This window comes from Amycolatopsis azurea DSM 43854 (genome assembly GCF_001995215.1).
In the GTDB taxonomy this organism is placed as follows: Bacteria; Actinomycetota; Actinomycetes; order Mycobacteriales; family Pseudonocardiaceae; genus Amycolatopsis; species Amycolatopsis azurea.
Map to the genome: position 1 here is coordinate 316 of NZ_MUXN01000023.1, position 57,671 is coordinate 57,986.

The window sequence follows — 57,671 nt, forward strand, 5'->3', positions numbered from 1 at the left end:
GATGGCGATCCCCGCGGTCAGGTCCCACCGCGGCCCGCGACGCCGCAAGCCCGCCAAGCTACACGCAGACAAGGCCTACGACCAGCCCGCGCTCCGACGATGGGTCCACGACCGCGGCATCACAGTCCGCATCGCCCGCAAAGGCATCGAAGCAGGCGACAAACTCGGCAAGCACCGCTGGGTGATCGAGCGAACCATGGCCTGGCTCACCGGATACCGCCGCCTCACCCTCCGCTACGAACGCAAAGCCGAACACCTCCTCGCATTCCTCACCCTCGGAGCCGCCCTCAGCTGCCACAAGAAACTCCGAAAACTCACCACGTAAGACACGCTCTAAGTCCGCGACAAACAATCCAGCTTTGGAAGAGGTTCGTCAGCATGATCGAGTTCTCTACGTGGCTCAACCTGGGACTGCTGGCGCCTGCCGTCGCAGTAGTGATCATGCGACGCCGAGCATCGGCCATCAGCGAAGCTGAGCTCGACCTCCTCGGTGAACCCAACCGAGCTGACGCAACGGATCCTGCTGTGGCACGCGCCGCTCAGCAAGCGAGCCTTGTCAGGATCCTCGCTGAGAGTTCAGTCTCCGATTTCAAGGAGTCCGTCCCGCCGACATCGCGTCCTTCGCCCGCCCGACTACCGAGTCGAACGCAACGCACAGACAGAATCCGCTCAAACTGGGGGAGCAGCTGCCCGCACCCTTGCTGCTGTGTCAGCCGTCGCAGCGATCATATACGGCATCGTCCACCTCGATGCACCCGTAGGAGCTCATGGGCGCAATTTGACCGGGCACATGTTGATGCACGACGAGCCGTATCGATTCATCGGCGAGCACCTGTCCCATCCCTGGCTGGCTAAAGGAGTCGTGTCGGAGCTATTCGGGGCTCTCCCCCACCGCTGTGAGGCATTCCCGCACCACGGCGACCACGGCTCCCTTCGGATCCGCCACTTGCTGCAGCCCGTACCGGTCCAGCAGCAGGCCACCGAGGAAGACGTCGACCATCGACGCCCCTACCTCTTCGGGGGTCTGGGGCCCCTTGGGATCGAACCAGACCCACATCCATTGCACAGAGCCGAAAAGCTGCAAGGTGGCGACCCGGGCGTCGACTTTCCGGAAGAGGCCTGCGTCGACGCCGTGCTGTAGTTCGGTTTCGGTCAGGCGCTGCATCTCACCGCGTAGTTTGCGGACTTCCCGCATCGCCGGGTCATCCGACAGCTGCACGACCTCGCGCTGGGTCGCAACGGTGGCGTGGCGGTCGACGACGTGCAGGAGAACCGAAGCGTAGATGATCGCGGCCACGCGCTCTTGCGGTTTCTCCAGGCGTTCCCACATTCCCTGGACCGCGTGGAGCTGGCGGCGCATGTAGTTCTCTTCCACTTCGCGCAGCATCTGGGCCTTGGTGCCGAAGTGGTGGACGATGGTCCCTTTGGACATGCCGAGCTCTTCGGCGATGTCGCCCAGGTTGGTCTGATCGTACCCGCGCTCGGCGACGTGCCGAGCGAACGTCTCCAGGATCTCTGCTCGCCTGCCGACTGGTCGGGGCACCGCGTTCTCCCTGTGTCTCGTTTGGTAACCGTACGGACGGTCGATCCTGGCCAGTCTAGAAGACCGGCCAGGATTCAGGGCAGGTAGATGGATTTGTATCGCTGGTACGCGGTCAGGCCTTCCGGGCCGAGTTCGCGGCCGAGGCCGCTGGCTTTGACGCCGCCGAACGGCGCACCGGGGTCCATGGTGAAGCCGTTGACGCCGATGGTGCCGGTGGCGACCTTGCGGGCGAGGGCGTGTCCGCGGTCGGTGTCGGCCGTCCAGACGGTGCCGCCGAGGCCGTAGTCGGAGTCGTTGGCGATGCGGATGGCGTCGTCGTCATCGGTGAAGGGGATGATCGCCAGCACCGGGCCGAAGATCTCTTCCCTGGCGATGGTGTGGTCGTTGGCGACGTCGGCGAAGATCGTCGGCTCGAGGTACCAGCCGCGGTCGAAGCCCGTGGGACGGCGGCCTCCGGTGGTGATCCGGCCGCCTTCGGCCGTGCCTGTGGCGATGTAGGCCTCGACGCTGTCGCGTTGCTTTCGACTGGCCAGCGGGCCGATCACGGTGGCCTTGTCCAGCGGATCGCCGATGGGCAGGGACGAGGCCAGCGCGGTGAAGGCGTCGACTACTTCGTCGTAGCGGCTTCGCGGGGCGAGGATGCGGGTGCTGATGAAGCAGCTCTGTCCCTGGTTGAGCAGACAGGAACTGAACATCCCCTTCATGCTCACCGTGAGGTCGGCGTCGTCGAGGATGATCCCGGCGGACTTGCCTCCCAGCTCGAGGGTCACCGGACGCAGCAGCCGTCCACACGTTTCCGCGATCGACCTGCCTGCTTCGGTGGAGCCGGTGAAGGCGATCTTGTCCACGCCGGGGTGGCGTACCAGGTGTGCTCCCGCTCCGCGGCCTGAGCCGGGCACGATGTTGAGTACGCCGGGCGGGAGGCCGGCGGCGATCGCGGCGTCGGCGATCAAGAGGGCGTCGAGCACCGTCTCCGAGGAGGGCTTGAGCACCACGGTGCATCCCGCGGCGAGGGCGGGGGCGAGTTTGAAGAAAGTCAGGGACTGAGGGAAGTTCCAGGGCACGATCGCCCCGACCACCCCGATCGGTTCCTTGCGGACGGCGGTGGTGCCGCTGACCAGGGATGTCCGGAGCTCTTCGGGTGGCTGCTCGCGGATCAGGCCCGCGTAGTACCGCAGGAGGTTGGCCGGGACGAGCCCCTCGGTCTGCCGTGCGATGCGAATGGGCATGCCATTCTGGCTGCTCACGTGCCGCGCGATCTCGCCACTGCGGGCCGACAGTTCGGCGGCGAACCGTTCCAGGACTTCGGCCCGTGCCGCTGCTTCCCAGGATGACCAGCCGCGAGGATCGTCGAAGGCGCGTCGGGCCGCGGCGACAGCGGCGTCGATGTCGGCTTCCACTCCGGCGGCGACGTGACCGAGCAGTTCCTCGGTGCTCGCGGAATGGACCGCGATCCGTTGGGAGGTCGACGGCCGTGTCCAGCCGCCGTCGATGAACAGGGCCTCGGCTTGAACTGTCATCACAGCTCCTTGGTCGGGGTGGGCAACAGGACGGGTTTCACGACGGAACCGGCGTGCATCGCGGCCTCCGCGTCGTTGATCTCGTCCAGGGGGAAGGTGGTGATGAGCTTGTCGAACGGAAACCGGCCCTGCCGCCACAGCGCGATGAGCCGCGGAATCAGCAGCTTGGGCACGGCGTCGCCTTCGAGGATTCCCTTGACGGTGCGGCCGAGCGCGAACTGATCGGGCCTGATCGCGAGTGCCCCGCGCTGCACTCCGAGCAGTCCGCACACTCCGCGCAGGCGGAGCACGTCGATCGCGGTGGTGATCACCGCGGGGACACCGGTGGTGTCCAAGGTGTACTCGAGACCGCCGCCCGTGAGTTTCTTCAGGTGCTGGGTCAGGTCCGGGGTCGTGGCGTCGACGACGTGGGTGGCGCCCAGTTCTTCGGCGAGCCGCAACCGTTCCGGGTTGAGATCGACCGCGACGATGGTCGTCGCGCCGGCGACGCGGGCGGCCATGATCGCGGAGAGCCCGACGGTTCCGGCGCCGAACACGGCCAGGCCGGTTCCGGGTACGAGATCGAGGGAGTTGAAGACCGACCCGGCGCCGGTCAGGACACCGCAGGCCAGCGGTCCGAGCAGTTCCAGCGGCAGCGCCGGGTCGACCTTGATGGTGTTGCGCGCCGCGACGACGGCGTGTGTGGCGAAGGAGGACTGGCCGAACCACCGGCCTTTGACGGCGTTGCCCTCGGCGTCGCGGGCCCCCGTCGAGCGGTCGGCACGCTTGCCCGACATGTTGCGGGGCCAGAACGACTCGCAGTACGCAGGCTGGGCGGCCAGGCAGTTCGCGCAGTCGCCGCAGGAGTCGAAGGAGAGCACGACGTGGTCGCCGACCAGCGGGTCGGCGACGCCGTCACCGACGGCCTCCACCACTCCGGCGGCCTCGTGGCCGGCGATCACCGGTGGCTTCACGACCGGCGTGCGAGGCAGCAGGTCGGTGTGGCAGAGCCCGACACCGGCGATCCGCACGACGACCTCGCCGCGGCCGGGGGCGTCCAGGACGACGTTTTCGAGCCGGAACGGCCCGTCCGGTGTGCGGAGCACGGCGGCGGTCGCTCGCACGGTGCCGGTCGTGATGGTCATGGATACCCGTCTTCCTCGGTGAACGGCGGAGGTGTTCCCTCTCACTGTCTACAGACCGTACGTGCGGTCAGTCAAGTTCTCCGCTACGGTCGGGTGTAGTCGGGCAGCTCGGGTTCGGCGGGCAGCTTCGGCTGGGTCAGGCCCAGGATGCCGCCGAGAGCGCTGCCGACCGTGGGAATGGCATCGGCGAGACCGAGCAGGTTCACGTTGGGCAGGAAGGGTTTCCAGCATCGGGCCTTGATGCGGCTCGCGACAGCGGGGCCGTCGTGGGTGAGGGCGTCGGCGGCGATCTGCCAGGCGACGTCGTCGGCGAGCATCGTGACGTGGTCGGCGAGGCGGCCGGGGCAGAAGTCCTGGACGGTGAAGTTCGCCGCGCCGTCGAGCCGTCCCGCTTGCGGCGCCGGGGTGACGACCTCGTCGAACACGGTCTGGACGGTGGTGTACGACGGCCCTGAAGGGAGGGGGTCACGGGTCATCCTGGTCAGCAGGTTCGAACCGATCCGGGCCTGCCAGGAGATCGCCGTGCAGGGGCCTGCGCAGACGAGGTTGCCGATCACGGTGCCGTGGAAGTCACCGGACAATGCGACCACGTCGTCGACCTTGCCCGGCAGGTCGGGCCAGAACCGCAGGGACCACAGGATGTGCGTGCCGCCCTGACTGTGGCCCAGGAGGGAAACCTTGCGGCCGCTCAGGTCGTGGACGTGGCGGATGGCGTGGACGAGGTACTCGTTGGCGACGGGAACGCTGATCAGCGCCCGTTCCGGCAGCGCCACCGAGCACACCGGGACCCCCAGCGCGGGCAGTGCGCGTTCGTAGTTCCAGCTCCAGGACTCCCTCGGCGTCGAGCCGGTGCCGTGCACCAGCAGCACCGGGTTGGCCTTGGCGTCCTCGATGTCAGGGGTGCACGTGACGGCCGCGTCCATCGCGGCCTCCGGCGCCGCCAGCGGCGGGCCAAGGTCTTCGGCCGCCGCCGCGGGCACCCCGAAAAGGGTCATGGCCAGGACGGCGAACAACGCCGGGATCATGCGAGCAACCATGGTGTCTCACCCATCTCGCGCTTCGTTGCGCGGTGAGGTCGGAGCACGTCGCAGCCTTCTGAACACCTCGGACGATGTATTGACTGTACGTGCGGTCGGGCTCATAGTTGCTCAAAGTCAACGTCGACACAAGGCGGCCGTCGCGCCGATTTAGGAGAGCCATGACCGAGCCCCTGACCTTTCCCGAGGCGTTCCAGCACACCGTCTCGGTCAAGCCGGACGCCGTCTCGCTGCGCACTTTGGACGACAGCCCGGACCTCACCTGGCGCGCCTACGGCGATGCGGTACGCCGCATCGCGGGCGGGCTCGCCGCGTTGGGTGTCCACCGTGGACAGACCGTCGCGACGATGTTGACCAACCGCACCGAGTTCCATTTGAGCGAGACCGCCGCCTCTCATCTCGGAGCGACGACGTTCTCGATCTACAACACCAGCTCCCCGGAGCAGATCGGTTACCTGCTCGGCCACGCCGGCACGAGGGTGGTGATCTGTGAACGGCAGTTCGCCAGCCGGATCAGCGCGGCGGGCGGCCCGGTCGAGCATCTCCTGGTCGTCGACGACGGCGACCTCGACCGGCTGACACCCTCCCCTGGCTTCGACTTCGAGGCTTCCTGGCGTTCGGTGCGGCCGGATGACGTGCTCTGCCTGCTCTACACGTCGGGGACGACCGGGCCCCCGAAAGGCGTCGAGCACACCCACCGCGGCGCGCTCGCGCTGGCGAAGAGCTTCAGCTCGTCTTTTCCGATGGGCGACGACGACACGGAGATCTCGTATCTGCCCGCAGCCCACGCCGCGGACCGGTTCCTCAGCCATTACTTCGCCATGCGCCACGGCGTCGAAGTCACTCCGGTCGCCGATCTGCGGCAACTACCCGCCGCGTTGGCCGCCGTGCACCCGACGACGTTCGCGGCGGTACCGCGGGTCTGGGAGAAGATCAAGCTGGGACTGGAGATGCGGCTGCAAGCCGATCCCGGACTCGCCGCGGGCTTCCGGGCCGGTGAACCACGGGTACTGGCCGCCGTACGCGCCCAGTCCGGCTTGGACAAGCTTCGCTGGGCCCTGTCCGGCGCCGCCGCGATCCCGCCCGACGTCTACGCCTTCCTCGAACTTCTCGGAATTCCCGTCAGCGAGGCATGGGGCATGTCGGAGTGCGGCCTCGGCATCGGCTCGCCGCCCGCACAGGCTCGAGCGGGAACGATCGGTGCACCCCTGCCCGGACTCGAAACCCGCCTGACCGAGGACGGCGAACTCCTGGTACGTGGCCCCTTCCTGATGAAGGGATACCGCAACGACCCGGCCAAGACCGCCGAGACGATCGACCCGGAAGGCTGGTTGCACACCGGCGACATCGTGACCGTCGCCGACGACGGTCACATCACGATCGTCGACCGCAAGAAGGAGCTGATCATCAACGCGAGCGGCAAGAACATGTCCCCCACCAACATCGAGAACGCCATCAGCTCAGGCTCCCCGCTCATCGGCCCGATGATGGTGGTCGGTGACAACAAGCCCTACAACGTCGCACTGATCACCCTGGACCCCGACGTCGCCGCGGCCTTCGGCGAGAAACTCGGCCTCGAACCCGACCCCGCCGTCCTGGTCAAGGACGAGCGCATCCGGCACGCCGTCCAGGACGCGGTCGACACCGGGAACGCGAAGCTCTCGCGAGTGGAGCAGGTCAAGCAGTTCACCCTGGTCCCGGCGTTCTGGGAACCCGGCGGCGACGAGATCACCCCGACGATGAAGGTCCGGCGCAAACCCATCGCCCAGAAGTACGCGACCGAGATCACCGAGCTGTACGCCCAGCGCGCGGACGGCTGACCCACCCCGAAACGATCGGGGCACACTCTTGCCTTTTTGATTGACCGTCCGTACGGTCATTCTAGAATCGAGGCTGCGGAGGAGACATGCCAGACACCTTGCCCACCGACGAACCCCCGGCGACCTTGCGCCGGATCGGGCACATCGCGCTCATCACCTTGAACCGGCCCCAGGTGATGAACGCCGTCAACGCCGCGATGTCGGTGGCGGTGGAGGCCGCGGTCGACGAGTTCGCCGCCGACCCCGAGCTGCGTGTCGGTGTGCTGACCGGCGCGGGCCGCGCCTTCAGCGCCGGAGCGGACCTCAAGGAGGTCGCGGCCGGCCGTCCGCTCATCGCCCGGGAGCAGCGCGAACGCGGCTTCGGCGGGTTCCTCAAGCGCCGGCTGGACAAACCGGTGATCGCCGCGGTCAACGGCTACGCGTTCGGCGGTGGCACGGAGCTCATGCTCGCCTGCGACCTGGCGGTGATGAGCGACAGCGCCGAGCTCGGGCTGCCCGAGGTCACCCGCGGCATCATCGCCGCGGGTGGGGGCCTGTTGCGGCTGGCCCGGCGCGTCCCGCTGGCGATCGCCCTGGAGGCCACCCTCACCGGCGCGCCGATCACGGCCGAGTCCGCGTTGCACTGGGGTCTGGTCAACCGGGTCGTTCCTCAGGAGAAGGTGCTCGACGAGGCTCTGGCGCTGGCGAACGTGATCGCGGCGAACGCGCCATTGGCGGTGCAGGCCAGCAAACGTGTCATTCACCAGATGCTCGCGCTCGGTTCGGACTGGGAGCCTGCCGCTTGGGAGCTGTCCGACGCCGAGGCGGTCACGGTCATGAAGACCGCCGACGCCAAGGAGGGCCCCCGCGCGTTCGCAGAGAAACGCAAGCCCAGCTGGGAAGGCCGGTGACGCGCATGGGCGGGGCGGCGATCGCCGGACTCGGTCTCACCGACGTCGGCAAGATCTATGACCGCAGCGCGACCGACCTGGCCGCCGAGGCCGTACGTCTCGCCGCCGCCGACGCCGGACTGGCGATGTCCGAAGTGGACGGGCTGCTCGTCACCCCCGGTGTGCGAGGAGCGCCGCGGTTGTCGCTGCAGAAAGTCCTCGGGTTGACCGACCTGCGTCTGCTCGCCGAGATCAGCGCACTGGGCGCCGGTCCGGCGGTGATGATCGCCCACGCCGCGGCGGCGATCGAGCGTGGCGAGGCGACCGCGGTCGCCTGCGTGTTCGCCGACACGCCGCTCAAGCCGCAGGGTTCCGGTCGGGACGCGTTCGGCGGGTCCGGCCGTTCACTGCCGAAGGGTTTCGCCGGGTATCACGCGGGGATCGGGGCGGTGACCCCCAACCTGTTCTACGCCTTGGCCGCGCGCCGGCACTTCGAGACCTACGGCACGACCAGCGAACAGCTCGGCGCGATCGCCGTGGCCCAGCGCGCGTGGGCGGCGTACAACCCCGACGCTCAGCACCGCGCACCGCTGACACTGGCCGAACACCAGAACTCGCCGCTCATCGCCGATCCGCTGCGTCTGCTGGACTGCTGCCTGGTGTCCAACGGTGCCGCCGCGGTCATCGTCACCAGCGCCGAACGCGCCCGCGACCTCGCCCAGCCCCCGGTCGGCGTCCTCGGCTGGGGGCAGGCACATCCGGGGCGGGTGATGCACCACGACTCGCGATTCGGCCTGCGCACGGGCGCCGCCGAGGCCGGGCCGCGAGCCCTGCGCATGGCCGGGGTCACCGTCGACGACATCGACCTCCTGCAGCTGTACGACTGCTACACCTACACCGTCCTGGTCACGCTCGAGGACTACGGCTTCTGCCCGAAAGGCGAGGGCGGGACGTTCGTCGTCGACGGACGGCTCGCCCCCGGCGGTTCCCTGCCGTGCAACACCGGCGGCGGCCAGCTGTCGGCCTACTACCTGACCGGGTTCACCCCCATCGTCGAAGCCGTGATCCAGGGGCGCGGACAGGCCGCAGCACGCCAGGTGGCCCGGCGGGACGTGATCATGGTCAGCGGCAACGGCGGCATCCTCGAACACCACGCGACCCTGATCCTGAACGGAGCGGGCCGATGACCGAGCACGCCTGGCCTCCCATCACCCGTGACGCGAAGAGCGGCCCGTTCTTCGACGCCGCGGCACGGGACGAACTGCTGATCAAACACTGCGACCGTTGCGCGCGGGCGGCGGCACCGGATGCCGCCGTGTGCCCGGCCTGTGGCGGGACCGAACTGAGCTGGGTTCGCGCGGCGGGAACGGCGACGTTGGTGTCCTGGACCGTCGTGCACCGCGCACCCAACCGGGCCTACACCGACCTCGTGCCTTACACCGTCGGGATCGTTGAACTCGCCGAGGGACCCTGGCTCCACGCACGGGTGGACACCGCCACGCCGTCGGCAGGGATGCCCCTGCGCGCCGAGTTCGTGCACGCCGACGGCAGCGAAAGCCATCCGATCTTCACCGCGGGAGCGTGATTCCGATGCCCGAACTGGACTTGGCGTCCCTGCACGAAGCCATCGCCGCCGAACTCGGCGACGAACCCTGTGTGATCGCCCGCCGCGTGGTGTCCTGGCGCGAGATGACCGACCGCACCCGCAGGCTCGCCGCGGTCCTGCGGGAGCACGGTCTCGGCCGCCGCGCCGAGCACGTCGAAGCATGGGAGACCGGGCAGGACCACCTCGGGGTGTTGCTGCACAACGGATCCGAGTACCTCGAAGGGGTGCTCGGCGCGCACAAGGCGTCCGTGGCGCCCTTCAACATCAACTACCGGTACACCCAGGAGGAACTCGCGTATCTGCTGCGCGACGCACACCCGAGCGTGCTGCTGTACGCGGCCCGCTTCGCCCCCTCGCTCGCGGAGGTACTTCCCCAGCTCGACCACTCGCCGCTCCTGCTGCAAGTCGACGATGGAACACCCGGACCGCTGCTGCCGGGCGCGCTCGACTACGAGACCGCGCTCGCCGGGGCCGACCCGGCCGACGGTGCGCCGAAAACGAGCCCGGCCGACGCTCACCTGCTCTACACCGGCGGCACCACCGGAATGCCCAAGGGCGTCATCTGGCGGGTCGGTGACCTGGTCGCCGGGCCGATGGGTGTGCGCGACCGCGACGGCTCCGCCCTCACCGACGTCGAGCAGGCCGTCCGCCGCGCCCTGGCGATCCGCGGCCGCGTCCTGCCCGCTCCCCCGCTGATGCACGGCGCCGGCACCGGTATCGCACTCGGCGGATGGCTCAGCGGCGCCACCGTGGTGATCCAGCCCCGTCCCGAACACTTCGACGCGGCCACGCTGCTCAAGACCTGCGAGCGCCGGCACGTCACGTCGATGGCCATCGTCGGCGACGCGTTCGGCGCTCCCCTGGTGGCCGAGCTCGAACTGCGGCCGCGGCCGTTGCCGGACCTGCGGCTGATCGTCAACAGCGGAGCGGCCCTGCGCGAGGAAATCAAGACCCGCCTGAAGGAACTGCTGCCACAGCTGCGGATCACTGACATGCTCGGCTCCTCCGAAACGGGGCTGCACGCCAAACGGGGCTCCGGCAACCGGTTCGCGGGCAAGGGCAACGCCGTGGTGCTCGCCGACGACCGCGCCCGCCTCCTCGCCCCCGGCGATGACGAGATCGGCTGGCTGGCCCAGGGCGGCCACATCCCTCGCGGCTACCTCGGCGACCGGGACAAGACCGCCGCCACCTTCGTCACCGTGGACGAGACGCGGTACTCGGTGCCGGGTGACCGGGCGCGACTGCTCGCCGACGGCGGCATCGAGTTCTTCGGCCGTGAGGCCACCACCATCAACACCGGGGGCGAGAAGGTCTTCGCCGAGGAAGTCGAACAGGTCCTCCGGGCCTTGCCGGGCGTCGCGGACGCCCTGGTCGTGGGACGCGCCAGCGAACGCTGGGGCCAGGAAGTCGTCGCGCTCTACCAATCCGCCACCGAGGTCCCCCCGACCGCGGACGAGCTCGCCGCGGGCTGCCGAGAACGGCTCGCGGGCTACAAGGTCCCGAAGGAATTCATCCGGACCGACAAAGTCCACCGGCACGACAACGGCAAGGCCGACTACACGTGGGCCCGCGACGCCGCGGAGACGAGGAAGGGCGGGACGCCCGCCTGCTCGGCATCGGCGGCGGCGCGAACGAAGTCATGAACGAGACCATCGCCAAGAACCTGAACCTCGACACCATAGGGAGCGCGCGATGAAGATCGTGCTGGACAGGGGCCGCTGCACCGGCCTGGGAATCTGCGAATCGCTGGCGCCGGACCATTTCGAGATCGACGACAACGGCGATCTCGTCCTGCTCGACGAGGTCGCCGAGGGGGACGCGCTCGCGGAGGTCGAAGCGGCCGTGGCGGGTTGTCCCACCGAGGCGTTGCGGCTGGAGAACTGAGGTGGGCGGCCTTGTCGTGGTCGGCGCGTCACTGGCCGGGCTGCGCGCGGTCGAGGCCGCCCGCAAGACCGGCTTCGACGGGCCGATCACCCTCATCGGCGCCGAAGAACACCTGCCCTACGACCGGCCCCCGCTGTCGAAAGCCTTTCTGGCAAAGGAAGACACCGCGCCGCCGATGTTCCGCGACGAGCAGGTACTGCGCGACGAACTCGGCGTGCACCTGGCCCTCGGCCGGCCGGCGTCCGGTGTGGACACCCGTCGCAGGACGGTCCGCGTCGGCGACGAGGACTACGGGTACGACACGCTGGTGATCGCGACCGGTGCCCGCGCCCGCACCGTCCCCGGCTGGGACACGCTGCGCGGCGTGTACACCCTGCGCACCCTCGACGACGCGATCGCCGTGCGCACGGCCCTCACCCCCGGCACGAACCTGGTCGTGGTCGGGGCCGGCTTCATCGGCTCCGAGGTCGCCTCCAGCGCACGGGACCGCGGGCTCACGGTGACCATCGTGGAAGCCCAGCCCACTCCCCTGGTCCGGGCCGTCGGCGCGCACATGGGCGCGGCGTGCTCGTCGCTGCACGCACGCAACGGCACCACGTTGCGCTGTGGCGTCGGTGTGGCCGCGATCGAAGGCGACGGCGCGGTGGAACGGGTCCGGCTTTCCGACGGCACAGTGCTCAAGGCGGACATGGTCGTCGTGGGAGTGGGCGCGTCCCCGGCCACCCAGTGGCTGGCCGGTTCCGGCCTGACACTGGAGGACGGCGTGGTCTGCGACGAGACGCTCCACACCGGAGCTCCCGGCGTCTACGCCGCGGGCGACGTCGCCCGCTGGCACAACCCGGTGTTCTCCCGGCACATGCGGCTGGAGCATTGGACCAGTGCGGCCGAACAGGGTGCGCTGGCGGCGCGCAACGCACTGGATCCCGCCAACGCCCGGCCGTACGCGACCGTGCCGTACTTCTGGTCGGACTGGTACGGCAGCCGCTTCCAGTTCGTCGGCATCCCGGCGACCGACGAAGTACGCGTCGTCGACGGCGACACCGACGGTGCCGGCTTCACCGCGCTCTACCGCGAAGGCGACCGGCTCGCCGGGGCACTCACCCTGAACCGGCCGCGGGACATCATGAAGTACCGCCGGCTCATCGCCGGAGAATCCTCCTGGGACGACGGCCTCGCCTTCGCGAAGACTCGCACCACTTGACTGACCGTCCGTACGGTCATAACCTCATCCCTGCACGTCCACACGACTTGAGGAGGCGGCGTGACACTTCCCGACCTGGGCGATCCCGACACGTATCAGGACGGCTTCCCGCACGCCTTGTTCGCCCGCTTGCGCCGCGAGAGCCCGGTCGTGTGGTGCCCTGAACCGGCCACCGACGGCTTCGACGGCGGCCCCGGCCTCTGGGCCGTCACCCGTCACGCCGACGTCGTGGCGGCAGGCAAACGCACCGAGGTGTTCAGCTCCCACGAGGGCGGCACGTTCATCCGCGACAGCAGCCCCCGGGAGCTGCGCGACATGCGCCGCGCGATGCTCAACACCGACCCACCGGAGCATTCGAAACTGCGCCGGATCGTCAGCAAGGCGTTCACCCCGCGCGTCGTGGCGGGTATGAGCGAATCGATCACCCGCCATGCCCGCGATGTGGTGGACAAGCTCGGCGACGGCGGCGATCTGGACTTCGTCGAGCACGTTTCGGCCGAGATGCCACTGCTCGTGCTCGCGGACATCCTCGGTGTCCCACCCGGCGACCGCCATCTGCTCTACGACTGGACCAACCGCATGGTCGGCTTCGGTGACCCGCAGATCGGCGATCCCAAGTCGTATGTCTCGGCGTTCATCGAGTTGTTCGCCTACGCCGCGGAGCTGACCAAGCGGAAGCGGGCGCATCCGACCGACGATGTCTGGAGCCTGGCGGTCAACGCCGAGGTCGACGGCGAACGGCTGTCCGACGACGACCTCGACCGGTTCTTCCAGCTGCTGGTCATCGCCGGCAACGAGACCACGCGGAACCTGTTCAACGGCACCATCCTGACGCTGTCACAGCACCCGGACCAATGGCGGCGGCTGCGGGCCGACCCCGGACTGCTGCCGACCGCGATCGAAGAGATCCTGCGCTACTTCCCGCCGGTCACCCAGTTCCGGCGGACCGCGGTGCAGGACATCGAACTGGGTGGGCAGCGGATCCGGGCGGGCGACAAGGTGGTGCTCTGCTACGCCTCGGCGAACCGGGACGAGGACGTCTTCACCGAGCCCGACCGGTTCGACATCACCCGTACCGAGAACCCGCACGTGTCCTTCGGCGCCGGCCCGCACTTCTGCCTCGGCAACGCCGTGGCACGCCTCGAAGCACGGGCGCTGCTCCCGATCCTGTTCGACCGGTTCCCCACCATCGAGGTGATCGGCGAACCGGTGCGCGCGCGATCCAACTTCATCAACGGGATCAGCGAGCTTCCCGTCCGCTTGTCCACCGCAGTCGGCGCTCTCGCCTGAAGACCTAAAAGGACATCCACTATGGACATCACAGGAACCGTCGCGGTCGTCACCGGCGGCGCCTCCGGGCTGGGCCTGGCCACCGCACGCCGCATCGTGCAGGCGGGCGGGAACGTCGTCCTGCTCGACCTGCCCTCGTCTTCCGGCGAGCAGGCCGCGCGGGATTTGGGCGCCGCCGCACGTTTCGCCCCCGCCGACGTGACCGACGAGACCGCGGTCGCCGCCGCGCTGGACGTGGCCGAGCAGCTCGGCCCGCTACGCGCGGCCGTCAACTGCGCCGGAATCGGCAACGCCTACAAGACCGTCGGCAAGGACGGACCGTTCCCACTGGCCCAGTTCCGCAAGGTCATCGAGGTCAACCTGATCGGCACGTTCAACGTCACCCGGCTCGCCGCCGAACGCATCCTCGCCCACGACACGGTGGGAGGGGAACGCGGCGTGATCGTGTGCACCGCGTCGGTCGCCGCGTTCGACGGCCAGGTCGGCCAGGCCGCGTACTCCGCGTCCAAGGGCGGGATCGCGAGCATGACCCTGCCCATCGCCCGCGACCTCGCCGCCAAACAGGTCCGAATCATGACCGTCGCACCCGGGCTGTTCGACACTCCCCTGCTGGCAGGCCTGCCCGACGAAGCGAAAGCTTCGCTGGGCGCACAGGTGCCGCATCCCGCGCGGCTCGGCGACCCCGACGAGTACGCCGCGCTGGTCGAGCACATCATCGCCAACCCCATGCTCAACGGCGAAACGATCCGGCTCGACGGAGCCATCCGCATGGCCCCGCGCTAGCGCCGTGTCCGCCCACCCATCACGCCACCACACACCCGCAACGACACCCCCTGAGGTACATCCATGAGCCGCGAACCCGTGCGCCTCGACTGCGGGGACGGTGTCGCCCGCATCGGACTCGCTGTCCCCGAACGGAAGAACGCGATCGACCTGGAGCTCGCCACGGCGCTGGCGGAAGCTGTCCGCACCGTGGCCGCCATGCCCGATCTCGGCGCCACCGTGCTCTACGCCGAAGGTGACTCATTCTGCGTCGGCGGCGATCTCCGCACCTTCGCGGACACCACGACTCCGGGAGCCCTCGTCGGAAAAGTCGCCGACGCCGCCCACGCCGCCATTCGCGGCCTTCGTGCGCTGAAGATGCCGGTCATCAGCGCCGTCCAAGGAGCGTGTGCAGGCGGCGGTCTCGGCATCGCGCTCGCCGCGGACATCGTCATCGCCGGAAGCGACGCCCGCTTCCGCACCGCCTACACCGCGGCAGGGCTCTCACCCGACGGCGGCGTCTCCTGGATCCTGACCAGAACCCTCGGACCCGCCCGAGCCGCCGACCTCATCCTCACCAACCGCCAACTCGACGCCGGCACGGCCGAGCGCTACGGCCTGGTCAGCCGCGTGGCCGACAATCCCCTCGATGACGCCTGCAAGTTGGCCCACTCGCTGGCCCGTGGGCCACGGCAGGCGCTGGCCGCGTCCGCCCGCCTCGTCCGCGAAGCTCCGACTACGACACTGGAGCCGCATCTCGACAACGAAGCCCGTCAGATCGCCGCGCTGGCCGATACCGCGGAAGGATCGGAAGGGATCACCGCGTTCCTCGAACACCGGCCGGCCGATTTCGGCAAAGCCAGAACGAGAACCCAAAGCAAGGCATCGAATACTTGAGGCCGATCGACCACCTCATGGCCCTGGCTGAGACGCCTCGCAACCCTCTTGCGGAGGGCAGTTCCTCCAGCCTCCGCAAGAGGGGCCTGTCTGCTGCTTCCATCAACCCGCCCGCTCGTGGCCGAGCGAGTCGAGGTCGTCGTGGGCAGCCTGACTCCGATGTCCCGGGCCGACCGGTCGAGGTCAGTCCCTGGAAGGCGTCACACGCCGTGAAGGGTTTTAGCACGACCGCGTGCACGTCTCCGTGTGGAAGGGATTGCCGAGATGACCTTATGACGCGTTTCTCCGCAAGGTCCTCACCGATCCTCGTCGAGCGTTACGCCTGCTTCCATTCACGAAATCGTTGAAGCGGTCGACGGTCCAGATAGCGCGAAGCCCCAACGGACTCATCATCAGCGGGCGCGGGAACTTGGGCTTCTTCTGCCACAATCCCGCCAGGTCTTCGTGTCGCTCGCCGTCGACGATCAGGTCGGCGATGAGGGAGCCGACATAAGGGGCCTGAGCCAGACCGTGGCCGTTGCAGGCGATCGAGTAATAGACGGCGTCGTCGATCTGTCCGGCGACGGGCAGCCAGGACGGCGTGATCGCGATCCATCCTCCCCACGCGCGATCGATCGCGACATCGGACAGAGCCGGAAACCGTGTCGCGAAGGCTTCGGCGAGTTCTTCGACGAGCGCCTGGTCCGGTTCCTTCTCCGGGAGTGGATACGTCCGGCCGCGCTCGAGCCGCCGGACGCCGAAGACGACGGTGTTGCGCGGTGTCAGATGGTAGTTCTCCATGATGTTGTGCTGGGTGACGAGTCCGGAGCGGCTGCTCCACCCCAGCGTCGCCAACCGGACGGGATCGATGGGCTCGGTCTCCACCTCGATGACCCAGATGGGCACGGACAGCCGCGGCGGCGTGATGTCCCACTCCCCCGCGTACGCGTTCGTCGCCAGCACCGCCTTGTTCGCCCGCACTTCACCCCGAGGAGTGGTGATGACCACTTGGCCGCGGTCGCGCGCGACGTCGGTGACCTTCGTCTGCTCGAAGACTCGTGCAGGCGTGCGGAGCAGGACACGCCGCAGCCCCAAGGTGAATCGGCCGGGATTCATGATCCCACCGACCTTTTCGCGCATACCGCCGAGGAATCCGCGAGGGATCCCGAGTTCTTCGCTCGTGCCCAGTTCCACGTCGGCGCCGACGCGCTGAAGGATCTTGGTCACCCGGCGCACGCGGCCCAGCTGGCCACGGGACGTCGCCGCGAAGACATTGCCCGTCCGTTCGTAGTCGCAGTCGATATCGTGCTTCTCGATCAGACTCTCGACGTGGTGTGCGGCACGCTCGGCAAGGCCGATCATGCCGGGCATCTTCTTGCGGTAGAGGAGATTCAGCAGCTGGAGGTCGCCGCCCGGCGCACCCGCCAGCTGCCCGGCGTTACGGGAGCTGGCTCCGTGCCCGCAGAATTCGGCCTCCAGCAGCACCACGTCCTGCCCGCGTTCGGCCAGCCGCAGCGCTGTCGACATGCCGCCGATTCCGCCGCCGACGACCGCGACATCGCAGACGAGGTCCTCGGCCAGGGAAGGCAGGACGTCCTCGGGCGGATCGACCCAGCCACTGAAGGTGGTGTACTCGACGTTTTCGGTCTTCATCTCTCAGGCCCTCGCCACGCTCTGCCGGCTCGACTCCGGCTCGACACCCGCCGCCACGTTGTGGTCGTGCAGGGCGCGATAGGCGAAGAAGCACACGAACATCTGGAATCCCCAGGTCGCCAGCGCCGCAGTGTAGAAGAGCGTCCGGTGCGCGTCGTCGCCCTGGATCGGGAAGAAGTCATACGTGATCGCGATGACGGATCCCGCGAGGGTGACCAGCGCCGTGGCGAGGGCCAGCTTTCGGGCACCGATGCCCCAAAGCCGCCAAACGAAGTAGGCGAGGAAGATCGTCGTGAGCACGTTGACCACGACGTAGAACGTCGCCGGACCGAGGTGCAGCTTGTCGGCGCGGAACTGCTGGAGGTACAGCCCGGCGGCGGCGGCGAGCGCGAACACGCCGATATCGACCGCCACGGAGGGCTTGTACCGATGCGTCACGCGCATCAGGCCCAGGACGAGGATGAGGGTGATGCCCACGGAGCGCGAGAAAGCGTCGAAGAAGTACGCGATGGTGTAGAGAAAGCTGTCCTCGTCTCCGCCCAGGAGTGCCCACAGGAGAAAGTTCGAGCCCGACGTCGCGACGATCATCCATTCCAGGCCGAGCAGGTAGTTGCCGTAGCGCCGGATGAATTTCCAGCCGAAGTAGAAGCCGGCGAAGATCATCCAGAGATCGGCCAGCATGAAGAGCATTTCCTTCATGTCCTTGTTTCCTTCTAGTCGTGCCTTCACCTCTGAGCTGAAGGCGGTGTTCGGGCCGGCGGCCGGAGCCCTGGAGACGTTGCGCGGATTTGTGATCCGGCCCATAGCGTACGCCCGACTTAGCCATCCGATCAAGTCGCTTGACTAAGAACTTCCGCTGCTAGGCTTGCGTTGACTTAATCAAGCGTCCAACTACGTGCACCGGGAGGATTTCGTGCCTCGGATCTCCGCCGCCCAACGGCGCAGCGACTTCATCAAGGCTGCTGTGGAGGTCATCGCGACCTACGGCATCGAAGGCGCGACGACCCGGCGGATCGCCGAGCAGGCTCAGGCGAACCTGGCGATGCTGCACTACTGCTACGGCTCCAAAGAGGATCTCTTCGCCGACGTCTACGAGTTCGTGGCGGGCAGATACCGCGACGCGCTCGAGAACAATGACTCCCCCGGCGACGTGGCGGAGACGGCTCGACGGCTCCTGCGCGGAGTAATGGAGTGCTATCTCGAGTCGGCCAGTTTCGCCATGGCGGCGATGGAACTCATCAGCTGGGCCCGGCGCCAGCACGGAGACCGCGGTATCGAGGTGTACGACAAGGCCCTCGAGACGGTGCGCACCGCGCTGCGCGACGCCGGTTCGGACCAACCGATCGAACCGGAGATCGTCGAGGAGATCGCTTTCGTCATCGCCGCCTTGGCCGACGGCTTCGCCGCGAACTGGTTGACATACGGGGATCGGTCCGCCGCGCTGGGCCAGATGGAGCTCGCCACGTCGGTTCTCGACAGCTGGCTCGCTGCCCGGCTCGGCTCCACGCCCGTGGCGCCCTCACAACGGTAAGCCGGGCGAATCGACACCGACGACCCGGTCACCGCAGAAGACGCGCACCGACTCCGCCGGCCCGTGCCCGCCGATACCGGCCGGGCCCCAGAAGCTCTGAGCCGAGTCGTCACCGAGGTCGGCGATCTTGGCGCCGTTGACGCGCACCTCGCCGGACAGGATGTGGGAGCCGACGTCGATCGCGCGGTCGGTGTCGGCGCCGAACACGTAGGCGTCGAGGCCCGAAGGGTTGGCGTTGGCGACGTGCAACGCCTCTTCGTCGGAATCCACGGCGTGGAGGGAGACGAGCGGACCGAACAGCTCGGCCGTGGCCTGGGCGGGGTCGGCGCCGACGGCGATCGTCGGCGACAGGAAGTAGCCGCCGAGCTCGGGCAGCCGAGCGGGCCGGTGGATGGCCGCCCCGAGGTTCCGCAGCCCCTCGATCCTGTTTTGGAGCGTCCGGAAGTGCGGGGCGTTGGAGATCGGGCCGATCCGGACGTCCGCGTCGAGCGAGTGGCCGACGACGAGCTTGGAGATCCGCTCGGTCAACGCGTCGAGAAGAGGTGCGACCAGGCTTCGGTGGGCGAGGATCTTGCCCGGCCCCTCACACCACTGACCGTTGAGCTTGGTCATGCCGTCGAGGATGCCGTCCGCGGTGACGTCGAGGTCGGCGTCGTCCAGTACGAGCACCGGGTTGTTCCCGCCGAGTTCCAGTTGCAATACCTTGAAGTCCTCCGCGCCCGCTCGCGCGATGGCGCGCCCGGCTGCGGGTCCGCCGGTGAACGAGACGATCTTGACGCGCGGGTCGGAGGTCAGCCTGGCGCCGACGTCGCCCGCGCCGTGCACCAGTTGCAGGGCGCCGCTGGGCAGGCCCGCCTCGAGGAAGCACTCGACGATGATCTGCGCGCTGCCGGGCGCGTGCTCCGAGGGCTTGAGGATGACGGGACAGCCCGCGGCTATCGCGCTCGCGATCTTGGCCGCGGGGATGAAACTCGGGCCGTTCCACGGTGTGAGGATCGCGGCGGGTCCCCATGGCACTTTGTAGAGGCGGACGTCCCTGCCACCGGCCGCCAGCGCGGTGACCCGCGGGATGGTCACCAGGTCCGCCGCCGTCGCCCGGATCCGCGCGGGCAGGAAGGCCGCGACCTTGCGCGTGACGCCGATGGGCGTACCGCTGGTCAGTGAGTCCGTGCGGGCGATGTCCTCGACACGGCTCTCGACGATGTTGGCGACGCGCTCGAACATCGCGGCGCGTTCACGCCGGGCGTCCTCATCCCAGCGACCGACGTCGTGCACGCGCTCCGCGTGCCGAAGCGCGCGCTCGACGTCGTCGGGTGCCGTCGTGACAGTGCGGTGGATGGGCTCGCGCGTATTGGGGTCAAGGTTCCACGCGTCGGGGACGGTCTGGCATTCGCTCCAGTCGTCGGCGATGTAGTTCACCGGCCGGGGAAGCTCGTTGCTCATCTTCACGTTTCCTTCGCTGGTCAGGACTGGAGATCGACGACGATGCGGGTCACGTCGCCGGATTTCATCGCCTCGAAGCCCTCGTTGATCTCGCCGAAGGGGATGACGCGCGTGACCATCTCGTCGAGCAGCAGGCGTCCCTGCTGGTACAGGCGCGCGAGCTGGAGGATGTCCTGCCGCGCCTGGCCCGAGCCCATGTAGGAGCCGATGAGCCGCTTCTCCTCGAAGAAGAAGTCCGACGCCGGGACTCTGAGCTCCGTGCCTCCGGGCGCGATCCCGACCAGGCACGCGGTCCCCGTCGGGCGCACGAGGGCCAGGGCCGTCGCCGCGGTGCGGGCCGAACCGACCGCCTCAAAGGCGTAGTCCACTCCGTCGCCCAGCTGGCGGCGAAGTTCCGCGACCGGATCGCCGTCCCCGCCATTGATGATGTGGGTCGCGCCGTAACCGCGCGCGGCCTTGAGGCGCGCGTCGTCCAGGTCGATCGCGACGATGGCCGAGGCTCCGGCGAGCCGGGCGCCTTGGATGATGGCCGATCCGACGCCGCCGCAGCCGATGACCGCGACGGTGCTGCCCGGTCGCACCTTGGCGCCGCGGAAAACGGCACCCACACCGGTGATGACGCAGCAGGCCAGGAGGCAGCCGACGTGCAGCGGAACGTCGTCGGGAAGCCTCACCAGCGAGTTCTCGCGCATGAGGACGTGCCGGGAGAACGCCCCGATGTCACCGAGCCGCTCGATCGGCTCGCCGTCCGTGGTCTGGAACGCGGGCCGGGGGCGTCGGCGGATCTCCTCCACCCGTCCGCACTGGGTCGACCGTCCCGCCTCACAGTTGGCGCAGCGGCCGCAGGAAGGAGTCAGCGCGCCGACCACGCGGTCCCCCGGTCGCAGCCCGGACACCCGTGAGCCGACCGCCTCGACCACGCCCGCCACCTCGTGGCCGACCACGACCGGCAGGCCGGTCGGCACCGTTCCGGTCATGTAGTGCAGATCGCTGTGGCACAGCCCCACGTTCGTGACCGCGACGCGCACCTCGTGCGGCTCCGGGGCGTCCACCCGGATCACGGTCAGTTCGAGCGGCTCGTTGACGGCGGTCAGCAGCGCGGCCTGGGTGTCGATCATGTCGACGCCTCCTCTTTGGATGCTCTGTCAGTGGACAAAAAGCCCTGAATGCCCGCGGTCAGAAGCCCGCTTTCCCACGCCTGGGCGGCGGCGAGGTCTTCCCGGGCGAAAGCCGCTTCGACGTCCTCTGCCCGCGGACGCAGGAGCGCGAGGTGAAGGGCCGTCGTGTTCCCCTCGGGCGTCCAGTCGATGACGGTGTCGACGGCGCGGCCGATCAGGGCGCCGGGTTCGACGATCTCGTCGAGAAGGCCTATCCGTAAGGCTTCGTCGGCCGGGACGCGAGGGGATCCGAGGACTACGCGCATCGCGTGGTTCCCGATGAGGCGCCTCAACAGCACGCTGGACGCGTTCGAAATCGTGATTCCCCGGCCGTTTTCCGGTTGGTAGTACTCCGTCGCCGGGGTTCCGATGCGGGCGTCGCAGCACAGCGTGAACTCCGAGGCTCCGCCGACCGCGAGCCCGTTGACGGCCGCGACCACGGGCACCCGCGTCTCCAGGATGGCCCGGGTGATGTCGTGGAAACTCGCGAACGCTTCCCGCATCTCGGCGTCCGAGGACGGCGTGCTCAGGAGATCCATTCCCGCGGAGAAGGCTCGCCCCTCGCCGGTGAGCACGATCCCGCGCACACGCTCACCGGTGCCCAATTCGCGGATGACGGCCGCCAGCCGCAGCCGGGTGGCGACATCCAGGGCGTTGAGCTTCTCGGGGCGCCGGAGTGTCAGCACCGCCACGTCCCGGACGAGGTCGACGCTGACGAATCCCCGTCGTGTGCCGAGGTCGTAGGTCACGCCGGGATCGGCCGCGGCACGGGCCTTCAGCGCCGGTTTGGAAACGCGTTCGGACGGAGTGCGGGGGAATTCGGCGACGAACTCGATGTAGCGAGGCACCTTGAAACGCGCGAGTTCCTTGCCCGCCCGCTCGACGATCCGCTCGGCCGTCGCACGACCGGAAGGCACTCCGGCCGCCAACTGGACAAAAGCCTTGACCTCCTCACCGAGGGTCTCGTCGGGTTCGGCGACGACGGCGGCCGAGACCACCAGGTCGTCCCGCTCCAGTGCGGCTTCGACCTCGACGCTCGCGACGTTCTCGCCACCGCGCCGCACCATGTCCTTGATCCGGCCGACCAGCCGGATTCCGTCGTCCGAGTGGCGGATGACGACGTCGCCGGTGTGGAGCCAGCCGTCCCGCAACACCCTGGCGGTGTCCTCCGGGCGGTTCCAGTAGCCGTTCATCATCGGCGTGCCCGCGATGATCAGCTCACCGGCCTCGCCGTCGGGCACCTCGGTGCCGTCGGGGTCGACGACGCGGACCTGTTTCGTCGGTACCGGCTGCCCCAGGCTCCCGCTTCCCACGGCGTCTGCGTCACCGAAAGGGCTGAACAGGTCGATCCCGGACTCGGTCATCCCGTAGATCTCGCGCCACGGCGCTCCCCAGCGCTCCTCCAGCCGGGCGTGAAGTCCGACCGGGATTCCCGAGCAGAACACGAGACGGAGGTCGTTGTCGCGGTCTTCGGGGGTGGGCGGCTGTTTGAACAGCAGCGTCGGCATGGACCCGAGGACGTAGAAGAAGGTCGCGCGGTGCCGCCGGACGTCCGCCATGAAGGTCGACGCGGAGAACCGGGGCAGTACGACCAGCGGGGCGCCGACCGTGAGGGCCAGCGCGGTGTTCCATTGGGGATCCATATAGGAAAATGGTTGCGCCGTAAGAAGAACGTCTTCGGGTCCGAGTCCGGTCGCCGCCGCGCAGATCCAGCCCAGCCGCACCCAGTAGTCGTGGGTGAGCATGCACGCCTTGGGGAAACCGGTCGTGCCCGACGTGTACTGCAGGTTCGCCAGTGCCCCGCCGTCGATCGGCACCGCCGGAGGTGTCGCCGGAAACGGCTCCGCCCCGTCGTCGGCGACATCCACGACGCGGATGTCCTCGCCGGCGACGACACTCGCGATCAGCTCCACGCGATCGGCGTCGGTGAACACGACGCGCGCGCCCGAGTCCCGCAGGACGAAGGCGAGGTCGGCCCGCCGGTAGGAGCTGTTGATCGGTACTGCGACCGCGCCTGCCTTCAGCGCGGCGAGCCACACCACGGGCCAGTGCACGACGTTCGGGAGCATGATCGCGACCCGGTCGCCCGGCTGGACACCGTCGACCTCGATCAGCCGGTGCGCCAGCCTGGAGGTCCAGTCGTCGATCTCGGCGAAGCTCCAGGACCACTCGCCGAACCGCAGGAACTCCCGTTCCGGGGAGTCCCGCGCCCGATGCTCCAGCAACTCGGTCACCGTCGGGACGGCGGGATCGTCGCCCGCCTGTCCGGCCGTCACTTTCGCGGTCATGGCAAGCTCCTCTGTCTCTTCGCCGCGGCCTGCACGATCCACGTCATCGCCGGGTCCTCGCTCTTCATCCACTCCGGATGCCACTGGACTCCGAGCACCGGGGCACCCGGCAGTTCGACCGCTTCGATCACGCCGTCGCTCGTCCGCCCGGTCACGACCAGGCCGGTGCCGCAGCGGTCGATGGCCTGGTGGTGCCAGGAGTTGGTCATCGCGTGCTCGCCGAACAGGCCGGCGACGATCGAGCCTTTTTCGAACGACACAAGGTGATCAGCGGTGCCGTCGGTGGGTGCGGCCTCCGCCGACAGGTGACTCACCGGCCCCCGTGGGAGATCGGGGACGAGTGTCCCGCCGAGGGCGACGTTGAGCACCTGCATGCCGCGGCACACGCCCAGCACGGGAATCCCCCGCCCCAGAGCGGCCCGGGCGAGCGCGATCTCGTATTCATCCCGGGCCTCGTCGTGGGCCATCGGGTCCAGTCTCGGATCGACGTCACGGACCACTCCCGGGTCGCCACCCCAGAACGCCGGGTGGACGTCCTGCCCGCCGGTGATCACCACCCCGGACAGCCGCTGACAGATCTCCGTCACGTCGGTGTCGTAGGACAGGTGCACCGGAAGCCCGCCGGCTTCCGCGATCCGGCTCGCGAAGTCCGACATGTAGCTGTCGAGACAACGGTCGCCGTACCGTTCGTCGGCTCCCTTGATCAGCTCCAGCCGGAACCGCCGGCCGGTGATGCCGATCAGCGGACGCGCGCTCACGGGAACTCGAAGTAGCGGGTGGACTCCCATTGGGAGAGTTCGGCGAACGGATCGCCGCCCTTGGTGTGGAACTCCATCCACTCCCAGCGTCGTGACGCGACCCAGAAGTCCACGAACTCGTCACCGAGGTACTCGCGCAGCAGGGGATCGGCGTCCAGGGCGGCACCCGCCTTCGACATCGTGTCGGGGATCCGGGGCACGCCCTCAGGCAAGCACCAGGCCATGTCCGTGACCTGCTCCGGCGGCTCGATCTCCCGCTCGATGCCTGCCAGCACTCCGGCAAGCACCCCCGCCAACGCGAGGTACGGGTTGACGTCGGCACCGGGAAGCCGGTACTCGAGGCGCGAGTACTTGGAGTGGCCGGTGATGGCGCGCACCGCGGCCGTCTTGTTGTTGACGCCCCAGCTCACGGTGGTGGGCGGTCCGGTGAAGTCCACCAGCCGCCGATAGGAGGTGATCTGCGGCAACGCGAGCGAGGTGTTGCCCTCCATCGTGGACAGCAGTCCCCCGACCGCGTGCCGCATCAGCGGGGAGGGGCCGTCTTCGGCGAAGAACCGGTTCACTCCGTCGCTCTGGAGCGACAGGTTGATGTGGGCGCCTTGTCCGTAGCCCGCCGTCGGCTTGGCCATGAAGGTCACGGTGTGGCCTAGCTCGAACGCGACCTCGCGCATGATCTGCCGGGTCCGTGCCCAGGAGTCGGCCAGCGTGATCGGATCCGTCGGCGCCAGATTCAGCTCCGTCTGCCCGGCGGCGGCCTCGTCGGTCCATGCCTCCCAGGCGATGCCGACCCGATCGAGGCGCTCGACGACCGCTTCCATGTAATCGACCCAGTCCTTGGACCTCGCCAAGTGGTACGTCGCTCCCGTGCCACCGCCCAACGGCGTCAGATCCCGGTACCCGAGTTTTCGCGCCTCTTGAACGGATTCCTCGAACAGGGTCGCTTCGATCTCCACGGCGATCGTCGCGGTGTACCCGAGAACCGCCAGCCGGGCCACCAGCTTCCGCACGAGGTTCCGCGGGCAGATCGGCACAGGTGTGCCGTCCTTCAGCCAGTAGTCGCCGATGACCGCATCCAGCCCCGGCTTCCACGCGACGAGGGTCGACAGGTCGGGGACCATCTTGATGTCGTAGAGATTGCCGCGCCAGTCCGGAAAAGCGTCACCGAGGACGATCTCGTTGCCCAGATCGATCGCGAACAGGATGTCGGCGAAGGCGAAGCCGGATTCCTTGCCCGAGGCGAACTTCGTCATCGACACGTTCTTGCCGAGAAAGCTTCCGTCGTGATTCGTCGCCTCGAGGCGAACAGCGCGTGGATCAGACATCGAAGCGGACCCTCCAGGAAGCGGCCGTCATGACCGACATCTGCGACAACGTGCCCTTGACCCGCAGACCGGCTCCCAAGGACGCGACAAAATCGTCCGCGCCGCTGAAGACACCGGCGAGAACGTCGGGCGGTCCCGCCATCAGGTACTCGGTCGCCCCGTCGCCGAACTGACATCGCTCCGGGCCGTCGACGATCAAAACGTCGGGAATACCCGGTATTCCCCTTGTCACCGCCCAGAAATTCCGGGCGGCCTCGCGCCAGTGCGGTAGCGGCGGCTTCAACGCGCGCAAGATGCCGGTGGCCAGGACGACATCACCGGCGGGCTCCCGCGCGGAAGCGAAGCGCGCCCGCAGGTCGACCACGACCGTCGCGTCCGGCTCGGCCACGACTCCACCGGTCACCGTGATCGTCTTGCGGCCGAAGGAAATCGTCGCGGCCTGCGGTGTGTCGTGGGAGCGGATCGCCACGGTGCCGCCGGACCGGCCCAGTACCTCCCGCGCGTGACTGATCCGCGCCGAGTCACGCAAGGTGCGCCCGATCAGCCGGACGACCGGACTCGCGTCGTCTTCGATCGTGATGGGGAAAGTCGAGCCCTCCCTCACGGGCGCCTCGGGGAACGTCATGATCTCGGCCATCGCGGGCCCTTTCGATCTTGGCGAGTGTCGCGTCATAGTTAGTCAAATGACTCGATCAATTGACGAAGATGATGGGCGCCTGGTCGCGCGTTGTCAACAGCCCCTTTCGGGCGAGCACCTGAACCACCCCTTGACGAGAGATGAAAGTTGTCACACACTCGGCCAACTGACTTAATCGGATGACCTACTCGGTCAGGAGCTCTCATGAAAGTCATCCATCGGCGCTACGTCGCCTACTCCGAGGCCCACTACGCCGGCAACCTCGTCGACGGGGCGTTCGGCCTGGCGCTGTTCGGCGACGCCGGAACGCATCTCGCGATCGTCACGGACGGCCACGAGAGCCTCTTCGCGGGTTACTCGTCCGTGGAATTCCTGGCGCCGGTGCGTGGCGGCGACGTCATCGAGGTCGAGGCCCGGCTCGCGGCGAAGGGCAACCGGAGCCGGACGGTCGACTTCGAGCTGCGCGTCATCGCCAGGGCCATCGACCACACGGGCCGAGCGGAAGTCCTCGCCGAGCCCATCATCGCCACCCGTGCCCGCGGGACCGGCGTCGTCCCCGCCCTCCCGCAGGACCAAAACCCAGAAGGAAGTGCAGCATGAAGGACACAGGCGCAATGGAGTCCGCCGACATCGTCGTCATCGGCGCCGGCATCTCCGGGATCGGCGCGGCCCGGCATCTGATGGCCGACTTCCCCGACAAGAAGGTCATCCTGCTGGAATCCCGCGACTCGATCGGCGGCACCTGGGACCTGTTCCGCTATCCGGGCGTCCGGTCCGATTCCGATCTGCACACCTACGCCTACGAGTTCAAACCGTGGCGGCACCGGAGCGCGATCGCCGAAGCGCCATTGATCCGCGAATACCTCGGCGAGACGGTGGGCGAGTTCGGCCTGGACGAGGTCCTCCGGCTCCGGCACCGGGTGACCTCCGCCGACTGGTCCACCGACGAGGCGCGGTGGACGCTACAGGTGACCGTGACCGACGAGGCCGGCACCGAACACACGAAGACCATCAAAGCCCGCTTCGTCTTCAGCGCCACCGGCTACTACCGCTACGAATCCGGGTACACACCCCACTTCGAGGGTCGCGACGATTTCCGGGGAGACATCCTGCATCCCCAGCAGTGGCCCGAAGACTACGACCACAGCGGCAAACGCGTGGTGATCATCGGTAGCGGCGCGACGGCGGTGACGATGCTCCCGGCCATGCTGATGGGGGACGGCGCCGCGGCACACGTGACGATGCTCCAGCGCACGCCCAGCTACATCGCCTCCCAGCCGAGGGTCGACGGCATCGCCCTCAGGCTCACCAAGCTGCTCGGGGCCAAGCTCGGCTACGCGGCCACGCGCCGCAAGAACATCTGGATCGACTTCCTGCTCGTCAGCACCCTGCGCAAGTTCCCCGACTTCGGGCGGAAGGCGCTGCGCAAGTGGACGCTCAAGGAGCTTCCGGCGGACGTCGACGTGGACACCCATTTCAATCCGCCGTACGCCCCGTGGGACGAGCGCCTCTGTGTCACGCCGGACGGCGAGTTCTTCAAGGCACTCCGCGACGGCGACGCCGAGGTGGTCACCGACCGGATCGACCGCTTCACCGAGGACGGCATCCTCCTGCAGTCGGGCAAGACGTTGAAGGCCGATCTCATCGTCACCGCGACCGGCCTCGTCATGCAGCTGCTGGGCGGCATCCAGCCCACAGTGGACGGTCGTCCGGTGAAGTTGTCCGACGCCGTCCTCTATCGCGGCGCCCTCATCTCCGGGATGCCGAACTGGGCCATGATGCTCGGCTACACGAAGGCGTCGTGGACCCTCCGGCTGGGCAACGTGTGCCGCCTGGTCGGCGACGTGCTCCGCCGCATGGACACGAACGGCTACGACATCGCGGTCCCGGTCGCCCCGGACGGACTGGCCACCACGGATCTCCTCGATCTCACCGCGGGCTACATGCAGCGGGCGAAGCCCGAACTCCCCCGGCAGGGCACCGAATTGCCGTGGCGGATGCACACGACGTTCGTGAAGGACAACCGGCTGTTCAAGGGACGGCTGGTCGACCGGAACATCCGTTTCTCCGTCCGGACACCCGCCGCCGACCTCACGAGCGCGGCGGCTGACTCATGACCGCGGCGAACCTTACGCTGGGCCAGCGCCTTCAGCGGGCCTTCGTCATCGCCCTGAGCCGCACCCCGGCCCCGCTCCTCAGGCCGCTGGTCCGCCCGCCGGTCAACAGCGCAGGCGATCGGATGGCCGCCGACGTCGCCTTCCTGATGAGACTCACGGAAGCCGGTGACGACTACAGCGACCTTCCGGTGACGGCCGCCCGGGAAGTGACCGAACACGACGCCGCCTTGTTCGCCGACCGGATCGCACCTTGCGCGGTCGAGCAGGAGGTCGATCTCGGCGAGGGGTTGCAGGCGACCCGCTACAGCACCTGCACCCCTTCCCGGGGTTTGATCCTTTTCTTCCACGGCGGCGGTTTCGCACTGGGGAGCCGCGCCGGTTACGCCGCCCCGGCGCGGATGCTCGCACGGGGAACGGGCACCGACGTCCTGTCCGTCGAGTACCGGCTCGCACCCGAGCACTCGTTCCCGGCGGCGCACGACGACGCGCTCGCCGCGTGGCGGTACGCCGCCGAGCACGCGGCCGACTGGGGTATCGACCCGCACCGGATCGTCGTCGCCGGTGAAAGCGCCGGAGGGAACATCGCCGCCGTGCTCTGCCAGCGGCTTCGTGGCGAAGCCGTCCAGCCGATGATGCAGGTGCTCATCCAGCCGGTCACCGACATCTCGCAGCGGCGTCCCTCTCAGCACGAGTTCGCCGGATCCCCCGCGCTGTCGGCCAAACAGATCGCGTGGTTCATGGGGCACTACCTCCCCGACGGGACCGACCATCTCGACCCGCGGGTCTCCCCTCTACTGGCAAGCGATCTGACAGGGCTTCCCCGCGCCATCGTGACGGTCGCCGGTTTCGACCCGCTCCGCGACGACGGACTCGCTTACGCGGCCGCGCTGACGGCGAGCGACGTTCCCACCGAGGTGATCCACGAGCGCGAGCTCGTGCACGGCTACATCTCCTTCACGGCAGTCAGCCGGAGCAGCAGGACAGCCACGAGACGCCTGGTGCGAGCCATCGCCACGGCACTGACATCGACACCGGAATGGAGCAGCACATGACCGAGTCCCTTCACGAGCACGCAACGGAAGTCGTCGTGGTCGGCGCCGGAATGGCGGGATTGATGGCGGCGACCACCCTGTCCGATCGAGACGTCGTCGTACTCGAAGCCTCCGGCCGTGCCGGCGGCCGCGTGGAGTCAGTTCGCCGCGGCGACTACTGGATCAACCTAGGAACCCAGTTCACCGAAGGCACCGGAACACTGATCGAAGCCCTCGAACGCCATCAGGTCAGCATGGGTACGTTGGCCGGCAAGACGGTCGCCCTCTCGCTCCACGGAAAACAGGTCGACACCTCGAATCCGTTCGGCTTGATGTTCCGCTCCCGGATGACCTTCATGGACAGGATCGGGCTGGCAGCCGTCGGCGCCCGCATCCTCGCGGCGACACCGTTCCTGCAGATGAACCCCGAGAACCGCCTGGCGAAACGGGTCCGCGCGAAGCTCGACACTCTCTCCGCATCATACGTACTGCGAGGAATCGGCTCCGAGGTCGCGCGGGACATGGTCCGGTCCTGGTCCGGGCAATGGATGGGATGCGAACCCGAGGAGACCGCCGCGACCCAGTTCGTCATGTCGATGGGCATCCTCCTGACCGACCCGGCGAAGGTTCCCAACCTTTCCTTGCCGGAAGGGGGAAATCAGACCCTCACCGACATCCTGGCGGCCGACCTCGGCGATCGCCTGCGGCTGAACTCGCCGGTGACATCGGTCGAGCGGACCGAGGACGGCGTCGTCGTGGACTACGAGGACGAGAACGGGCCGGCGCGGATTCGTGCCCGCCGTGCGATCGTCACCGTTCCCGGCGACGTGGCCGTGAAGATCCTGCCGAGCCTCCCTGCCGGGTACCGCACAGCGTTCGACGACATTCGCTACGGCCGGTACGTGGTGGTGGGCTTCTTCACCCGCGAAGAAGGCCCCCAGCGGTGGGACGACTACATCGCCGTGTCGACGCCCCAGCTCTCGTTCCAGGCGATGTTCAACCACGCTGCGGCGATGCGCCGTCCTGGCCCGCGGAAGCCGGGCGGCGCGCTGGCCTGCTTCGCGGGCGGCGCCGTGGCCGACAGCCTGTTCGAACTCACCGACGAGGAGATCGTCACCCGATTCACCGCGGACCTCCTCTCGCTCTACCCCGAGCTCGAAGGCAAACTCGACGAGGGAATCGTCCGGCGTCACCACCGGGTCGTGCCGTTCTGGGCACCCGGCGGACGCACCTCACTGCCGACGCTGCGCCGCAATCTCGGCCCGGTCCACCTGGCCGGTGACTACCAACTCGACATGCCCTCACTCGCCGACGCCGCCGCATCGGGTGAACGGGCCGCGAAGCAGGTCCTGGCGAGCCTGCCCCGAGGACGGTTCAGCTGATGAAGCCCACCGAAGAAGCCGAGCACAACAGCAAGACCGCGACCAGACCAGCCGCCTAGCCACCTCTACACCGGATCTCGGTTGACACAGTGAATCGTGCTGACCCGCCTGCCTCCCAACCATTTCGCTCATGGAAGTCCAGTGGGTACCACTTTCGCTTCGGACCCGATATGTGCAGGCATGCGGGGACTGTAAAACGCTTGGCTCTGGCGCACTTTCGGTGGTGGTGCAGTGGATCCCTGGCCGGGATGGACTGCCGGGCTGTCATGATCATCTGTGTCTGGGATTGGGGTTGACCCGTTTTGACGGACAGGCTGGCGTTGCCCCCGGTCTCCGGACCGTCGTCTGTGGAGTGTCAGGCGGGTTGTTGTAATTCGTGGAGTCTCTCATATTCGACTGGGGTGAGGTATCCGAGTTTGGAATGGCGGCGTTGCCGGTTGTGGAAGATCCCGAGGTACTGGAAGATCTCGTTGGCCAATTCGGTCCGGGTTTTCCATTTCCGGCGGTCGAGGAGTTCGGTCTGCATCTTCGACCAGAACGACTCCATCATCGCGTTGTCGTAGCCGTCACCGACGGTTCCGAGCGAGGGCATCAGCCCGGCTGCCTTGACTCGGTTGGTGAAGGTCCAGGACGTGAACTGCACGCCGTGGTCAGAGTGAAAAACGGTGCCAGGATTAGGATTCCGGTTGCTGATTGCCATCTCCAGGGCGTTCACGACGAGCGTGGTGTTCTGACTGTTGTCGATGGACCAGCCCACGATTTTGCGACTGAACGCGTCCAGCACCGCGCAGCAGTAGAGCTTCCCTTCGCGAGTGGGATGCTCGGTAATGTCGCACACCCAGAGCAGATTTGGTTGGGTGCGCAGGAAATTCCGGTTGACCAGGTCTTCGCTGCGGACCTCGATTTTCGGGTTCTTGCGGGTCTGCCACCGCGGAATCCCGGCCAGCCCGGCCGTCCGCATGAGTTTGGCGACCGTCTTGCGGCTGACCATGATGCCCATCCCCAGGCGCAGTTCGGCGTGCACCCGTGGTGCGCCGTAGGTGCCGCGGGAGCGGGCATGGATCTCGGTGATCACCCCGGTCAGCCATTCCCGGCGCAGCGCCGCCGGCGAGGTTGGCCTCGAGCGCCACTCGTAGAAGCCGGAGTGACTCACCTCCAGCAGACTGGTGGCCGGCACGTCGGTCACCATCGAGCGGATCATGGACCGTACTTCGGGGACAATGCGGTAGGCGTCGGTGATGTGCTCCCGCAGCCTGCGATAGCGGGGGTTTCCGGCGAAGCGTGACCAGACGAGGACATGTCTGCGGGGGTCGGGGTCGCCGCCGCGCAGGAGGGCGCGGGACGCGGCGCAGCACTGTTCGTGCACCGCGGTGATGACTTTGCGGACCGCGCGGCGCGACGGCGTTCCGGCGACGATGAATCGGTGCGCCGCTTCGGCGCCGGACCGGGGGACGTAGACGTGCCGGAATCGTGATATTGACCATTCCAGGATGGTCTCGATCGTTCGTGGCCGGTAAAGGAATTGAAGGGTGATACCCCGATCATGATCGCGTCACCGGCTACGATCATGCGCGGCGGTTCCAATCAGGCCGACTTCACGGTGTGCCGAGGTAGTCGTCATCGGGCTCGAATCACCACAGCGTGTGGCCTTGCCAGGTAGGGTTCCCAGAAGGACGATCCGTGATCGTCGACGCCCTCGGATGACACGGTCATCTCGTGCCACGAGATGTCGTTGAAACCAGCCTTTCGCAACGCTTCTTCATAGGCTTCTTGTGACCACAACACAGCGCCCACCTGAACCGGAGGTATCGAGGGCTGCGCTGGCAACATCATCGACAATGTCACCGGCGACCCTTCGGAGGACGGCGGCGAGGACGGGGTGAGCGTGAATCCGTATCGCGCGTAATATCCGTCGTGATAGCGAGACTTGCCGTCATGGTCGGCGTAGCCCGGGTTCAACGTGGCGGCGACGAAGACTCCGTCTGCCCCAGATCTTGTCTGGCGTTGCGGCACATCGCCTCCAGGCTGGTAACACTCGTGGCATAACAGAGGACGTACACCGCCAGTACCAGATCGACCTGCCCGGACAAGTGCGCGTACTCTTGTTCGCACTCGCACGGCCGCGTGAGATCGCGGCGCAGGTAGGTGATTCCCAGCGGGGCGTCGTCTTCGATTTCCCCGGCCTGCGCAAGCATTCCCTCGGAGATATCGACACCGAAAACGCGACGCGCGCCCCATTGCGCCAGCCTTCGCGAGTACAGCCCGGTACCGCATCCCAGATCAATCACGACCTTGTCGTGCACGCCACCACATAAGGTTCGAATTGACGGGTACTCGATGTATCTTCGAATGGGTATATCCTGGGCCGAAGCCTCGTAGGCGCGGGCTGCGGTGTCGAATTGGCTGGCCATCGCGCGGCTCCCTGCAATGGTGCCCCGCCCGGCCGACGAGACAATCACCCAACAAGTATACATCCGCAGAAACAGTCGAGTGCGCCCCTAAAAGAGCGGTTGCCCGATGGTCTTCTGGTAACAAAACGCCTTGAAGGCGACACCTATCGTAGGCGAATCGGGTGCGTATTCACCTTTTTCGGTATGGACGGGCCACTGCGGCTACGAACGGTACACAAGTCGGCATCCGCACCGGTTCCGGGCACATGCCGACGGCATATCTGGCTCCAGCCCTGCGTGTCCCGCCCCGCCGAATGGCACCCCCTTTCCTGACGGTGACGCGGACCGAATGGCCGGAAGACCCCGCCGCGAGCTCATTCGACGCGAGCCCATCGAAGGACAGCGATGAGACCACCACCGGCTATGCCTGGGAGTTCGGTGATGGCGCAACCGCCACCGGCAAGACCATCTCGCACACCTACCCCGCCCGGGTTACTACAGCGTCCGGCTGACCGTGACGGACAACATCGGCAAGATCAACAGCACCCGCCGTCTGGTGAAGGCCGGCGTCCTCCCGCCCACCGCCGCGTTCACCGGGCATTGCGGCGATGATGTGTGCACGTTCGACGCAAACGCGTCCAGCAACGAGGAAGGAGCGATCACCGGATACGCGCGGGACGTCGGCGACGGTGCGACCGGCACCGGCAGGATGGCCTGTCGGTCATGACCAAGCGAGCGAGTTTCACGGCGCGACGTAGCGGTGCCATGCGCTTGCCGCTGCCCGTGCCGGCGAGCGCGGTGCACACGTCGGGGTCGAGCAGCAGCGCGGTATCCGGCGTGATGTTCGGGTCGTCCTCCGGCAGGGCACCGGCACCGGAGTTCCGCAGGGCGCCGAGCGCGGCCTGCCGCCGCGTCACGACCGCGCGGCGACGCTGCAGTGGAGACCGCTCCCCCTCGCCGGTCTCACGCTGCCCTCCGGGGACCCCGGCGGGGTGCGTCGCCGATGCCACGGGTGCCAACGCCACCATCAGCACCGCCACCCCGCCGAACGCGCCGCACAGGCGAACTGCCATGACGCCTTCCCCAAGCTCCGACACCATCGGACAACTCCAGAACGGAACGGCCATCGCGCCGCCAAACCACCATCGAGCGACCATTGAGCCACCCGATCAGCCCAGATCGTCTCCTATTCGCCCAGCCTGCCCCGCAGCGGCGGGACGGTACGACGCCATCACCGTGACCAGCGTCTGACGGCGCGAGCACGACATAGAACCGGACCTGGACGTGGCGGGCCGCCGCCTGCGCGTGGTCGCGCTCGCTACGCCGCCGCCACTGCGAGCGGAACTGCACTCGCGGCTGCGGGTCGGCGGGCGAGCACGGCGCGGCCTGGACCGTCCGCCACCCGTGAGCGGACCGACCCGCCGACGAGGACGGTCCACTCAGGACATCGCAGATCCTCACCCGGTTGTAGGCGGCCGGACAGATCGCACCGTCTGCGGCGGAAACGACGGAGGCTCGCCCGGATGATCTTGGGCGCGTGGAACAGTCCGGCCGCGAGAGGAGCGATTGTCGGACCGTGTACCGAAGTTGCGATCACTTTCCGATGCTGCTGCACAATCGAAGGTTGCGGTCTCCGTGTCTCGGCGTACTGCCGCGGTGACCCAGATTGCGCTCAGGGCAGGACATCCCATCTTGCGTCACTTCTTACCTAGCATGTATTTGCACAGGAGCGACGGTGTGTCGGCGGTCTGTTTGTCGCTCAAGGTGCAACGCATCATCTCCGCCGCATACCATTGCGACTCCTTGTTCAGCGCCACCGCCAGGTGGTATCCCGGCCGGTTGGGCGCCGGTGCTGGCGAGCGGGTCGTGCTTCCAGTGGTAGGCACAGGACGAGCACAGCCGGGCTCCGCAATTTGTGGCGATCCTCAAACACCCCGCGACCTGGCAAGCTTTCCAGCAGAGCTGCGGATGGTCGTGAGGAACTCCAGGAGGCGGGCGCTCCAGCTCCAGTTGATCAGTTGCTCGAACTCGGGCGTGATGGCTGCGAGCAAGTCGTCGAGGTCCTTGTCGCGGTCGAGATGGACTGGTGCCGTCGCCGTGTTGTTCATGGCATCACCGTGTCGACCGGCGCCCGCGGGGTTGGGACCCGATCGACGGCTTTGCTGATCCGGCTGCTGGCGGAGTGTACGTAGGGGTCGGCAGAGGACGGTCGTGAATGCCCGAGCAGGCGTTGAATCTTGTCGAGCGCCGCGCCGGCGTCCGCCAGGTCGCTGGCGAACGAGTGCCGCAGCATGTTTGGGGCAGCTGCCACGCCAGCCCGACGCGCTCCCCCAGCATCATCACCAGTTCGTTGAGCGCCTGCGGTCGGATCGGCTGGCCCAACGGCTGGCGAACAGGTTCACCAGCAGGAAGTCCAGTGGGACCGCCCGCGAGCGTCGCGACTTCGCCCAAGCGCCGTTGACGTTCTCTCGCCGCACCACGTGCAGGTGCCCGCCTTGAACCGGACATCCCAATGCCATTGAGCTGGGTAGGAGATGGTTGTCCTCGCGGTGCAGGTCGGCGACCTCGCCGTGGCGAAGCCCAGCACGCGCGATCAGCGGTGCGGGCGAGCGCGCCGTTGAGGCCACCTGTGGCCTGGAACGCTGGGAGGATGTTGCCTTTCGGTGGCGCCAGGTCTCCACCAGCGCGTGCGACAAGAGCGGCAGGGCACCGGTCTGACCGTGTGTGTGGGCGATCAGGACGCTGAGCAAATCACTCTCGACGGCACAAGCCGCGGCGGACGCCGGACGGGTGATGGCACGCCGGAGTTCCTCGGCTGTCATCGGGCCGACGGTGACCTGCGCGTCCTGCATCCTGCGTAGGACGCGCCATGCCGCACCACATCGGAGGTGATGGTGACGCGCACCGTCGTTTCTCCCGCACACTGCTCGGCCAGGTAGGCCCGCACGTGGTAGCTGCGGCAGGTGCCCTGGCCCACGTGGATGAAGGCCAGGAATACCGAGTCCCGGAAGGCGACCACATGCCCGCGCGGGAACCAGGGCCAGCGCGGCCTCCACGACCACCTCGAGAGCGAAGGTTCCCGGCAGCGTTGGCAGGTCACCTACGAGATGCTCGGTGAGCTACGTGGGCTACTGAGCTGGCTCGATTAGCTACCGCACCACCGACGGGCTGGTGAAGTTCTCGGGCACCGCGTCCATCAGCGTCTCGTTGGCGGGCTGGCCAAGCCAGTACCCGTACTTGTATTACTGGTATTGTGCGTGGCCGCTTCGGCGTGCGCGGTCGAATCGGGGATTGCCTCGGCGTCGGCGCAGATTGCTTTAATCGCCAGGTTGAGCTGCTTGAGCATCCGGCTGGCCGCACAGGTGTCGGTGCTGCGGAGCTGGGTGTTGAGCGCGACCATGTCGGTGAGCGGGCCGCGTTGGATGTCCGTGTAGACGGCGAAGGCTGTCTCGTTGGCGAACACCCAGTCGGATCGGGGCTTCAGCGGCGCGTAGTCTATGTGTGCCAATGCTCTCGGCTCGGTGTAAGTGAAGACGCTGTCGAAGAGCGGGCCTGCCGTCCACTCGACCAGATCGCTCATGGCCACCCACCGGTGGGCAAGGACGTCCCGTTCCCAGGCGAACACCGCGCGGATGAGCTCGGCCCACGAGTCACAGATCTGCAGGTTGGCTGCGAACGGCAGCAGGTTGACGAACATCCCCACAGCCAGATCCGCACCCGGTTCCTCGGGACGCGTGTTGGCGACCATCCCGACCACCGGTTTCCGAGCGTTCGTCATACGTCCGGTGGCCCACACGTGCGCGGCGGCGAAGACGCACTTGGCAGGCACGCCCAGCCTCCGGGCAACGTCAACTACCGGCTCTCCGGGGATCGAATCCCGCGCCTGAACCAGCGGGAGGTGTCCCGCTGGGGTGATGCCAGCGCCGACTCGGGACAAGCGTTCGTGCCAGAACGCTCGCGCGGCCGGATCCGTCCGCCGCTGCTCTTCGAGACGCGCGTGCCGCGCGGTCCTCCCGGGCGCCGGGTGGGATAGGTCCGCAGGTGCGCCGCCGAGCCGCTCCCGGTATAGCGCGACAAGGTCGGCCGCTACCAACGACAGGCTCCATCCGTCGAGCAACGCGTGATGGACGACTAAAGCCAGGTGATGGCTCCCGTCACGGTAGCGGACCACGTGGCAGTGCAGCAGTGGCTCGCGTTCCGAGTCGATCGCCGCAGCCCACCCGGCGCGCCGGTCGAGGATCGCGTCCGGGCTGTCGTCGGTGTCGGACACGGTCAATGGGATGTCCACGCTGCCGCGGACGCGGTGAACCGGGCCATCGTCGGCAGCCAGGTCGAATCCGTGGTTCAGCACCTCATGGCGTGCGGTGAGGTCCTGCAGCGCAGAGGTCAACGCATCGCGATTGCAGGGTCCGGAGAGATGGATAGCGGCCAACACGCGGTAGAGCGTGTCATCGCCCATGTCGCAGTCGTATAGCACGCCGATCTGTGTCGCGGAGAGCGGAACCGGCGTGTCATCGGTGTCGTCTGCGGTGTCAGCGGGCGACGACTGTGCGATATCCGCGGCCAGGTCCCGCAGGATTGGAGTCCGGTAGACCGAGGCCACCGTGGCCGCGTAGCCCGCATCCCGGAGCGACTGAACCAGCTGCACGGCACGCATCGAGTCCCCACCGAGGGCGAAGAAGTCGTCATCCTCCCCGACTTCCTCCACGCCCAGAACCGCCGCGCACACGCTGGTGATCAACTCGGGTGCGGTCCCGTCGTCGGATCGCGGAACGCTCACCGGGCGTGGTGCGGGCAACGCATCGACGTCGAGCTTGCCTTGAGACGTGAGCGGTAGGACCTCGACAGGCACAATTGCCCTCGGCAGGAGATGTGCCGGGGCCATCTCGGCCAAGGCCCGGCGAACAGACCGGGGATCGGCGCGAGCGGTGAGCGCCACGTATGCCACGAGTTCCAATTCCCCCGCGTCGTCTCGCCGCGGCACGACCGCGCACTCCCTGACACCGGGCACACGGGAGAGCAGCGCTTCGACCTCCCCGGGCTCGATCCGGTAACCGCGCACCTGGACCTGCCGGTCGACACGACCACAGAAGATCAGGTCACCGGAAGGCTCCTGGCGAGCCAGGTCACCAGTTCTGTACATGCGTTTGCCGGGAGGCCCATCGGGATCCTCGAGGAACCGCGCGGCGGTGAGGTCGGGGCGGTTCAGATACCCGGCCGTCACGCCCGCACCGCTCACGAACATCTCGCCGACGCCGCCCGGCGCGGTCGGCGCGAGGTCGGAGTCCAGCAACCGCACCCGCAGGTCGTCCAGGGGAACGCCGATCGGGCTGTCGGCCAGGGCGGTGTCGGAGGTGCGGATCTCTCGTAGAGTCACGTGGACGGTGGTCTCCGTAATGCCGTACATGTTGATCAACCGTGGCCCGCGATCACCATAGGCCGCCATCCAGGGTGCGAGCACGATGGGATTGAGCTGTTCACCCCCGAACACGATCAGCCGGAGCGCGCCAGGCGTTCCCTCCGCACTCAACGCGGCCGTGGACAACAACCGGAAGGCGGTCGGCGTCTGGTTCAGAACCGTCACACCTTGATCGACTACGACGGACCACAGCTCCTGGGGGTCGCGCACGGTCTCATGGGACACCACCACGTACCGACCACCGTGGGCCAGTGCGCCCCAGATCTCCCAGACCGAGAAGTCGAACGCGAAGGAGTGAAGTCCCGTCCACACGTCATCGTGGCTGAACCCGAGAGACGCGCGAGTCATCGAGAACAGTCGGGGTACGCAAACGTGCGGGACGACGACGCCCTTGGGTTTCCCGGTGGAACCCGACGTGTGGATGACGTACATCGGGTCCTGGGCGTCCGCCTTCCACGCCAGGTCGTCTTCAGGCTCACGTGAGATGCCAGGCTCCGACATGTCGACGAATCGGACGGAGCCGCTATCCACCATTGCTCTGTGGGCCGCTTGCCCGACTACCACCCGCAGGGCGCAGTCACTGATAACCTGAGCCAGGCGAGCTTGCGGGTAGCCCGGGTCCAGCGGCACATACCCGCCGCCTGCCTTGAGTACAGCGAGCAAAGCCGTAAGCAGCTCTGCACCGCGCTCGGTCGCGATCCCCACGAGCTGCCCGGGCGCCACACCGAGATCGGCCAGATGGTATGCGAGCTGGTTGGCGTTGCTGTTGAGCGTCCGGTAAGTCGTGGATTTCCCCGTCGTCGCGTCGGTGATCGCGACGCGGTCGCCTGCGTGTTCCGCCCACCACTCGAAATCTCGGTGGAGGGGTTGCCATCCTCCCTCGCGTGCCATCATCGTGCACGGGCTGCGCAGTAGGCGGCGGTCGTGGTGGCTGAGACGTCCGACGCCAGCAGCGCTTCGTCGACCGTGTCGCCCTCCGCCAACCTTCGCGCAACCGGTATCCGACAAGGGGCCAGCGGGTTCGGGCTGTTCTGGAGGCATTGAGAGACCTTCAGGAACATCTCGGGTGAGCTGGTGTCGCCGACGATAAGGGAATACCGCAGTTCGATGCAGACCTGGTTTCGCTCGAACAGTTCCGCGTGCGTCGCCGTGGCCTCGGACGCGGCGCGCAAATTCGGCCGGGCATTCGGCGTATAGGGCGCGGTCGTGAACGACCACACCTCGTATCCGGCGATCTGGCTGGGGACGCCCGCATCACAGTCGCGCAGGAACTCGTTCCAGCACCACGAGAGCCACTCCCCTGACAAGGCCCGACGTACCTCCGGGCTACCCGACCCATCCATCATCCTGGCGTACGTCACCATCACGTCGCCGGCACACGACGTGAACGGCGTGACCCCTTGAGACAGCGGCACTCCAACCACGGCAGCTCCTCCTGTGTCGCAAAGCAAATCTGCGAGATCGTCACTATGGCATCGCTGACTCGGCACGGTCAGCGCCCTGTTCCATTTCGCGGAACGCGAAGCTGACATGAGCCCCCACCGGTGCGATGGTCGAGGTTCCAACAGCTTTGTTCGCACGGAATCGAGCCACTATGTCGACTCTGCCCCAGGACAGTGCCCCCGATCGCGCGAAAGGGGTATCCGGTGTCTGGTCGGCGGTCATCGCCCAGAAGCCGGAACGAGCCGCCATCTGTGCCAGCGATGGTTCCGTGACGACCTACGGGGAACTCGTGGAACGCGCCCGCCGGACCGCCGGCGCGCTGCACACCACAGGCATCGGCCGAGGGGCATTCGTCGGTGTCTGTCTCCCTCTCGGCGCCGATCTCGTCGTCGCGGCGCTCGCTGTGCTGCGCTGCGGCGCCGTGTACGTGCCGCTGGATCCCGCCTATCCCGATCCCCGTATGAAGGCCGTGATCGCGGATGCCGGGCTGTCGGTCGTCCTGACCGACAGCCCGCAGGTACCCAGGATGCACGCGCTCGGCATGGAAACGGTCGCCCTTCCCGACGTGACTTCCGAAACGCCGCCCGCTGTGAGAATCCGCCCCCACGACACGGCTTACGTCGTCTACACGTCCGGCTCCACCGGCACCCCCAAAGGGGTCCTCAACTCTCACGGGGCGCTCGACGAAGTGCTGTCGTGGATGGCTTCGGACTTTCCCCTGCACTTCGCGTCCAGGGTGCTGATGAGGACGACTTCGACCTTTGACGTGTCCATTGTCGAGTTATTCTGGCCACTCGTCACAGGGGCGACGCTGGTCGTTCCCGAGCATAGTGCGCATCACGATCCGGAGCAGCTCGCGCTCACGATCGCCCGGGGCAGAGTGACCGACACGTTCTTGGTGCCCAGTCTGCTTCCCGCGCTGTTGGCGGAGCCCGCGCTGGCCGAATGCGCCACATTGCGCAGGATCCTCTTCATCGGTGAGCCGTTGCCCCCCGAGCACCTGAGGCGTCTCAACGAGGTGCTCGCCGGAGCGGCGGTCTTCAACACCTACGGGCCGTCAGAAGCGGCTGTAGTCAACCTCTGGCACCGGTGCACTCGTGCGGACGCGTTCGCATCGCGGGTACCCATCGGGCGTCCTGCTGGTCACAACACCGCGGTCATCGTGCGACCCGGCACAATCGACCCCGTCGCGCCGGGCGAACCAGGGGAACTGGTCCTGGGTGGTCCGCAGGTGGCGTCGGGGTATCACCGCCGGCCCGAGCTGACCGCCGAGAAGTTCGTCGACGGACCCGATGGCAGGCTCTACCGGACCGGGGATGTCGTGGTCGAGCGTGGGGACGGTGCAATCGAGTTCGTCGGCCGTGCCGACCGCCAGGTCAAGGTGCGCGGCTGTCGGGTGGAACTGGACGACGTCGAAGCCTCCGCACTCAGCGCGCCGTTCATCAGTGCAGCGGTGGCCGACACTCGGATCCACCCGCAAGACGGGAGCACGACCCTGGTCGCGTGGGTCGTCGCGGATTCGGATATCGACTCCCGCCGCATCCGTGACCACATGACCGGCCAGGTTCCCGCCTACATGGTGCCCGACCTCGTGGTGATGTTGCCGGAGATACCACTGCAGCTCAACGGAAAACTGAACCGGTCCGCCTTGCCGGATCCGTTCGCCGCCCCGGCAGCCCCCGAGCAGGCACCGACCGTGCCGCTACTGCGCCTGGTCGAGGAGTTGTGGGCCGAACTGTCCGGCAGCCCAACGGAGAATCCGGATGAGGCGTTCTTGGACAGTGGCGGTAATTCCCTGCTACTGCTGAAGTTCCGGACACGCCTACGATCACGTGGCTACCCCATGCTGCGGGTGCTCGACCTGCTCGACCACCCAACGCCCCGTAAGCTCGCGGCGTTCCTCGACAGGCAGGACGCGGCACCAGCGCCGCAGAGACGATGACGGCGTCGCGACAGGGGAACGACCCGGTGGCCGTCGTCGGCATGGCGGGCCGGTTCCCGGGTGCCAACGATCCAGGTGAGCTGTGGTCCCTGATCCACAAAGGCGTGGAGGCCGTCACCCGGCTCACCGAAGACGAGCACGACCTGCCTGAGGCCCTGACCATGCCCGGATACGTGCCCGTCGCCGGCATACTCGAGGACATCGCAGGATTCGACGCGAAGTTTTTCGGGATTGGCCCGACAGAAGCGCGGGCGATGGATCCGCAGCACAGGATGCTGCTCGAATGCGCCTGGGCGGCACTAGAGGACGCGGGCTGCGTGCCCGACCGGTTTCCCGGCCGGATCGGGGTGTTCGGCGGAGTTGGGACCAGCACGTACGGATCCCTCGACCCGACGCCTTACATTCCCAGCTTGGACCGGCCGGAAGACACCGCACGCACCATCGCGTCGGAGAAGGACTTCTCCGCGACCCGCATCGCACACAGCCTCGATCTCACCGGGCCCGCCGTCACCGTCCAGACCGCGTGTTCGACATCGCTGGTCGCGGCGCATCTCGCCATACGGGCGTTGCAAGTGGGCGACTGCGACGCAGCCCTGGCCGGTGGATGCACGGTCCGCGTTCCGCAGCGAGTCGGCTACCTATACCATGTCGGCGGCATTCTGGCTCCCGACGGCCATTGCCGTCCTTTCTCCCGCCATGCCGAGGGCACGGTACCCGGAAGCGGAGGCGGGATGGTGCTGCTGATGCGATATGACGATGCCATCGCCGCCGGTTACCACGTGCGCGCGGTCATCCGGGGTTCCGCGTTCAACAACGACGGATCCAGCAAGGTGTCTTTCACCGCGCCCGCCTCCGCGGGGCAGACCGCGGTCATCGCGGCGGCACTGAATGACGCGGGGGTCGAACCTTCGACGATCAATTACCTGGAGGCCCATGGCACGGGCACCGAACTCGGTGACGCCGTCGAGTTCTCCGCGGCAGAACGGGCCTACCGGGGTGCGTCACCCCAGTCATGTGCGCTCGGGTCGCTCAAGGCCAACATCGGTCACCTCGACGTCGGTTCGGGAGTCGCGGGACTGATCAAGTGTGTTCTCGCTCTGGAGCACGGCGTGATCCCGCCTGCGGTGAACACGCACCCGAGCGGAGCCGACCTTCTGCGACCGGAAACCCCGTTCTACGCGCCGACCGAATCCCTGCCGTGGCCGCGATCCGATTCGCCGCGGCGCGCTGCGGTCAGCTCTTTCGGGATCGGGGGTACCAACGCACACATTGTGCTGGAGGAGTCCTCTCCGGCGGCAGCGCGGCCGGCGCCGGAGAGGAATCGGCTGCTGGTGGTGTCGGCCCAGACCGGCGAGGCGTTGGCTCGCCGGCTGTCCGCGCTAGAACAGGTAGCCACCGACACCCCCGTCGATCTGCTGGCGAGCACGCTGAGCCACGGAAGGGCGACCTTCGCGCACCGGTTCTCGACCGTCGTCCGCACGGCCGGGGAAGCCCGCGAAGCGTTCGCCTCCGCCCGTGCCACACACCGGGCCGCCCCCGTGCCACCCGAACTGGCCTTCCTGCTGCCCGGCACAGGCGCGGAACAAGACTGCGCCGTCGGCGATCTATACCGGTCCGAACCCATCTTCCGGAAGGAGCTGGACCACTGTCTTGACACGGTCGAGCCTCCTGTACGCAGCCGCATCACCACATTGCTCACCGGGCAAACTCGGCCGAACGGACCCGTACCGGTCTCCGTCGCCATGCCGGCGCTGTTCGCCCTGCAGTGGTCCCTGGCCCGGCTCCTGGACTCCTGGGACATCCGTCCAACCCGCTATCTAGGGCACAGCCTGGGGGAATGGGTCGCCGCCTGCCTCGCGGGAACCACGGACCGCGAACACGGCATGCGGCTCGCCGCGCTGCGCGGCCGCCTGGTCGAGAGCACGCCGGAGGGCCACATGCTCTCGGTCCCGGTCCCCGCCGACCAGCTTCGCCGGTGGCTGCCGCCTTCGGTGAGCATCGCCACGGAGATCGACACCGGTCGTGCGGTGATTGCCGGCCCGGTCGCCGATATGGAACACGTGGCCACTCAGCTCTCCTCCCGTTCCGTGCCGTACCGCCCGGTCCCGGTCAATCGGGCCATGCACTCGGCAGTGTTGGACCCCATCCTCGATCAGTGGCGTGACGCGGTGGCAGCGACACCCCTATCCCCGCCGCACACTCCGTGGTTGTCCAACCTCACCGGTACCTGGATCACTCCCGCGGAAGCCATCGACCCGGACTACTGGAGCCGACAGCTGCGGGAGACCGTGCTGATGGACGCAAACCTGCGCTCGCTCGGTAGCTCCGAGGCCACCATCCTCGTCGAACTCGGACCGGGACGCACCCTGTCCGGGTGGGCCGCACGCCACCCGGACATCCCCGAGAACACCGTGACCGTGTCCGCGCTCGGTCGATACGACGAACCACGCGGATCCCATGGCACCCTGATGGACGTGGCAGGCCGGTTGTGGAGCGCCGGAGTGCCGCTTGATCTCGCTTCCGTCGTCCGCGAGGCGGGGTTCCATCGGACCCCGTTGCCGACGTACCCGTTCGAGCGGGTCCGTCACTGGATCACCGACGTACCGCAGGCTTCGCCCCCAATAAAGACCCACAGGGAAAAGCCGCCCGAAGTACGAAGCCTGGATCCACTCGCTGCGTTGTGGGCTGAGGTTTTGGGCACCACGGGCAGCGACGAAGACGAGGACTTCTTCGAAGCCGGCGGTGACTCCCTGCTAGCACTGCGGCTATCCTCGGCGATCCAGCACACCCTGGGCCTGCACGCCTCCCCACAGGACATCCTGGCCTCACCCACCTTGCGGTGCCTGCGCACCAGATTGTCCGGGCCAGACGAGCAGGAGCGTTCTTTGCACGCTTTCCCCCTCCCTCCAGGGGCGACGCCGAATGGCCCTCCGCTCTACCTGATACACCCTATCGGCGGTGGCACCCTGGTGTACCGGCCGCTGGCCGCCGAAATCGGTTCGGCGCACCGCGTCTTCGGCTTCTCCGCCCGGGGTTTCCGGGACGTTGAGGAGCCACGCGACGACCTGAACGCCATGGCCCGCGCCTACACCGACGAGCTGCTCGACCATCTCGACGACGGGCCCTACTGGTTGGCCGGTTCCTCCTTCGGCGGCGTCGTCGCCGTTGAGATGGCCTCGCTGTTGACGCGCTCGGGGAAGCCTCCGCTGCTGACCGCTTTGCTGGACTCACCTTTCCCCGGCTCGCTCGCCGCAGCAGCTCCGGAACCCGAAGCGCCACCAGACCCCGTGCACCGTCGTATCCTCGACGCACACCTGCGCGCCCTGACCGAGCATCAGATTCAGCTCAAGCCTCCGCCGAGCCCTCTCGTGTACATCCGCGCGGCCGTCGAATCCCCGGACGAGGCAACGCGGTGGCGGACGAGACTCACCACCCTTGAGGTCCGAACTTCGCCTGGCGACCACTACTCCATGCTCGAACCTCCCCACGTCGCCAACGTGGCAGCAATCCTCTCCGATTGCCTGACAGCGGCCGCGCACTCCTCCGTGTCCGGCGATGCCGAGCGCTAGCCCAGGAACTCTATCGCTGTCCTGCGGCAGCGGCGCAGGATCACGCGGCCGGACTCGCCTTCGACCCCAACGTCACCTCGAGGACCCGCTGTTCACACTGTCCTACGACCAGGCTCGCGCAGCACACGGCGAACCCGGTTCCAAACACGTCGACAGTGTCGTGTGGTGCCTGCGCCGATACGGTCGACCTTGGAAGTGCTGAGCGCGGTCTGGAGTCTGCCAGCGAAGGTGCCACTGGCCACGTTCACCACCGTCCGCCATCAACTGCGTGCCGCGCCTCTGTCTGACTTCGTCCGGGTACGGACTGCTGGAGTTCATGCTGGTCGGGAATCCGCCGAGCTGCCCGTCAGGCACGCGACCGTGCCAAGTATTGGCCAGCATGTCTGCGGGACTCTGTATGAGAGCATGTGTAGCCCCTGGACCACGCCAAAGATCCGACGCACGTCGGCGAGGCTGGTGTTCTATCAGGGAACCGGGGGCACCGGTTTGTTAGACGGGACCAGCGCCTCTACGTCCAGTTTACCCTGAGGCGTGAGCGGCAAAGCGTTCACCGCAACGATAGCCGCGGGGAGTATGTGCGGTGGGGCGACAGTCGACAACGCACGTCGGATCTCCCGTGGGCTTACGGCGTCACCCACCACATACGCGACCAACTCCAGTTCACCGTCCTCGTTGTGGCGGGGCGTCACGGCGCATTGTTCGACACCGGGGACACCGGCGACCAGAGCCTCGACCTCACCGGGCTCGATGCGGAAGCCGCGTACCTGAACCTGCCGGTCGGCACGTCCCTGAAAGATGAGATCGCCCGACGGGGTGAGCCGTGCGAGATCGCCAGTTCGGTACATCAGGCTACCCGGTGGTCCTTCAGTGGCCGGGAGGAAGCGCTCGGAGTTCATTTTGCGGCGGTTCAGGTACCCGGCGGTGACTCCCGCGCCACTGATGTACATCTCGCCCACTTCTCCCAGTCCGACCGGAGTTCCGTCGGGGTGCAGGAGCCGGATGCGCACGTCATCCAGAGGCTGCCCGATCGGGCTGTCGGTGCGACCTGCGTCGGCAGTGCGGATCCGACGCAAGGTGGCGTGGACGGTCGTCTCGGTAGGACCGTACATGTTGATCAAGTGAGGCTTGTGGTCTCCGTAGGCCGCCAGCCAAGGCGACAACATGGTGGGTGTCAGCTGTTCACCGCCCAGCATCACCAGGCGAAGGGAGTCTGGGAGCCGGCCTGCGTTCAAGGCGACAGGGGCCAGCCAGCGAAAGGCTGTGGGCGTCTGGCACAGGACGGTGATGTCTTGGTGCACGATCACTGACCACAGCTCCTCGGGATCTCGGGCTGTGTTTTGGGACACCGTCACGTAGCGGCCTCCGTGTGCCAGGGCTCCCCACATCTCCCACACGGAGAAATCGAAAGAAAACGAATGCAGGCCGATCCACACGTCGTCCGGACCGAATCGCACAGTCCGGCGCGAGGCGGAGAACAACCGCGGAACGCACACATGGGGAACCACCACCCCCTTGGGGCGTCCCGTCGACCCGGAAGTGTGGATCACGTACATCGGATCGTGGAGAGATGCCGACCACGGTTGGTCATGGTCCGGCTCCGCGACGAGCGCAGGGTCGTCGACTCCTACAAATCCAGCACCGGTTCCCGCTACCCAACCGCTGTGGGCGGATTCGCCTACGACAAGTCCCAGTTCACAGTCGTCGGCGACCATCTCCAGACGCGAACGCGGATAGGCTGGGTCGAGTGGCACGTAACCGCAGCCCGCCTTGAGCACCGCGAGCAGTCCGGTAAGCAGCCTGACTCCGCGCGCCGCGGAGACCCCCACAAGCTGACCGGGTTCCACACCTGACTTGACGATGCGATGAGCCAGGCGATTGGCATCGCGATCGAGCGCTCTGTAGGTCGTGGAGCCCTCCGTCGCACCCACTTCAGTGACCGCGATACGATCTCCGGCATTCTTCGCCCACCACTCGAAGTGCCTGTGCAGAGGTTGCCGGTCCGGTTCCGGCAGTGTCATCGGGCACACAGTTCGAGGAAATCGGATGTGGTAGTGAGAGCTACGTCCATCGCCTGAAAGACCTCATCGACTGAGTCTCCTCTGACGAGCCCCTCTTCTGCCATTGCAAGGCATCGGTCGAGCGAGTCCGGCCGGGTTTGGAAACGCTGCAGCAACTTGAGGAACTCCTCGGGTGGCGCGGGTTCGCTTGCGGCCAGCGCGTCCAGCAGATCGGCACAGAACCGATGCCATTCCATCAGACCCGCATACATCGCCAGACCCGAAGCGGCCTGAGACGGAACAGAACTCGTCCATAGCCAGCACCACGCGTAGTGGAGCGCGGCGGGAGGCGGAGGTGCGGTCAGCACCGCAGTCGGATGAAGCGCTTCGATCGCCTCGGACGCGGCGCGCAGCAGCGTCAAGGCGTTGAGCTTGTAGGTTGTGAAGTCCACGAACGGCCACGCGGCCGGCGAGGATGGGAATCTCGTCACGCCAATGCCGAAGCCCGCGATCTGACTGGGAATACCCACTTCGAGATACTTCGCGAACTGGTTCCAGTGTCGCGGCTCTGCCTTACCGGCCAACACCAGTTGGGTGTATGCGTTGTCTGTGCCATCGACCGACCGGTCGTATTTCGCAATCACACCGGCCACCATCGGTGTCGAGGAGGTAACTCCCTCGTGTAATAGTACCTTGGCCACAGTAGCTCCTCTTCCGCGCCGGGTGATGTACCGCAGCTGCAATCGTGACGCACCCTCATCCTGCTGCCAACTGGCCGTCCCGGGAGACGGAACCTTGGTTGCTTCTCCGCGCCGGAGGGCCGGTCGCTGACGCGGCGTGCTCGTTCGTTGGTGACGGCCTGGCCTCCACGGACGAACAATTGCACCGCAACCAGCGCAGACTGATCCAGCCACAATTCCACCCGGCGTTTCCGGAATACGTCCCGATCCGCAAGACGGTCGAAGAGATCATCAGTTCATTGAGAGAAGGCGAAATGATCCGGGCGACAACGCCGCGCACGCCCCGCAAGCCACTCAGACGAACGATGGTTGCCCGATATGAGAGCACCCGTTCAAGGCGCCTACCTCCCGTTCGGCATGGGTACGAGGATATGCGTCGACAACGAAGTCGCCCGTTGCGTTCCATGATTCCTGCGGATTCCGCAATGATCGGCCATTGAAATTTTCACCCTGCCCGACCTGCACAGAATTTTCGATCAAGGAAGTCCGTGCGGTTTTTGAAGATCAGTTGAGGCCGACACTCGGCCGTTCAGACAAGCCAATAGGCACATTCAGTGAATCAATTCCCCCGGGCATGCGAGCACCGTCGCGCCGGGGTACTCATGAGTAGTGAACGTTCCAGACAATGCGACGTTGCCCCGCTCCCGACGAACTGTCTTTCCCCGGGCCGGGGTGGACACGATCGATCGTGCTCGGGCATGCCGAGAAAGGTCGACGCTGATGGACATGGCCGCAGTTCCCGCACGAGCACAAGGCAGACCGGCACCGGAGCGCGACAGTCCCGTCGGGCGCTCGTTCGCGATCCTCCGGGCGATTCGCGAGGCCGGCGAGCCGACGACGTTGTCCGAGATCGCACGCAGGACCGGCTTGCCGAAGAGTACCGCCCACCGACTGCTCGCCGAACTGCTTGTCGTGGCCGCGGTGCATAAGACCAACGGCCGGTACGAACTCGGCCAGGCGACCCAGGCACTTGCCGGATCCTGCGACCGGGGACTGGCGACCGCCTTGCGCCGGGTGTTCCGTCCGCTGCTGACCACGGTGCACACCAAAACTCGCTACCTGGTCGGCCTCGCAATCGCGGTCGACTCCAGGATCGAATGGGTCGACCTGCGGTACGACCAGGAATCGATCACCCTGATCCAGCGAATCGAGGAAAATACCGACCTGTGCGCAAGCGCCGCGGGCAAAGCACTACTGGCCCACAACCCCACCCTGATCACCGACTCGACGCCACCGACGAGCTTGACCTCGGAAATGGACCAAATCAGGCGAAACGGGACATCAGAGAACCTCAGCGAGGCAAGGCTCGGGATCATGGCGATGGCGGCGCCGTTGTTCAGAGCCGCCGAACAACCGATCGCCGCCCTGAGCATCGGCAGCCCCCGAGACCGGTTTCAGCCAGAAGTAGCGCAAACCGCACTTCGCACAGCAAGTCTGCACGCCCACGGACTACTCCGGCACCACCTTTACTAACACTCCTCACACCAGTCTCGAGGAGCGCCCAGGGATCGCCCTGTCGGCCTCAGGGGCGCTTCGGCCGCAGGCCGGACCAATGTTCTTTCACGCATCGCAGGCATTCCGCACGAGGCCGGGAGCGCACGACCGCGCTCCAGCCCTCGGGAGTACGTCCGCGGACGAAGGTCGCAAAGAATACTGTTCTTCGTAGTTGATCATTATGGAACATGACTGCATGATAATCGAAAGGATTCGTCATCTCACGCACTCCAGCGAATTATCCGTGATGGCCCATCCGAGGGCTTGGCCATCTCATTCGCCGCCACACCACCCGAAGTCGGGGCGGTGTTCCGAAGACTACGTCGCCAGACTTGATCGGAGCATCCCGATGTTTCAAGACCTTTTCGATGGATCGGACAATCACCTGAGAACACGGCTAGACGCGCTCAGCACGAGCTACGACGCCGCTAGCCGAAACTCCCTGTCCGCGACAGGCCTCGAGCAGGGCTGGCGGTGCTGGGAAATTGGCGGAGGTAACGGCAGCATCGCCCGATGGCTGTCGGACCAGGTCGGGCCGGACGGCTCAGTGATACTCACCGACGTCACCACACAGTGGGTCGAATCCGACGGACGACATAACCTCAGCGTGCGTGAACACAGCGTCGTCACCGACGACGCTCCCCGCTCGGATTTCGATCTCATTCACGCCCGCCAGGTATTGGCCCACTTGCCACAGCGCCACGACATCGTCCATTGGCTACCGAGCTGCCTACGCCCGGGGGGCCACCTGGTCGTGGAGGAGTTCGATCTCGAACAGCCACTGACAGTCGTGAACGCGGTCTCGGAAACCGCGGAACAGCCATTCGAAGCTCTCCACAAGCCGTTCATACGTCTGCTCCAAGCTCGCGAGATCGACACAGCATGGGCTCGCAGGCTCCCTGATCAGTTCATCGCCGCAGGCCTTGACAACGTGGTCACGAGGACCCACCGCCAACAATGGCGAGGTGGTTCCTCAGAGATTGCGTTGCACCGCGCGAACCTGGCGCAACTGAGCAAGCACCTTCTCGACTGTGGGGTAGCCCAGCGCCAACTCGACGCCTTCACCACACTGCTCGACGATCACCTCCTCAGGGTTTGGTCGTACCCGCTCGTGTCCGTGTTCGGGTCTTTGACCGTCTACCCCTAGGTGTATTGACCTGAGAGGGCCTGTAAAACGTTCGGTGTAACTCCCGATCATGGAAGTGCACCTGATGATCGACATGATGTCCGGCGTGGAGAACGCTGAGGACTCGAAGCCCTTGACCGGTTTGGATGGCCTGGACGAGCAGCTCGTCGCGCAGTTGCTGAGCCGTGCCAAGGCCAGCGGGCTGAAGCTGACCGGTGAGGGCGGGATGCTGCAGCGGCTGACCAAGCGGCTGCTGGAGTCCGCGCTCAAGGACGAGATCACTGATCACCTCGGCTATGACAAGCACGATCCGGCCGGCCGCGGGACCGGCAACTCGCGCAACGGCACCCGCTCGAAGACCGTGTTGACTGATGTCGGCCTGGTCTAGGTCGACGTGCCGCGGGATCGGGACGCCAGTTTCGATCCGAAGATCGTCGCGAAGCGGCAGAAACGTCTCACCGGCGTGGACGAGATGGTGATTTCCTTGGCTGCCAAGGGATTGACCACCGGGGAGATCTCCGCGCACCTGGCCGAGGCCTATGGCGCCGAGGTATCGCGGCAGACCATCTCCACCATCACCGACAAGGTGCTCGAGGGCATGGGCGAGTGGCAGAACCGGCCGCTGGACCTGGCTTGAGTTCCATCGGTGGTTGCGAACGGCTCAGACGAGAGGACAGCGGATGCCTCGTTATGCGCCGAACAAACTGCCGAGTTCGGTCAAAAAGCGGTACTTCGAGCTGATCAGGCAAGGGATGAAGGGAGCTGCGGCGGCGCGCGTGGTCGGCGTGTCGACCAGTTGCGGATCGCTGTGGCTCCTCGATGCTGGCGGCATGTTGATCAAGGACTTGGGGCCGGTGTCGCCGCGCTTTCTCGACCAGGACGACCGTATCGCCATCGCCGACGGGCTCGCCGCCGGAATGGACAAGAAGACCATCGACTGGCATGTCCACTGCTACGAGCAGACGGCCGATCGGGTTACCACGCTGTGCCGAATGGGCTCGCGACGGACTCGTCATCGACGGTCTACCAGCTGATGATCACATGTCCCGGCTTGCCATTGTCACCGAGGACGCCGCTGTCGGCGTCTTCGCCAGCCCCGCCCTTGACACGTGCGCGTCACCACCGCGGTTACCCCCGCCGCCCTGGCCGAAACCGGCGCCGTCGTTGCCGGGCGCACCGCGGCCCCCAAAGGCTGTGCCGTGAAGCCCCACTGCGATCGTCCAGCACAAGATCAAAGAATAGTCAGGCATCATCTTCACTATTGTGGATCGAAAACTCTGGACCCCGTGAGTGCTGATTCACCTACACGGCCGTGACTATCACCGCCTCGATCACGTTCTTCTCGCCGCATTCGGCGACATCCAGCCTGCGGCCGGATCGCCTATGGCGCGCCGCAAGTTCAATGACATCAACGCTGACCACTTCCTGCCCATCCTGCTCGCGTCATCACACCAGTAGACCCGTCATCGGCCAAAGCAGGCCAGCCTGGACGGGATCCGTACTGTTGAAAACGGCATCATGTTGAAAGTGCGGCAACACAACGATACCGTTCGCGATGCCACCACTTGCGCGATCGACACCTATTCCAGATCACTCTCGGTCACAGGTCGGCGGTGATCTTTTCCCGATGGCGCAAGAGTTAGGAAGATTCAGTGGTTCCCGCGGTCATCTCGTTTCGGCATTGACCTTGCAGGTCGCACGGTAGTACGGTCCGCTTGTCACGAAACGAACGTTCTATCATTCAACGTGACAGCCTCAAAATGCGAAAGGTGGACACCTTGTCACGTGCAACAAAACGCCGTGGACTGATCCGATTCCACCGCACCCGCGACCGAGGAGGGCGAAGTCATGTCTACGACTTGGCCGACCGCGTCTATGACACGGACTCCGTTCTCCGCCCAGCCGCTCACGGAGTCTTCGATGACGGCAATCAGCCCGATCGGCTCGACGACGCCGACCTTGACATCCGACTCGCCAACATCCAGCACCCGCAGGTCGCAATCACAAACCCGACAAAGAAGATCGATCAGCTCGAGACTCTGAGCTCGACCACTCCCCCGCAAGATGCCAACCCACCCTGCCCGCCAGCCGGGTCGCGACCAGCCCTGCCACACCGAAGTTCACTGCGAGGTGCCATAGCAATAGAATGGGGCGGCAATAAAATACTGCTTTCGCCATATATCGAGCGCTTGCGAAAAATCAGAAATTGTCATCAGAAACATAAAATGACCTTGGAAATTTCAAAAGGTTGATGCATTTGACACAATCTGACACCAATATGATTGATCAACTGCGATTCACTTGCCGGAAAGTTTCCGCCGCACGGTAGTTCCTGCGCTTACCCGTTCACATCACCTGAATCGTGTTTGAGGATACGCCTCCGTCCATCTTTTCTATTGAATAGCAGTGAGGGAGAGAACTGTGACTGTCGCTGAATTGGAAAAGATCCTGACGCACGTCGTGCACGGGCCCAATGCCACTCCTGATCAGAGGATCACCCTGCCGTCGGAGGCCCAGGAGCAGCCGTTGGACGAGCTGGATGTGGACTCGCTGGCCAGGGCCGAGCTGATGACGGTCCTCAGCGATACCTGCCAGATCGAGATCAGCGACGAGCAGGCGACCGTGCTCACCACGCCTCGCAAGATTCTCGAGTTCGTGGACAGTCGTGCGACGAAGCGAGCCAGTGCGTGAAGTCTTCTCTGTCGCGGTCCTGTCGCGTGGTGGCCGTAGGCTCCTACCGTCCCACGCAGGTGGACTCCCAAGACGTCGCCTCAGCCCTGGGGAAGAACCGAGAGTGGGTCGTGTCGCGGACCGGTGTGGAAACCCGGTGTGTGGCCGCTCCCACCGAATCCGTGACCCATATGGCGCTCGCCGCCGCGCAGCAGGCTCTCACTGCCGCGCAGGTGTCGGCTGAGCGTATCGACGCCGTACTTGTCGCGACGTCGACCAATCCACAGCCTTGCCCGTCCATCGCCCCGCAGGTCACCTCGGCGCTCGGTTTGAGCGTCGCCGCGTTCGACCTGAACATCGCGTGCGCGGGGTTCTGCTACGCCCTGCACGTGGCCAGCTCTTTGATCGCCGGCGGTAGCTGCGCCACGGTGCTGGTCATCGGCGCGGATCGCATGCTGGACTTGGTTGATCCACAGGATCAAGCCACCGCTCCTGTCTTCGCGGACGGAGCCGGAGCGGCGGTGGTCACCGCCACGGACGGTCCCGGCGGCGTGGGGCCGGTGGTGTGGGGGTCAGCTGGGGAGAGGGCGGCAGCGCTGGCAGTCACCCCCGGTGTTCTGGGGGCCGCCCGCCCCGCCTCCGCGCGACCCGCGCTGCGGATGGATGGCTTGGCGATCGCCCGATGGGCCTGTTCCACCGTGCCCGCCGTTGTGCGGGAGATCCTGTCGGTGACGGGCATCGGCTGGGACGACGTGGCTGCCTTCATCCCGCACCAGGCGAACTGGAAGTTGATCCAGCGTATCGGACAGGGACTTGATCTGCCGGAGAAGGTCGTGGTCGCCGACGACGTGCGGTTCACCGGCAACACGAGCTCAGCGTCGGTCCCCCTTGCCCTTCACCATCTGGTGGACACCGGACGGGTGCGATCGGGCCAGTGGGCTGTGCTGATCGGATTCGGTGCTGGGCTGGCTTATGCCGGGCAAGCCATCCGCATCCCGTAAAGCCGCCGGGAGGCACGACCTCATCGTCCCGCGTCGGGCAGAAGGAGACCGAGCATCATGCTGATCAAACCCGTCGGCCGCGATGTCACGCACCTGGAGCACCCGCCGGGGCCACGTCTTCCTTGGCCCGTGCAGACAGTGCTCTTCACCTGGAAACGCCACCTATGGGCCCTACGCCTGCGCGAGAAATACGGCGATGTGATCGTGCTGAGGGTCTACCCGTGGCGCACCGTGGTCTTCATCTGCGATCCCGAGCACATCGCGGCTATGTTCGCCTCACCTCCCCCGAGGTTCCGGATGGGGGAAGGCAGCTCGATCCTGCGGACCGTGCTGGGCGGGCATTCCCTGATCCTGTCCGACGACGAAGAGCACCGCCGGCTGCGTCGGCTGATGGCGCCCGCTTTCGGCAAGTCCGCTGTGCGTGGCTACCGCGACACGGTGCGCGCGCTGGCCGAGCGTGAGGTGCGAAGTTGGCCCACCGGGCGTCCGGTGAACAGTCTCGCCCGGATGCGCGCGCTGACTCTCGAGGTGATCTGGCGCGTTCTGTTCGGCGCCGTCCAAGGCGCGCACATGGACAGGTTGCGCGTCCTGATCACCAGGCTCCCGGCTACCGACCTCGTGATCCTTTTGGGCCTGGACAAGACCTTCGTGCGCGACAGGGGCCCGTGGCGGCGTGCGGCGCGGGCGCTCAAGGAGATCGACAGCCTGATCTACCGGACCATCGAGGAGCAGCGCCAGTCGCCGGATCTGGAGCGGCGCACTGACGTACTCTCCCGACTGCTGAGTGCCAGTGACCGCGGGGAACACCTGACTTCCGCCGAGATCCGTGACCAGATCATCACGCTGCTGTACGCGGGCCACGAGACCACCGCCACCACGTTGGCCTGGGCCCTGCACGAGTTGGCACGCAACGCCGAGGTGGCGCGGGCCGCGACACGCGCCACACTCACCGACGACACCGCCTACCTCGAGGCGGTAGTGAAGGAGACGATGCGGAGACGTCCGTCTGTGTTCGAGCTGACTTGGACGCTGACCGAGGACGTCGAACTGGCAGGCTTCCGGCTCCCCAAAGGGGCCACCTTGATGCCGTTGATCGGGATCGTGCACATGGACCCGCGGAACTACCCGGACGCGAGAGCCTTTCGTCCCGAGCGTTTCCTGCGGGGTGACGTCCCGGCGCACGTGTTTCTTCCTTTCGGCGGTGGGGTGCGGCGCTGCATCGGCGCCAATCTCGCCACGCTCGAGGCCGTCGAGGTATTGCGGACAGTGCTGTCCCTGCGCGCGCTCAGCGCCCACCGGCCTGGCCCGGAACGTGCTGTGTGCAAGAACGTCACCATCACGCCTGCCGACGGCGCGCGAATCATCGCGAAACCGCTGCCCGCGAGTGAACGAGCGCTGTGACGGGCACCTTTCATGGGAAGGATCGCCACCATGTCCTGCAACGAAACCGACCAGGAATCGCGTCCGCACTGGCCGCAGGGAGAAACCGCGTGAAACTTCGTGCCGTTTCCTGCGCCCTGCCTTCCCGGGAGGTGACCAATTCCGACATCACGGAACTGATCAGCAAACACAGCAATGGTCATTTCAACGGCGATTTGCAGCACGCCCTGAACAAGATCGGCGGATTCCTGCGCTACAGCGGAGCCCGTACCCGATATTGGCTCGATGCCGGTGAACGCCCCATCGAACTGCTGCGCACCGCGGCACACACCGCCCTCGATCAGGCCGGCTTGGCCGCCGACCAGATCGACGTGTTGATCTACACGGGTATCGGCCGCGGCTTCCTCGAGCCCGGCGGCGCCTACCACGCCGCCCACGCCATCGGCCTGCACCAGGCGCACTGCTTCGACATCATCGACGCCTGCATGAGCTGGACCAGAGCCGTCCAGGTCGCCGAATCCCTCTTCGCGACCGGCTCGTTCCGTACTGCCATGATCGTCAACGCGGAGTTCAACATGCGGGCCGGCGGGCCGGTCGTCCCCCACGTGTTCCGGCTGAAACGCCTCGAAGCGCTGGAATCGACGCTTCCCGCCTACACGCTCGGCGAAGCCGCCACCGCGACCGTGCTCACCGCAGAAGACGGTGAGCCCTGGCAGTTCCGTTTCATTTCGCGCCCTGACCTCGCCGCGTTGTGCAACGTCACTCTCGAGGGCTACGAAGGATTTTGTGAGCCTTCCGACAAACTGGCCCGCAACGGCGTCGGTGTCTTCACTTCCTTCGGCCTTGAGATGCACGAGGTAGGTAAAACTGAAGCGCAGACGGTGTTCGAGCGGCTCGATCCACCTCGTGACAAGGTAGCCGCGCTGTTCACCCACGCCTCCAGCAAACGCTGGTGGCAGACGGCGGCCGATCGGGTCGGACTCGGCCACGCCGTCCATCACGTCTACGACCGGATGGGCAACGTTGTCTCGGCCTCGATACCGGCCGCCATCGAGGCGGCCCTCTCCGCCGGGCGGCTGCGGCAGGGGCAGCGCGCCGTCGGCTGGGTGGGCAGCGCCGGCATGTCCTTCGCGGCCTTCACCTTCGTCCTCTGACAGTCGATCAGGAGCCGGATATGCTCAAGCACCTGACCAAGGCGGCTTCTCTCGCCGCTTGGGGAGCGGCGCAGTACGGCATCGCCGCCCTGCGTGACCGCGACGCGGCCGCCCGGGACCAGCGCCGGGCCACGTCCATCCTGAAATTCTTGACCCGGATGGGGCCGATCTACATCAAGCTGGGCCAGATCGCTGCCACCCGCTCGGACCTGCTGCCGCCACACTTCGTCACCACCCTGCGGACCCTGCAGGACCAGGCTCCGCACATGAGGCCGGACGCGGTGCGCAGGGCGGTTGAACGAGAGCTGGCAAGCCCGCTGGAGGACATCTTCCGCGCCTTCCAGCTGCAGCCGGTGGCCAGTGCCTCGGTAGCGCAGGTCCACTCCGCCGAGCTGCATGACGGGCGCAGGGTCGCGGTGAAACTGGTCAAGGACGGCGTTCCCGAGCAGATCAGCCAAAGTCTGCGGGCTCTCGGTGCGTTGGTACGCCTAGTGC

At 66.8% G+C, this 57,671-nt stretch carries 48 protein-coding genes and 4 pseudogenes (1 of these 52 running past the window's edge); 29 read left to right on the forward strand and 23 right to left on the reverse strand.

Annotated features, from left to right (window positions below; genetic code table 11):
• A partial coding sequence (locus B0293_RS28465; protein ID WP_077241405.1) for an IS5/IS1182 family transposase occupies positions 1–325 on the forward strand: 325 nt, incomplete at its 5' end.
• Positions 326–871: 546 nt separating this feature from the next.
• On the opposite strand, the gene B0293_RS28470 is transcribed toward B0293_RS28465, so the two are convergent.
• From B0293_RS28470 to B0293_RS28485, 4 genes are all read right to left on the reverse strand, one after another.
• Positions 872–1,543: a TetR/AcrR family transcriptional regulator gene (locus tag B0293_RS28470; RefSeq protein WP_005164935.1), complete on the reverse strand. Its 672-nt coding sequence runs from the start codon at positions 1,541–1,543 to the stop codon at positions 872–874.
• A 74-nt stretch (positions 1,544–1,617) separates the two neighbouring features.
• Positions 1,618–3,063 (reverse strand): aldehyde dehydrogenase, encoded by a 1,446-nt coding sequence (locus B0293_RS28475; protein WP_005164934.1) that lies wholly within the window; start codon positions 3,061–3,063, stop codon positions 1,618–1,620.
• A complete protein-coding gene (locus B0293_RS28480; protein ID WP_005164932.1) occupies positions 3,063–4,187 on the reverse strand; it encodes an NAD(P)-dependent alcohol dehydrogenase in 1,125 nt (374 codons plus the stop codon). The genes B0293_RS28475 and B0293_RS28480 overlap by 1 nt, the downstream gene beginning before the upstream one ends.
• 83 nt (positions 4,188–4,270) lie before the next feature.
• A complete protein-coding gene (locus B0293_RS28485; protein WP_039919314.1) occupies positions 4,271–5,224 on the reverse strand; it encodes an esterase/lipase family protein in 954 nt (317 codons plus the stop codon).
• 161 nt (positions 5,225–5,385) lie between these two features.
• Here B0293_RS28485 and B0293_RS28490 point away from each other — a divergent pair, with 161 nt between their 5' ends.
• From B0293_RS28490 to B0293_RS28535, 10 genes are all read left to right on the forward strand, one after another.
• Entirely contained in the window at positions 5,386–7,044 is a 1,659-nt protein-coding gene (locus B0293_RS28490) for an AMP-binding protein (protein ID WP_005164929.1), read from the forward strand.
• An 86-nt stretch (positions 7,045–7,130) separates the two neighbouring features.
• Positions 7,131–7,934: a crotonase/enoyl-CoA hydratase family protein gene (locus B0293_RS28495; protein ID WP_005164927.1), complete on the forward strand. Its 804-nt coding sequence runs from the start codon at positions 7,131–7,133 to the stop codon at positions 7,932–7,934.
• Positions 7,935–7,939: 5 nt separating this feature from the next.
• Entirely contained in the window at positions 7,940–9,100 is a 1,161-nt protein-coding gene (locus tag B0293_RS28500; RefSeq protein WP_039919313.1) for a thiolase family protein, read from the forward strand.
• Positions 9,097–9,498: a Zn-ribbon domain-containing OB-fold protein gene (locus B0293_RS28505; protein ID WP_005164923.1), complete on the forward strand. Its 402-nt coding sequence runs from the start codon at positions 9,097–9,099 to the stop codon at positions 9,496–9,498. Before B0293_RS28500 ends, B0293_RS28505 begins: the two co-directional genes overlap by 4 nt.
• 5 nt (positions 9,499–9,503) lie before the next feature.
• Positions 9,504–11,162 (forward strand): AMP-binding protein, encoded by a 1,659-nt coding sequence (locus B0293_RS28510; protein WP_005164914.1) that lies wholly within the window; start codon positions 9,504–9,506, stop codon positions 11,160–11,162.
• A gap of 49 nt (positions 11,163–11,211) precedes the next feature.
• Positions 11,212–11,403, forward strand: a complete 192-nt coding sequence (locus B0293_RS28515) for a ferredoxin (protein ID WP_005164913.1) — start codon at positions 11,212–11,214, stop codon at positions 11,401–11,403.
• 1 nt (position 11,404) lies between these two features.
• Positions 11,405–12,604: an NAD(P)/FAD-dependent oxidoreductase gene (locus B0293_RS28520; RefSeq protein WP_005164912.1), complete on the forward strand. Its 1,200-nt coding sequence runs from the start codon at positions 11,405–11,407 to the stop codon at positions 12,602–12,604.
• A 60-nt stretch (positions 12,605–12,664) separates the two neighbouring features.
• Positions 12,665–13,894, forward strand: a complete 1,230-nt coding sequence (locus tag B0293_RS28525) for a cytochrome P450 (protein ID WP_005164911.1) — start codon at positions 12,665–12,667, stop codon at positions 13,892–13,894.
• A gap of 21 nt (positions 13,895–13,915) precedes the next feature.
• Positions 13,916–14,677 carry a 3-hydroxyacyl-CoA dehydrogenase gene (locus tag B0293_RS28530; RefSeq protein ID WP_005164910.1) on the forward strand — a complete coding sequence of 254 codons (762 nt, stop codon included), beginning with the start codon at positions 13,916–13,918 and terminating at the stop codon, positions 14,675–14,677.
• Between the two features lie 63 nt (positions 14,678–14,740).
• Entirely contained in the window at positions 14,741–15,553 is an 813-nt protein-coding gene (locus B0293_RS28535) for an enoyl-CoA hydratase/isomerase family protein (protein WP_005164908.1), read from the forward strand.
• Positions 15,554–15,823: 270 nt separating this feature from the next.
• On the opposite strand, the gene B0293_RS28540 is transcribed toward B0293_RS28535, so the two are convergent.
• Both B0293_RS28540 and B0293_RS28545 read right to left on the reverse strand, forming a co-directional pair.
• A complete protein-coding gene (locus B0293_RS28540) occupies positions 15,824–17,185 on the reverse strand; it encodes an NAD(P)/FAD-dependent oxidoreductase (RefSeq protein WP_005164906.1) in 1,362 nt (453 codons plus the stop codon).
• Positions 17,186–17,188: 3 nt separating this feature from the next.
• Positions 17,189–17,884: a hypothetical protein gene (locus B0293_RS28545; RefSeq protein ID WP_039919312.1), complete on the reverse strand. Its 696-nt coding sequence runs from the start codon at positions 17,882–17,884 to the stop codon at positions 17,189–17,191.
• Between the two features lie 214 nt (positions 17,885–18,098).
• Here B0293_RS28545 and B0293_RS28550 point away from each other — a divergent pair, with 214 nt between their 5' ends.
• Positions 18,099–18,716 (forward strand): TetR/AcrR family transcriptional regulator, encoded by a 618-nt coding sequence (locus tag B0293_RS28550; RefSeq protein ID WP_039919311.1) that lies wholly within the window; start codon positions 18,099–18,101, stop codon positions 18,714–18,716.
• Here the strand turns inward: B0293_RS28550 and B0293_RS28555 are convergent.
• The 6 genes from B0293_RS28555 to B0293_RS28580 form a co-directional block, all read right to left on the reverse strand.
• Positions 18,705–20,159, reverse strand: a complete 1,455-nt coding sequence (locus B0293_RS28555; RefSeq protein WP_039919310.1) for an aldehyde dehydrogenase family protein — start codon at positions 20,157–20,159, stop codon at positions 18,705–18,707. The genes B0293_RS28550 and B0293_RS28555 overlap by 12 nt on opposite strands.
• Positions 20,160–20,179: 20 nt before the next feature.
• Positions 20,180–21,277: a Zn-dependent alcohol dehydrogenase gene (locus B0293_RS28560; RefSeq protein ID WP_005164900.1), complete on the reverse strand. Its 1,098-nt coding sequence runs from the start codon at positions 21,275–21,277 to the stop codon at positions 20,180–20,182.
• The gene (locus B0293_RS28565) at positions 21,274–23,604 is read right to left on the reverse strand and encodes an AMP-binding protein (RefSeq protein ID WP_005164896.1); all 2,331 of its coding nucleotides are present in this window, start codon (positions 23,602–23,604) and stop codon (positions 21,274–21,276) included. Before B0293_RS28565 ends, B0293_RS28560 begins: the two co-directional genes overlap by 4 nt.
• Positions 23,601–24,362, reverse strand: a complete 762-nt coding sequence (locus B0293_RS28570; RefSeq protein ID WP_005164895.1) for a gamma-glutamyl-gamma-aminobutyrate hydrolase family protein — start codon at positions 24,360–24,362, stop codon at positions 23,601–23,603. Before B0293_RS28570 ends, B0293_RS28565 begins: the two co-directional genes overlap by 4 nt.
• Positions 24,359–25,612, reverse strand: a complete 1,254-nt coding sequence (locus tag B0293_RS28575; RefSeq protein ID WP_245192074.1) for a glutamine synthetase family protein — start codon at positions 25,610–25,612, stop codon at positions 24,359–24,361. The genes B0293_RS28570 and B0293_RS28575 overlap by 4 nt, the downstream gene beginning before the upstream one ends.
• Positions 25,613–25,676: 64 nt before the next feature.
• Positions 25,677–26,321, reverse strand: a complete 645-nt coding sequence (locus tag B0293_RS28580) for a hypothetical protein (RefSeq protein ID WP_005164893.1) — start codon at positions 26,319–26,321, stop codon at positions 25,677–25,679.
• 204 nt (positions 26,322–26,525) lie between these two features.
• Here B0293_RS28580 and B0293_RS28585 point away from each other — a divergent pair, with 204 nt between their 5' ends.
• The 4 genes from B0293_RS28585 to B0293_RS28600 are packed head-to-tail and all read left to right on the forward strand — an operon-like array spanning position 26,526 to position 30,851.
• Positions 26,526–26,921, forward strand: coding sequence for a hotdog fold domain-containing protein (locus B0293_RS28585; protein WP_005164892.1), 396 nt, complete (start codon positions 26,526–26,528; stop codon positions 26,919–26,921).
• Positions 26,918–28,438: a flavin-containing monooxygenase gene (locus tag B0293_RS28590; protein ID WP_039919309.1), complete on the forward strand. Its 1,521-nt coding sequence runs from the start codon at positions 26,918–26,920 to the stop codon at positions 28,436–28,438. The genes B0293_RS28585 and B0293_RS28590 overlap by 4 nt, the downstream gene beginning before the upstream one ends.
• Entirely contained in the window at positions 28,435–29,490 is a 1,056-nt protein-coding gene (locus tag B0293_RS28595; RefSeq protein ID WP_005164890.1) for an alpha/beta hydrolase, read from the forward strand. Before B0293_RS28590 ends, B0293_RS28595 begins: the two co-directional genes overlap by 4 nt.
• On the forward strand, positions 29,487–30,851 hold the full coding sequence (locus B0293_RS28600) for a flavin monoamine oxidase family protein (RefSeq protein ID WP_005164888.1): 1,365 nt from the start codon (positions 29,487–29,489) through the stop codon (positions 30,849–30,851). Before B0293_RS28595 ends, B0293_RS28600 begins: the two co-directional genes overlap by 4 nt.
• A gap of 355 nt (positions 30,852–31,206) precedes the next feature.
• On the opposite strand, the pseudogene B0293_RS28605 reads toward B0293_RS28600, so the two are convergent.
• The 3 genes and pseudogenes from B0293_RS28605 to B0293_RS28610 form a co-directional block, all read right to left on the reverse strand.
• Positions 31,207–32,013, reverse strand: a pseudogene (locus B0293_RS28605) (IS3 family transposase); the annotation flags it as partial.
• An 18-nt stretch (positions 32,014–32,031) separates the two neighbouring features.
• Positions 32,032–32,385 (reverse strand): annotated as a pseudogene (locus B0293_RS44720) (tRNA-dependent cyclodipeptide synthase); the annotation flags it as partial.
• Positions 32,386–32,806: 421 nt separating this feature from the next.
• Positions 32,807–33,310 (reverse strand): class I SAM-dependent methyltransferase, encoded by a 504-nt coding sequence (locus tag B0293_RS28610; protein ID WP_157376436.1) that lies wholly within the window; start codon positions 33,308–33,310, stop codon positions 32,807–32,809.
• Between the two features lie 245 nt (positions 33,311–33,555).
• On the opposite strand from B0293_RS28610, the gene B0293_RS44350 reads away from it, so the two are divergent.
• Entirely contained in the window at positions 33,556–33,753 is a 198-nt protein-coding gene (locus B0293_RS44350; protein ID WP_245192072.1) for a PKD domain-containing protein, read from the forward strand.
• Between the two features lie 147 nt (positions 33,754–33,900).
• Here the strand turns inward: B0293_RS44350 and B0293_RS43210 are convergent, their stop codons facing one another.
• From B0293_RS43210 to B0293_RS43570, 6 genes are all read right to left on the reverse strand, one after another.
• The gene (locus tag B0293_RS43210; RefSeq protein ID WP_005164883.1) at positions 33,901–34,314 is read right to left on the reverse strand and encodes a hypothetical protein; all 414 of its coding nucleotides are present in this window, start codon (positions 34,312–34,314) and stop codon (positions 33,901–33,903) included.
• Between the two features lie 852 nt (positions 34,315–35,166).
• Positions 35,167–35,349 (reverse strand): hypothetical protein, encoded by a 183-nt coding sequence (locus B0293_RS28620; RefSeq protein ID WP_005164880.1) that lies wholly within the window; start codon positions 35,347–35,349, stop codon positions 35,167–35,169.
• Positions 35,346–35,534, reverse strand: a complete 189-nt coding sequence (locus tag B0293_RS44890; protein WP_005164878.1) for a tyrosine-type recombinase/integrase — start codon at positions 35,532–35,534, stop codon at positions 35,346–35,348. Before B0293_RS44890 ends, B0293_RS28620 begins: the two co-directional genes overlap by 4 nt.
• Positions 35,535–35,580: 46 nt before the next feature.
• Positions 35,581–36,303 carry an nSTAND1 domain-containing NTPase gene (locus B0293_RS43215; RefSeq protein ID WP_407640108.1) on the reverse strand — a complete coding sequence of 241 codons (723 nt, stop codon included), beginning with the start codon at positions 36,301–36,303 and terminating at the stop codon, positions 35,581–35,583.
• Positions 36,304–36,437: 134 nt separating this feature from the next.
• Positions 36,438–39,554, reverse strand: coding sequence for an amino acid adenylation domain-containing protein (locus tag B0293_RS28635; protein ID WP_052014566.1), 3,117 nt, complete (start codon positions 39,552–39,554; stop codon positions 36,438–36,440).
• A complete protein-coding gene (locus B0293_RS43570) occupies positions 39,551–40,084 on the reverse strand; it encodes a hypothetical protein (protein WP_158081885.1) in 534 nt (177 codons plus the stop codon). Before B0293_RS43570 ends, B0293_RS28635 begins: the two co-directional genes overlap by 4 nt.
• A 170-nt stretch (positions 40,085–40,254) precedes the next feature.
• Between B0293_RS43570 and B0293_RS28640 the strand changes: the two genes are divergently transcribed.
• Positions 40,255–42,045, forward strand: a complete 1,791-nt coding sequence (locus tag B0293_RS28640; RefSeq protein ID WP_005164873.1) for a non-ribosomal peptide synthetase — start codon at positions 40,255–40,257, stop codon at positions 42,043–42,045.
• A 26-nt stretch (positions 42,046–42,071) separates the two neighbouring features.
• Positions 42,072–45,614: a type I polyketide synthase gene (locus B0293_RS28645; protein ID WP_005164870.1), complete on the forward strand. Its 3,543-nt coding sequence runs from the start codon at positions 42,072–42,074 to the stop codon at positions 45,612–45,614.
• Between the two features lie 464 nt (positions 45,615–46,078).
• Here the strand turns inward: B0293_RS28645 and B0293_RS28650 are convergent, their stop codons facing one another.
• Together B0293_RS28650 and B0293_RS28655 are read right to left on the reverse strand one after the other, a co-directional pair.
• Positions 46,079–47,632 carry an amino acid adenylation domain-containing protein gene (locus tag B0293_RS28650; RefSeq protein WP_005164869.1) on the reverse strand — a complete coding sequence of 518 codons (1,554 nt, stop codon included), beginning with the start codon at positions 47,630–47,632 and terminating at the stop codon, positions 46,079–46,081.
• Positions 47,629–48,312, reverse strand: coding sequence for a hypothetical protein (locus B0293_RS28655; protein WP_143254658.1), 684 nt, complete (start codon positions 48,310–48,312; stop codon positions 47,629–47,631). The genes B0293_RS28650 and B0293_RS28655 overlap by 4 nt, the downstream gene beginning before the upstream one ends.
• A gap of 333 nt (positions 48,313–48,645) precedes the next feature.
• Between B0293_RS28655 and B0293_RS44895 the strand changes: the two are divergent.
• The 10 genes and pseudogenes from B0293_RS44895 to B0293_RS28705 all read left to right on the forward strand — a co-directional run.
• Positions 48,646–48,759, forward strand: a pseudogene (locus tag B0293_RS44895) (hypothetical protein); the annotation flags it as partial.
• A 312-nt stretch (positions 48,760–49,071) separates the two neighbouring features.
• Complete coding sequence (locus B0293_RS28660) at positions 49,072–49,824, forward strand: IclR family transcriptional regulator (protein WP_039919304.1); 753 nt, start codon at positions 49,072–49,074, stop codon at positions 49,822–49,824.
• Between the two features lie 370 nt (positions 49,825–50,194).
• Positions 50,195–50,992: a methyltransferase domain-containing protein gene (locus B0293_RS28665; protein WP_052014562.1), complete on the forward strand. Its 798-nt coding sequence runs from the start codon at positions 50,195–50,197 to the stop codon at positions 50,990–50,992.
• A 76-nt stretch (positions 50,993–51,068) separates the two neighbouring features.
• Positions 51,069–51,599 (forward strand): annotated as a pseudogene (locus tag B0293_RS44355) (transposase); the annotation flags it as partial.
• 52 nt (positions 51,600–51,651) lie between these two features.
• Positions 51,652–52,005, forward strand: a complete 354-nt coding sequence (locus tag B0293_RS28675; protein ID WP_005164858.1) for a hypothetical protein — start codon at positions 51,652–51,654, stop codon at positions 52,003–52,005.
• 1,387 nt (positions 52,006–53,392) lie between these two features.
• Positions 53,393–53,662 carry an acyl carrier protein gene (locus B0293_RS28685; protein ID WP_005164854.1) on the forward strand — a complete coding sequence of 90 codons (270 nt, stop codon included), beginning with the start codon at positions 53,393–53,395 and terminating at the stop codon, positions 53,660–53,662.
• Positions 53,663–53,691: 29 nt separating this feature from the next.
• Positions 53,692–54,642 (forward strand): beta-ketoacyl-ACP synthase 3, encoded by a 951-nt coding sequence (locus tag B0293_RS28690; RefSeq protein ID WP_077241422.1) that lies wholly within the window; start codon positions 53,692–53,694, stop codon positions 54,640–54,642.
• A gap of 57 nt (positions 54,643–54,699) precedes the next feature.
• Complete coding sequence (locus tag B0293_RS28695; protein WP_005164849.1) at positions 54,700–56,043, forward strand: cytochrome P450; 1,344 nt, start codon at positions 54,700–54,702, stop codon at positions 56,041–56,043.
• An 89-nt stretch (positions 56,044–56,132) separates the two neighbouring features.
• Positions 56,133–57,176 carry a 3-oxoacyl-[acyl-carrier-protein] synthase III C-terminal domain-containing protein gene (locus B0293_RS28700; RefSeq protein WP_005164847.1) on the forward strand — a complete coding sequence of 348 codons (1,044 nt, stop codon included), beginning with the start codon at positions 56,133–56,135 and terminating at the stop codon, positions 57,174–57,176.
• Between the two features lie 20 nt (positions 57,177–57,196).
• Positions 57,197–57,671, forward strand: partial view of an aminotransferase class III-fold pyridoxal phosphate-dependent enzyme gene (locus B0293_RS28705; protein ID WP_005164844.1) — the beginning only. It continues 2,147 nt past the right edge of the window; only the first 475 of its 2,622 coding nucleotides appear in the window; it begins with the start codon at positions 57,197–57,199; its stop codon lies beyond the right edge, outside the window.

Coding starts and splice junctions, on each gene's coding strand:
- B0293_RS28505 (WP_005164923.1), top strand. CDS start 9,097: ATGACCGAGCACGCCTGGCCTCCCATCACCCGTGACGCGAAGAGCGGC.
- B0293_RS28480 (WP_005164932.1), bottom strand. CDS start 4,187: ATGACCATCACGACCGGCACCGTGCGAGCGACCGCCGCCGTGCTCCGC.
- B0293_RS28575 (WP_245192074.1), bottom strand. CDS start 25,612: ATGACGAAGTTCGCCTCGGGCAAGGAATCCGGCTTCGCCTTCGCCGAC.
- B0293_RS44350 (WP_245192072.1), top strand. CDS start 33,556: ATGGCACCCCCTTTCCTGACGGTGACGCGGACCGAATGGCCGGAAGAC.
- B0293_RS28640 (WP_005164873.1), top strand. CDS start 40,255: ATGTCGACTCTGCCCCAGGACAGTGCCCCCGATCGCGCGAAAGGGGTA.
- B0293_RS28585 (WP_005164892.1), top strand. CDS start 26,526: ATGAAAGTCATCCATCGGCGCTACGTCGCCTACTCCGAGGCCCACTAC.
- B0293_RS28515 (WP_005164913.1), top strand. CDS start 11,212: ATGAAGATCGTGCTGGACAGGGGCCGCTGCACCGGCCTGGGAATCTGC.
- B0293_RS43210 (WP_005164883.1), bottom strand. CDS start 34,314: ATGGCAGTTCGCCTGTGCGGCGCGTTCGGCGGGGTGGCGGTGCTGATG.
- B0293_RS28565 (WP_005164896.1), bottom strand. CDS start 23,604: ATGACCGCGAAAGTGACGGCCGGACAGGCGGGCGACGATCCCGCCGTC.
- B0293_RS28600 (WP_005164888.1), top strand. CDS start 29,487: ATGACCGAGTCCCTTCACGAGCACGCAACGGAAGTCGTCGTGGTCGGC.
- B0293_RS28580 (WP_005164893.1), bottom strand. CDS start 26,321: ATGGCCGAGATCATGACGTTCCCCGAGGCGCCCGTGAGGGAGGGCTCG.
- B0293_RS28485 (WP_039919314.1), bottom strand. CDS start 5,224: ATGGTTGCTCGCATGATCCCGGCGTTGTTCGCCGTCCTGGCCATGACC.
- B0293_RS28535 (WP_005164908.1), top strand. CDS start 14,741: ATGAGCCGCGAACCCGTGCGCCTCGACTGCGGGGACGGTGTCGCCCGC.
- B0293_RS28510 (WP_005164914.1), top strand. CDS start 9,504: ATGCCCGAACTGGACTTGGCGTCCCTGCACGAAGCCATCGCCGCCGAA.
- B0293_RS28650 (WP_005164869.1), bottom strand. CDS start 47,632: ATGACACTGCCGGAACCGGACCGGCAACCTCTGCACAGGCACTTCGAG.
- B0293_RS44890 (WP_005164878.1), bottom strand. CDS start 35,534: ATGCTGCGGCACTCGTTCGCCAGCGACCTGGCGGACGCCGGCGCGGCG.
- B0293_RS28495 (WP_005164927.1), top strand. CDS start 7,131: ATGCCAGACACCTTGCCCACCGACGAACCCCCGGCGACCTTGCGCCGG.
- B0293_RS28500 (WP_039919313.1), top strand. CDS start 7,940: ATGGGCGGGGCGGCGATCGCCGGACTCGGTCTCACCGACGTCGGCAAG.
- B0293_RS28620 (WP_005164880.1), bottom strand. CDS start 35,349: ATGAACAACACGGCGACGGCACCAGTCCATCTCGACCGCGACAAGGAC.
- B0293_RS28490 (WP_005164929.1), top strand. CDS start 5,386: ATGACCGAGCCCCTGACCTTTCCCGAGGCGTTCCAGCACACCGTCTCG.
- B0293_RS28665 (WP_052014562.1), top strand. CDS start 50,195: ATGTTTCAAGACCTTTTCGATGGATCGGACAATCACCTGAGAACACGG.
- B0293_RS28530 (WP_005164910.1), top strand. CDS start 13,916: ATGGACATCACAGGAACCGTCGCGGTCGTCACCGGCGGCGCCTCCGGG.
- B0293_RS28540 (WP_005164906.1), bottom strand. CDS start 17,185: ATGAAGACCGAAAACGTCGAGTACACCACCTTCAGTGGCTGGGTCGAT.
- B0293_RS28560 (WP_005164900.1), bottom strand. CDS start 21,277: ATGATCGACACCCAGGCCGCGCTGCTGACCGCCGTCAACGAGCCGCTC.
- B0293_RS28635 (WP_052014566.1), bottom strand. CDS start 39,554: ATGATGGCACGCGAGGGAGGATGGCAACCCCTCCACCGAGATTTCGAG.
- B0293_RS28595 (WP_005164890.1), top strand. CDS start 28,435: ATGACCGCGGCGAACCTTACGCTGGGCCAGCGCCTTCAGCGGGCCTTC.
- B0293_RS28545 (WP_039919312.1), bottom strand. CDS start 17,884: ATGAAGGAAATGCTCTTCATGCTGGCCGATCTCTGGATGATCTTCGCC.
- B0293_RS28475 (WP_005164934.1), bottom strand. CDS start 3,063: ATGACAGTTCAAGCCGAGGCCCTGTTCATCGACGGCGGCTGGACACGG.
- B0293_RS28555 (WP_039919310.1), bottom strand. CDS start 20,159: ATGAGCAACGAGCTTCCCCGGCCGGTGAACTACATCGCCGACGACTGG.
- B0293_RS28590 (WP_039919309.1), top strand. CDS start 26,918: ATGAAGGACACAGGCGCAATGGAGTCCGCCGACATCGTCGTCATCGGC.
- B0293_RS28695 (WP_005164849.1), top strand. CDS start 54,700: ATGCTGATCAAACCCGTCGGCCGCGATGTCACGCACCTGGAGCACCCG.
- B0293_RS28660 (WP_039919304.1), top strand. CDS start 49,072: ATGGACATGGCCGCAGTTCCCGCACGAGCACAAGGCAGACCGGCACCG.
- B0293_RS28675 (WP_005164858.1), top strand. CDS start 51,652: ATGCCTCGTTATGCGCCGAACAAACTGCCGAGTTCGGTCAAAAAGCGG.